Annotated in this window: 36 protein-coding genes and 1 tRNA gene; 12 read left to right on the top strand and 25 right to left on the bottom strand. The window is 67.3% G+C overall.

Features of this window, described 5'->3' with window-relative positions:
• From ACFXGJ_RS09495 to ACFXGJ_RS09480, 4 genes are all read right to left on the bottom strand, one after another.
• Nucleotides 1-1,061: Rv1355c family protein (locus ACFXGJ_RS09495; protein ID WP_378618109.1), on the bottom strand; the 1,061-nt coding region annotated here is incomplete at its 3' end.
• A 15-nt stretch (nt 1,062-1,076) separates the two neighbouring features.
• Nucleotides 1,077-1,826: a hypothetical protein gene (locus ACFXGJ_RS09490; protein WP_378618106.1), complete on the bottom strand. Its 750-nt coding sequence runs from the start codon at nt 1,824-1,826 to the stop codon at nt 1,077-1,079.
• Nucleotides 1,827-2,029: 203 nt separating this feature from the next.
• Nucleotides 2,030-2,452, bottom strand: coding sequence for a hypothetical protein (locus ACFXGJ_RS09485; RefSeq protein ID WP_378618103.1), 423 nt, complete (start codon nt 2,450-2,452; stop codon nt 2,030-2,032).
• Nucleotides 2,449-2,928 (bottom strand): GyrI-like domain-containing protein, encoded by a 480-nt coding sequence (locus ACFXGJ_RS09480; RefSeq protein ID WP_378618101.1) that lies wholly within the window; start codon nt 2,926-2,928, stop codon nt 2,449-2,451. Before ACFXGJ_RS09480 ends, ACFXGJ_RS09485 begins: the two co-directional genes overlap by 4 nt.
• A gap of 339 nt (nt 2,929-3,267) precedes the next feature.
• Here ACFXGJ_RS09480 and ACFXGJ_RS09475 point away from each other — a divergent pair, with 339 nt between their 5' ends.
• From ACFXGJ_RS09475 to ACFXGJ_RS09460, 4 genes are read left to right on the top strand one after another with little or no spacing between them, the layout of a single operon-like run.
• Nucleotides 3,268-4,506 (top strand): class I SAM-dependent methyltransferase, encoded by a 1,239-nt coding sequence (locus ACFXGJ_RS09475; RefSeq protein WP_378618098.1) that lies wholly within the window; start codon nt 3,268-3,270, stop codon nt 4,504-4,506.
• A gap of 28 nt (nt 4,507-4,534) precedes the next feature.
• The gene (locus ACFXGJ_RS09470; protein ID WP_378618094.1) at nt 4,535-5,329 is read left to right on the top strand and encodes a glucose-1-phosphate cytidylyltransferase; all 795 of its coding nucleotides are present in this window, start codon (nt 4,535-4,537) and stop codon (nt 5,327-5,329) included.
• Nucleotides 5,326-5,976 (top strand): PIG-L deacetylase family protein, encoded by a 651-nt coding sequence (locus tag ACFXGJ_RS09465; protein WP_378618091.1) that lies wholly within the window; start codon nt 5,326-5,328, stop codon nt 5,974-5,976. Before ACFXGJ_RS09470 ends, ACFXGJ_RS09465 begins: the two co-directional genes overlap by 4 nt.
• A 1-nt stretch (nt 5,977) precedes the next feature.
• Nucleotides 5,978-7,018 carry an NAD-dependent epimerase/dehydratase family protein gene (locus ACFXGJ_RS09460; RefSeq protein WP_378618090.1) on the top strand — a complete coding sequence of 347 codons (1,041 nt, stop codon included), beginning with the start codon at nt 5,978-5,980 and terminating at the stop codon, nt 7,016-7,018.
• Nucleotides 7,019-7,037: 19 nt separating this feature from the next.
• Here ACFXGJ_RS09460 and ACFXGJ_RS09455 read toward each other — a convergent pair whose 3' ends face one another.
• Nucleotides 7,038-7,589: a dTDP-4-dehydrorhamnose 3,5-epimerase family protein gene (locus ACFXGJ_RS09455; protein WP_378618089.1), complete on the bottom strand. Its 552-nt coding sequence runs from the start codon at nt 7,587-7,589 to the stop codon at nt 7,038-7,040.
• 74 nt (nt 7,590-7,663) lie between these two features.
• Here ACFXGJ_RS09455 and ACFXGJ_RS09450 point away from each other — a divergent pair, with 74 nt between their 5' ends.
• Nucleotides 7,664-8,812 (top strand): methyltransferase domain-containing protein, encoded by a 1,149-nt coding sequence (locus ACFXGJ_RS09450; RefSeq protein ID WP_378618088.1) that lies wholly within the window; start codon nt 7,664-7,666, stop codon nt 8,810-8,812.
• Nucleotides 8,813-8,856: 44 nt separating this feature from the next.
• Here ACFXGJ_RS09450 and ACFXGJ_RS09445 read toward each other — a convergent pair whose 3' ends face one another.
• The 8 genes from ACFXGJ_RS09445 to ACFXGJ_RS09410 form a co-directional block, all read right to left on the bottom strand.
• Nucleotides 8,857-10,212 (bottom strand): nucleotide sugar dehydrogenase, encoded by a 1,356-nt coding sequence (locus ACFXGJ_RS09445; protein WP_378618087.1) that lies wholly within the window; start codon nt 10,210-10,212, stop codon nt 8,857-8,859.
• A 103-nt stretch (nt 10,213-10,315) separates the two neighbouring features.
• On the bottom strand, nt 10,316-11,926 hold the full coding sequence (locus ACFXGJ_RS09440) for a hypothetical protein (protein WP_378618086.1): 1,611 nt from the start codon (nt 11,924-11,926) through the stop codon (nt 10,316-10,318).
• A 381-nt stretch (nt 11,927-12,307) separates the two neighbouring features.
• Nucleotides 12,308-13,243 (bottom strand): NAD-dependent epimerase/dehydratase family protein, encoded by a 936-nt coding sequence (locus tag ACFXGJ_RS09435; RefSeq protein WP_378618137.1) that lies wholly within the window; start codon nt 13,241-13,243, stop codon nt 12,308-12,310.
• A gap of 38 nt (nt 13,244-13,281) precedes the next feature.
• Nucleotides 13,282-14,466, bottom strand: coding sequence for a glycosyltransferase family 4 protein (locus ACFXGJ_RS09430; protein ID WP_378618085.1), 1,185 nt, complete (start codon nt 14,464-14,466; stop codon nt 13,282-13,284).
• 105 nt (nt 14,467-14,571) lie between these two features.
• Complete coding sequence (locus tag ACFXGJ_RS09425) at nt 14,572-15,078, bottom strand: YdcF family protein (RefSeq protein WP_378618084.1); 507 nt, start codon at nt 15,076-15,078, stop codon at nt 14,572-14,574.
• Between the two features lie 71 nt (nt 15,079-15,149).
• Nucleotides 15,150-16,670 carry an oligosaccharide flippase family protein gene (locus tag ACFXGJ_RS09420; RefSeq protein ID WP_378618083.1) on the bottom strand — a complete coding sequence of 507 codons (1,521 nt, stop codon included), beginning with the start codon at nt 16,668-16,670 and terminating at the stop codon, nt 15,150-15,152.
• Nucleotides 16,671-16,724: 54 nt separating this feature from the next.
• The gene (locus tag ACFXGJ_RS09415) at nt 16,725-17,756 is read right to left on the bottom strand and encodes a glycosyltransferase family A protein (protein ID WP_378618082.1); all 1,032 of its coding nucleotides are present in this window, start codon (nt 17,754-17,756) and stop codon (nt 16,725-16,727) included.
• Between the two features lie 3 nt (nt 17,757-17,759).
• Entirely contained in the window at nt 17,760-19,667 is a 1,908-nt protein-coding gene (locus ACFXGJ_RS09410; protein WP_378618081.1) for an alginate lyase family protein, read from the bottom strand.
• Between the two features lie 380 nt (nt 19,668-20,047).
• Between ACFXGJ_RS09410 and ACFXGJ_RS09405 the strand changes: the two genes are divergently transcribed.
• Complete coding sequence (locus ACFXGJ_RS09405) at nt 20,048-21,424, top strand: putative glycoside hydrolase (protein WP_378618080.1); 1,377 nt, start codon at nt 20,048-20,050, stop codon at nt 21,422-21,424.
• A gap of 19 nt (nt 21,425-21,443) precedes the next feature.
• On the opposite strand, the gene ACFXGJ_RS09400 is transcribed toward ACFXGJ_RS09405, so the two are convergent.
• From ACFXGJ_RS09400 to ACFXGJ_RS09375, 6 genes are all read right to left on the bottom strand, one after another.
• A complete protein-coding gene (locus ACFXGJ_RS09400; RefSeq protein WP_378618079.1) occupies nt 21,444-23,384 on the bottom strand; it encodes a glycosyltransferase in 1,941 nt (646 codons plus the stop codon).
• A gap of 4 nt (nt 23,385-23,388) precedes the next feature.
• A complete protein-coding gene (locus ACFXGJ_RS09395; RefSeq protein ID WP_378618078.1) occupies nt 23,389-24,492 on the bottom strand; it encodes a glycosyltransferase in 1,104 nt (367 codons plus the stop codon).
• Nucleotides 24,493-24,551: 59 nt separating this feature from the next.
• A complete protein-coding gene (locus tag ACFXGJ_RS09390) occupies nt 24,552-25,622 on the bottom strand; it encodes a glycosyltransferase family 4 protein (protein WP_378618077.1) in 1,071 nt (356 codons plus the stop codon).
• A complete protein-coding gene (locus ACFXGJ_RS09385) occupies nt 25,619-27,160 on the bottom strand; it encodes an O-antigen ligase family protein (RefSeq protein ID WP_378618076.1) in 1,542 nt (513 codons plus the stop codon). Before ACFXGJ_RS09385 ends, ACFXGJ_RS09390 begins: the two co-directional genes overlap by 4 nt.
• Before the next feature lie 10 nt (nt 27,161-27,170).
• Complete coding sequence (locus ACFXGJ_RS09380; RefSeq protein WP_378618075.1) at nt 27,171-28,661, bottom strand: hypothetical protein; 1,491 nt, start codon at nt 28,659-28,661, stop codon at nt 27,171-27,173.
• A gap of 127 nt (nt 28,662-28,788) precedes the next feature.
• Entirely contained in the window at nt 28,789-30,165 is a 1,377-nt protein-coding gene (locus tag ACFXGJ_RS09375) for a polysaccharide pyruvyl transferase family protein (RefSeq protein ID WP_378618074.1), read from the bottom strand.
• Between the two features lie 244 nt (nt 30,166-30,409).
• On the opposite strand from ACFXGJ_RS09375, the gene ACFXGJ_RS09370 reads away from it, so the two are divergent.
• Nucleotides 30,410-31,750 (top strand): glutamate-1-semialdehyde 2,1-aminomutase, encoded by a 1,341-nt coding sequence (locus ACFXGJ_RS09370; RefSeq protein ID WP_378618073.1) that lies wholly within the window; start codon nt 30,410-30,412, stop codon nt 31,748-31,750.
• Nucleotides 31,751-31,756: 6 nt separating this feature from the next.
• Here the strand turns inward: ACFXGJ_RS09370 and asnB are convergent, their stop codons facing one another.
• Entirely contained in the window at nt 31,757-33,583 is a 1,827-nt protein-coding gene (gene asnB / locus ACFXGJ_RS09365) for an asparagine synthase (glutamine-hydrolyzing) (protein WP_378618134.1), read from the bottom strand.
• Between the two features lie 249 nt (nt 33,584-33,832).
• Between asnB and ACFXGJ_RS09360 the strand changes: the two genes are divergently transcribed.
• Together ACFXGJ_RS09360 and ACFXGJ_RS09355 are read left to right on the top strand one after the other, a co-directional pair.
• Entirely contained in the window at nt 33,833-35,215 is a 1,383-nt protein-coding gene (locus tag ACFXGJ_RS09360) for a GNAT family N-acetyltransferase (RefSeq protein WP_378618072.1), read from the top strand.
• Nucleotides 35,216-35,371: 156 nt separating this feature from the next.
• A complete protein-coding gene (locus ACFXGJ_RS09355) occupies nt 35,372-36,187 on the top strand; it encodes a polysaccharide lyase (RefSeq protein WP_378618071.1) in 816 nt (271 codons plus the stop codon).
• An 18-nt stretch (nt 36,188-36,205) separates the two neighbouring features.
• On the opposite strand, the gene lhgO is transcribed toward ACFXGJ_RS09355, so the two are convergent.
• From lhgO to ACFXGJ_RS09330, 5 genes are all read right to left on the bottom strand, one after another.
• The gene (lhgO, locus tag ACFXGJ_RS09350) at nt 36,206-37,396 is read right to left on the bottom strand and encodes an L-2-hydroxyglutarate oxidase (protein WP_378618070.1); all 1,191 of its coding nucleotides are present in this window, start codon (nt 37,394-37,396) and stop codon (nt 36,206-36,208) included.
• 145 nt (nt 37,397-37,541) lie between these two features.
• Nucleotides 37,542-38,216, bottom strand: coding sequence for a MazG nucleotide pyrophosphohydrolase domain-containing protein (locus ACFXGJ_RS09345; protein WP_378618069.1), 675 nt, complete (start codon nt 38,214-38,216; stop codon nt 37,542-37,544).
• Entirely contained in the window at nt 38,213-41,908 is a 3,696-nt protein-coding gene (mfd, locus tag ACFXGJ_RS09340) for a transcription-repair coupling factor (protein ID WP_378618131.1), read from the bottom strand. Before mfd ends, ACFXGJ_RS09345 begins: the two co-directional genes overlap by 4 nt.
• 184 nt (nt 41,909-42,092) lie before the next feature.
• Nucleotides 42,093-42,728, bottom strand: a complete 636-nt coding sequence (locus ACFXGJ_RS09335; protein WP_378618068.1) for a ScbR family autoregulator-binding transcription factor — start codon at nt 42,726-42,728, stop codon at nt 42,093-42,095.
• Between the two features lie 91 nt (nt 42,729-42,819).
• A complete protein-coding gene (locus ACFXGJ_RS09330; RefSeq protein ID WP_378420533.1) occupies nt 42,820-43,410 on the bottom strand; it encodes a TetR/AcrR family transcriptional regulator in 591 nt (196 codons plus the stop codon).
• 321 nt (nt 43,411-43,731) lie between these two features.
• On the opposite strand from ACFXGJ_RS09330, the gene ACFXGJ_RS09325 reads away from it, so the two are divergent.
• The 3 genes from ACFXGJ_RS09325 to ACFXGJ_RS09315 all read left to right on the top strand — a co-directional run bounded on the left by ACFXGJ_RS09325 (nt 43,732) and on the right by ACFXGJ_RS09315 (nt 46,318).
• Nucleotides 43,732-43,802 (top strand) — tRNA-Gln (locus tag ACFXGJ_RS09325).
• Nucleotides 43,803-43,865: 63 nt separating this feature from the next.
• On the top strand, nt 43,866-45,341 hold the full coding sequence (gene glmU / locus ACFXGJ_RS09320) for a bifunctional UDP-N-acetylglucosamine diphosphorylase/glucosamine-1-phosphate N-acetyltransferase GlmU (RefSeq protein ID WP_378618067.1): 1,476 nt from the start codon (nt 43,866-43,868) through the stop codon (nt 45,339-45,341).
• Entirely contained in the window at nt 45,338-46,318 is a 981-nt protein-coding gene (locus tag ACFXGJ_RS09315; RefSeq protein WP_378618066.1) for a ribose-phosphate diphosphokinase, read from the top strand. The genes glmU and ACFXGJ_RS09315 overlap by 4 nt, the downstream gene beginning before the upstream one ends.
• The last annotated feature ends 31 nt before the right edge of the window (nt 46,319-46,349 follow it).

The raw sequence follows: 46,349 nt of genomic DNA, 5'->3' as shown, positions 1-46,349 counted from the left end.
GCAGGGTGGTCGACGTCGACGGCCGGCCCGACTGCCGACGAACCCAACGCGCCGAGCCGGCCGTCGACGTCGATGCGGATGCGGCCCGACGGCAGCGGCAACCCCAGACCCAGCCGCCGCACGGCCGCGGCCACACAGCCGGCGCCGAGCAGCACGTCGCCGCCGAGCTGTGGCCAGGTCGAAAGCGTGCCACCCAGCTCGACGAGGGACGCGGCCATCCTGGACGAGACGTCCTCCGGACCGAGGATGCGCAGCGCCTGCGCCACCAGGTCGCGCTGGGACAGTCCACCGAGGGCGCCGCTGTCGACGGATCCTAGGAATCCGTGAAGCAACGGCCGGTCGGGCTCGAGATCGAAGCGCTCGACGTCGAGCAGCCCCCGGTCGCTTGTCTCCATCAGCACCGGTATCCGCCGCGCGCGTGCCTGCGCACGGATCGCCGACTTCATGTCCAGCGAGTCGCATTCGTCGACGACGAGATCCAGGCCCCGGAGGAACCCGCCCATGACGTCGGAGTCGATCCCACCCGCGTGCACGGATACCTCGAGATAGGGATCTAGTTCGGCGATCCGCCGGGCGGCGACGACCGCCTTGTTCACGCCCAGATCGAACACGGTCCCGGGCACCCGGTTCAGATTGCTCAACTCGACGTCGTCGAAATCCGCGAGCCGCAGTGCACCGCAGCTCCCCTCCAGGGTCAACGCCAACGCGATCGCGTGGCCGACGCTGAGGCCGACGATCCCGATCTCCAGCGCGCGCAACCGCTGCTGCTCGTCGCGGGTGATCTTGTTCCGGTTGCGGTCGAGACGGAGCCGGCGGAACCCGCCCGGACCCAGCAGCCGCACGACCGCGCGACGCCACGGGTAGTAGGCCCACACCGGCGCCTCGTCCGCGTAGGCCGAGTCCGATGCCGGGAGGAGTGCCCGGAGTCCGGACCGCTGCACGTCGAGTTCGTCGTGGAATGCCACGGCGGGATCCGCGCGGAGCAGTTCGAGCAGCTCCATGTCGTCGGCACGGGTGTCGTCGAGCAGTGTCGCCGAGTACTGCTGGCGGGGCACGGTCATCACACGCTCCGTACTTCATATCGAACGGCGCAGCCTGATTAATTCATAATGCTCGACCGCGGACCGTGGTGCCCGCAATCGAGCACGCCGATTCCGTCCCGGCCCGGAGACCGCCGTGCGTCCGTTCAGGGTCGTCCGGTCCCACCACATCATCCGAGTCAGGTATCGGCCGTCCGGATACGGCGTGGGGGGAATGTGGGTGGCCACGACGCCGCCCGACGACTCCCACAGCTCGAGAACGTGCTCGGCCGCGGTAGCCATCAGAAACTGGACGTCCAGTATTTCCGTGGTCCGGCAACCTATTCCGGCCAGCGATCGAGTGAGCTCACCGCGGCGTGGGACGCCGTCCGCCACCCAGGCCGCCTTCATCTCGACGACGCCGAACGGAATTCGATCCCGGATCATCGCCTGGACGGCGGCGGCGCCCGGCCGGCCGGACCATTCCACGGTCGCGTGCGCCTCGTCGGCGTTGTGGTAGGGCCCCTGCGCCCGCAACCCGCCCGCCACCGTCCCGTCCGGTGCTATGGCTACGAAGAACAAGGCTGTGGAACGGCCGTCGTACATTCGTTCGTACTCGAGGGCACTCTCGGCGCCGTACTTGCGGTAACCCGTGCGCGCTCCGTCGAGGTACGCTGACCAGAGTTCCGGTTCCGCATCCGGATGCGCGGCGATGAATCGGCACTGTGAGCGCGGATCCCACGTGCTCGCGGTCCCGAAATACTGGCGATCGTCCGAAGTTGCCGTTCGGATGGCGTGAGTTGCCATTTCTTGGTCTCCGTTCCGGAGTCGGATGCCTGGCGCGACGGACACGGGACAGCCGCTTCCGGATATTGCGCCGATGGCGCACGAAGTCCCGAATCTCTATTCCGAGTAGTAACTCTTCTCGCTCGACGACACTTTGTCACCTGCCACTCGGACGCACTGGACGATCGGCACAATGCGGCGTTCGCCGATGTCGACCGAACTCGCTATGCGAGCGAAATGAAGAGTTCGACGGCTCGATTGCGGGACCACTCGATCTCCTCCGCGAATGCGCGATCGATCCTTCCCTCTTTCATTGCCATCTCGGCTTGCATCCAAACATCCTCGATCGGATCCTTGACCGGTCCGTCAGGCGTGAAGAACGCGAAGTACCCGGCCGGGACGCGGACCGCCACGTCGCCCACCACGAGATCCGCAGGGTTGGCACACGGGTACCCGACCACCGCCGAACATCCGCCGCTCCGATTCGGGACGTACACGGTGACGATCTCCGTGATCCCGCGCGCGCGGATGCGCTCGCGGGTGAATTCCATGAGTCCACCGGACCTTTCGCCCGGCCCCGTCTCCATATTCGGCAGCACCAGCCCACCGAAGTCCTGCACTCCGCGTTTGACGATGACAAAGGTCATATCGATGTCTCCCCCGTCCGCGGCGGCACCACCGCGACGTACAGGTCAATTCGAAATGCATTCGGGTACAGCTCGAAATCACCTGTGAGGGCGCGAACTATCCGACCTGATTCCTCTGCGCGGCGCAGCTGCTCCCACAATCCGGCGACCACGTCCGGAAACTCACCCAGCGAAACGAACTTCGCATATCGGCCCGCGGGCACCCGCGCGAGCACGTGCCCACGAAGGACTTCGTCGATCGACGAGCATCGATATCCGACGACTTGGGTGTAGTACGAGTCGATTTCGCGCGCGTGGTCGATGTAGATCGAGGCCAACGGCCCAGGCAGGTCCTCCTGGAGAACGCTCGACCACGCCTCCTCGAGGTTGTGATCCCGTAGTGCCCCGAGCGGCCGCTTGGGACTGCGCACAGCAAGGCCCGCGATGAAGGTTTCCCCGAGTTCGACGAACTCGACCTCGGTGGACCGCCAGCTCATGACGTCGGAACCTCCCCTGGAAACGGGCTCGCACCGATATCACCATCGATGACCGCCCGACTCCGCCCATACAGATCAACCATAACCGCCCAGGGTGCCCACTACCCCGCCATCCGAGAGATCGAACTGGGCGCCGATGATGCCGTTCCGGCGACGCCGCCGCGGCAGCGGAACTCACCATTCAGATAAACCTACCTAGAGTCTGTTTTTCTCTTGATTGAAGACTTTTAGTGTGGTTAGTTGGAGTGAGTGAACCCGCTGGCGGCAGAATGAGCCAATTCCAGGACCTACGCCCTGCGAACCGTGGTCCGTCGGCTGGGGTGATCGGAAGGACATGATGTGCGCTGCCGACTCTGCACTTCGAACCGCCTCCTCAGCGTCCTCGATCTGGGCGCGACACCACCCTGCGAGAAGTTCCTTACGGCGGACGAACTCGACTGCCCCGAACCGACATACCCTCTGCACCTGCGACTGTGCGAGGACTGCCTGCTGCTGCAGATTCCGGCGCTGGTCACGCCCGAGGACACCTTCACCGAGTACGCCTACTTTTCCTCGTACTCGGACAGCTGGGTCGAGCATGCCCGTGCGTTCGTGCGTCACGCGGTCAACCGGCTCCGGCTGAACCACCGTTCGCTCGTTCTCGAGGTCGCGAGCAATGACGGCTACCTCCTCCAGCATGTGGTGGCCGCCGGCATTCCCTGCCTGGGAATCGAGCCGTCTGTCAACGTCGGCGCCGCCGCGCGCGCCCGCGGGGTTCCGACTGTCACCGAGTTTCTCGACGAGAAGCTCGCCGCGTCGATACGAGCCGAGCACGGCCCGGCCGACCTCGTCGTGGCCAACAACGTGTACGCACACGTCCCGAACCTGATCGGTTTCACCCAGGCCCTGCGCACCCTCATGTCGGACGACGGCTGGCTCAGCATCGAGGTCCACCACGCCCTGAATCTTGTCGCCCTAGGCCAGTTCGACACCGTCTATCACGAGCATTTCCAGTACTACACACTGCTGTCCGCAGCTCGGGCTCTGGCCACGGCGGGACTCGCCGTCGTCGATGTCGAGACGCTACCGACGCACGGCGGCTCGATTCGGATCTGGGCGCGGCCCGACTCGGCGTTCGATCTGCCCAGCCCTCGAGTGCGGGAACTACTGCGGGTCGAGGAGGAGGCGGGACTCCACCACGTGGACGGCTACCTCCACCTCGCGGGACTCGCGAGAAGTGTTCGGCACGATCTGCTTCGTTTCCTCCTCGACTGCCACGACCAGGGCAAGACCGTCGTCGGCTATGGGGCGCCCGGCAAGGGCAACACCCTGCTCAACTACTGCGGGATCCGAACCGACCTGCTCGATTACACCGTGGATCGGAACCCGTACAAACACGGACGATTCACCCCCGGAACCCGGATACCGATTCTCGAACCCGATCAGCTCGCAAAGGACCGCCCGGACGTGGTTCTCGGACTGCCGTGGAATCTCGAGCCGGAACTCACCGACCAACTCGGGTACATCGCGGACTGGGGCGGCGAACTGATGTTCCCCCTCCCCCGACTACACCACGCCGCTGACGGGCAGCGCGGTTGACCCGCGCGATCCACGAGGAGGAAACAGCATGAAGGTTGTCCTGTTCTGCGGCGGCTACGGAATGCGCATGCGCAACGACCGCAGCGACGAGATCCCCAAGCCGATGCAGATGGTCGGTCCCCGCCCGCTGCTGTGGCACATCATGCGGTACTACGCCCACTTCGGCCACACCGATTTCATCCTCTGCCTCGGCTACGGCGCCGCCAAGATCAAGGACTACTTCCTCGATTACCACGAGGAGCAGTCCAACGACTTCGTGCTCCGGAACAACCGGGTCGAGATGCTGCACACGGACATCAGCGACTGGTCGGTCACCTTCGTCGACACCGGCCTCGAATCCGCCATCGGCGAGCGACTGCGCCGCGTCCGCCGGCATCTGAACGGGGATCCGTACTTTCTCGCGAATTACGCCGACGTCCTCACCGACGCCCCGCTCGATCGCGTGATCGAGCGGTTCCACGCATCGGGTGCGGTCGCCTCCATCCTCGTCGTCCCGCCTCAATCGTCGTTCCACTGCGTCGATGTGGCGGAGAACGGCGAAATCAAGGAGATAACACCGATCAGTCGATTTCCGATCTGGGAGAACGGCGGCTACTTCGTTCTCTCCCAAGAGATCTTCGACCTGCTCCCCCCTGGCGGCGACCTCGTCGCAGACGTGTGCCAACCCCTCGCCGGCGAGGGCAGGCTCTTCGGCTACCGACACGAGGGGTTCTGGAAGCCTGCAGACACGTTCAAGGAACGCGCCGAACTCGACGACGGCTACGCACACGGCATCCACCCGTGGACCGTCTGGGAACACCCCGAACCCGTCCCGCAGCCATGATCGACCTGGGCGCGCTCGGGATCGGTGAGGTGGCCGTCCTCGGCGCGCATTGCGACGACATCGCAATCGGAGTCGGCGGCACCCTGCTCACCCTGAGGACCGCCAAGCCCGACCTTCGCGTTCGCGCCCTCGTGATGTCCGGTACCGATTCGCGCCGGGAGATCGAGGAGCGGCATGCGCTCGCCGCCCTGTGCCCCGGCGTGGATCTCGAACTCACGGTTCTCGACATCCCCGACGGCCACGCGCCGGGGTACTGGGACCCGATCAAGAACGCGTTGGAGGCGTTCGCCCGAGACACCGATCCCGACGTGGTGTTCGCACCCCAGCGCGGTGACGCCCACCAGGATCACCGACTGCTGGCCGAGCTGGTGCCGACCGTGTTCCGGGACCACCTGGTGCTGGGCTACGAGATCCTCAAGTGGGAGTCCGACACGCCCCGGCCGACCCTGTACCACCCGCTCACCCGCGAGGTCGCCGAGCAGAAGGCCCACGTGCTACTCGAGCACTACCCCTCGCAAGCCGAACACGACTGGTTCGACGAGAGCGCCTTCCTCGGCCTGTCACGGCTGCGGGGGGTGCAGTGCCACCGACCGCACGCCGAGGCGTTCGTGGTCGAGAAAGCAACCGTTCGATTCGGAGGGAAATGACATGCGGGTACTACTCACCGGACATCAGGGCTACCTCGGCACGGTCATGGCTCCGGTGTTGCGCGGCGCCGGTCACGACGTCGTCGGCCTGGACTCAGGCCTGTTCGCCGACTGCATCCTCGGCCCCGCCCCCGACGATCCGCCGGGAATCGACGTCGACCTCCGCGACGTCACGGAAGCGGACCTGGTGGGAATCGACGCGGTGGTTCACCTGGCGGCACTGTCGAACGATCCGCTGGGATCGCTTGCGCCCCAGATCACCTACGACATCAATCATCATGCGTCGCTGCGTCTGGCCCGGCTCGCGAAGGACGCAGGCGTCCGGCGTTTCCTCTACGCATCGACCTGCTCGGTGTACGGCGCCGGGGGCGCCGACCTGGTCACCGAGAACGCGCCTCTGCGCCCGCTCACGCCGTACGCGGAGAGCAAGGTCCGGGTGGAGGACGATGTCGCGGCCATCGCGGACTCCGGCTTCTCGCCGGTGTTCCTCCGCAATGCCACCGCCTTCGGCTTCTCGCCACGTCTGCGCGCGGACATCGTGGTGAACAACCTCGTCGGACTCGCACTGCTGACCGGCGAGGTGCGCGTGCTGTCCGACGGGACACCCTGGCGTCCGCTCGTCCACGCGCAGGACATCGCCGCCGCGTTCGCCCGAGCCCTCACCGCTCCGATCGAGAAGATTCATTGCGCCGCATACAACGTCGGGACCGAAACCAACAACCTGACCGTCGCCCAGATCGCCGACGCCGTCGCGGGGGCAGTGCCCGACTCCACTGTGGTGATCACCGGTGAGTCCGGGCCGGACGCCCGCTCGTACCGAGTGGACTTCTCGGCCATCCGTGACGCCTTCGACGGGTACGAGGCGCTCTGGAGCGTGCCGGACGGGGCAGTCGAGTTGTGCCGCCGCTACACCGAGTGGGGTCTGACCGATGCCGACTTCGCCACCCGGTACACCCGGCTGGCACGTCTGGAATCACTCAGAACCGCAGGACGACTCGACTCGTCCCTGCGACTTCAGCGCATACCCGCCGATCATGGGTGACGCCCGCAGGTCCGGTCGGCTACAGACGCCCCCGCAGGTCCGCCCAGCTGCCGGCCGCTGCGTCGCGCGCGCTGACACGCGTCACCGGCAACGGCCACGCGATTGCCAAGTCAGGATCGTCGTAGGCCACCGCGACGTCCTCGGAGGGGTCGTGTTCGCGGTCGATCCGGTAACAGACATCCGCCGTGGCGGTCAGCGCCTGGAATCCGTGCAGGAATCCGGGCGGCACGAACAGATGACCGAAGTCGACATCGTCGAGCCTGAACGTCTGCTGCAGCCCGAAGGTCCGCGACTCCCTCCGGATGTCCACCAGCACGTCGTGGACAGAACCGTGCGCACAACGGACCAGCTTCGCCTCACCTCGCCCCGACCTACCGTGCATGCCGCGGACCACACCGAGCGCCGACCGCGACTGCGAGTCCTGAACGAATCCCGCGGCGAGGCCCGGTCGACCGACCGCGTCGTCGAAGACCCCGGCGTCGAACGTCCGGGTGAACAGGCCTCGGTCGTCCCGGAACGGCTCGGGGAAGAACATCAAAACATCTGCCAGATCCGCGGTTTCGACGCGCATGCCGCCATTCTGCCGGATCGGGGCCGACGAAACCAGCAAGTCCGACCAACCCGACGATCGAGAAGTGTGCCGCTATGACGTGCAGAGCCTGCTCCGGTAACGAATCCGACCGCGTCCTCGACTTGGGCCGCGTCCCTGCCGCAGATTTCTTTCCGCTCGCATCGACCCCGGTGTCGCCGGAAGAATCCGTGCACCCGCTCGCCATGGATCTGTGCAGGAGCTGCGGGCTCGCGCAACTGGCGGACGACGACACGACTGCAGACGAGCCTCGCGGAGTAGAGCCGCAGGCACTGAAAGACCAAGCAGCCGAAGCAGTTCGGACGGTCGCCGAGGCCGGCGCACTGATCGGCGATACGGCGATCGAGTTCGGAAGTCCACACGGCGGCAGCTGGCTGCCCATGCTCGCGGACCGGGGATTCCGGGCACCGGACCGGGGGGCGCGCGCGTCCGTGGTTCTCGACTCCTTCGGACTGATGCACGAACCGGATCAACGTGCCGCGTTCCGTCGTCGGGCCGAGGCCACGGCCGACGACGGCATCCTGCTGATCCAGTTCCACTCACTCCGCACAATCATCGAACACGGGCAGTGGAACGCGTTGCGCCACGGGCACTTCGCGTACTACTCGTTGACCGCGCTGCGTCGGCTGCTCGCGGAGGTCGGAATGACTGTCACAGCTACGTGGGAGTTCGACCTGTACGGAGGGACCGTGCTGGTCGCGGCTCGTCACCGCCACCTGTCCGACACCTGCACCGCGGATCCAACGGACCAGAGAATCTTGGCTGCGGAGAGCCTCCTCGGGATCGACCGGCCTCACGCAGTCAGCCGACTGCAGCAGACAGCAGACCGACACGCCGACTCGTTGCGCATCCTCCTCGAATCGATGGCCGAGCTCGATCGACGCGTGTACGGCTACGGGGCGGCCTCACGCGCAGTCGCGTTGTTCAGTCGCGCCGGGATCGACCGCCGGCACCTCGCGGGTGTCGCCGACGCCTCGGCTGCGAAACAGGGCCGGCGCATGCCGGGGACCGACATTCCCATCATCTCCCCCAGCCGGTTGGTCACCGCCGACCCGGACTGGATCCTGCTCACCCTCCCGGACCTGCTCCCCGAGGTGCAGCGTCAGTTCCCCGAACTGTGCGGCAGATGGGTGGTCAACTGGGCGGGTGGCGACATGCCGAGAACTCGACATCTCCTTGCGGCGGCATGTCGGCCACGCGGTTGACGGAACTGGTCCCCGCCGCGGCGGGAGCCCAGTCGAGCCGGCTACTACCACCCCAAGCCGACGTAGCGGTCCTGCGTGCGCCGCTCCTCGGCCCCCGGGAGCCGAACCAGGTCGACGACGATGTGCCGCGTCGTCGCCCGGTCGACGGCCGCCACCACCGCGGCATCCCTTGACCCGGCGATGAGCACCTCCGCGTGTTCGAGCACTTGGTCGACGTCGTCGGTGAGTATCTCGCCGATGTGCGGGAGCAACTCGTCGATGTACGCGCGGTTTGCGCCGACGAGAACAGACAGGGCGACGTTCGCGTCGCAGATCCTCACGTCGTAGCCCTTGCCGATGAGTCGCTCGGCCAATTCGACCATGGGGCTCTCACGCAGATCGTCCGTGCCGGGCTTGAACGAGAGCCCGAAGATTCCGATCCGCCGTCGCCCGAGCGCGATGACTTGGTCGACCGCACGCCGGAGGTGTGTCTCGTTGGACACCAACACGTTTGCCAGCATCGGCACCTCGACATCGTGGATGCGGGCGGTGTGCATGAGCGCGCGGACGTCCTTGGGCAGACACGAGCCACCGAAGGCGAACCCGGGTCGTAGGTATGCGCCGCTGAGGTTCAGCTTGGTGTCGGCGAGGAAGACGTCCATGACCGCGTGCGAGTCGAGGCCGAGCGACGCACAAATGGCGCCGATCTCGTTGCCGAACCCCACCTTCAGCGCGTGGAAGCTGTTGTCGACGTACTTGACCATCTCGGCCACGGCGATCGGCACCTGGAACCGCGGTCCGGCCAGTCCGTCGTACAGGGCCATGACCGTCCCTCCACTGCGTGCGTCACTCTCGCCCACCACCGTCTTGGGCGGATCCAGGAAGTCCTTCACACTGGTGCCCTCGCGGAGGAACTCCGGATTGACGCAGACGCCGAAGTCGACTCCGACCCGCTTGCCCGATGCGGCTTCGAGCCGTGGGATGAGGACATCGGCACAGGTGCCGGGCACCATGGTGCTGCGGTACACCACGACATGAAAGCCGCTCTTGACCGCGAGCGCAGCGCCGATGTCGTCCGTCGCGCGCTCGAGGTAGTGGGTGGACAGCCCGCCGCCCGGCGCGGACGGGGTGCCGACGCACACGATCGTGACGTCGGTGTTCAGCACGGCCAGGGTCGGATCGTCGCTGACCGTCAGGCGACCCGCTTCGACCACCTCCGCGATGAGGTCGCCGATCCGCTCCTCCACGACCGGCGCCCGGCCCTCACGGAGGAACCCCGTTTTCGCCGGATTGACGTCGACCCCCACGACGGAGTGGCCACGCGAGGCCAGGCAGGCCGCTGACACACATCCCACGTAGCCGAGGCCGAAGATGCTCAGTGCCGCCTTCTGCGCGGGTGGTTGTACGTCCGTTCCGCTCACGCCCATGGCCACCGCCCACTCCCGGTTCGCGATAGAGGGTCCGTTAAATACCGATAATTCAAACTCTATCCCGGTTTTGGCCCCGAAAACTAGACGGCTCACATTATTTTGCCCGACCCAGGAGGATCCAATCCGAGGTGCGCTCCGCTTCGGTGAAATGTTGTGCAAGGTAAGGGCCGTACAGGTCGAGCATCACTTGCACGGATTCCTCACAGCACCCCTGTCCTGCCACGATGCGCGGCACCATGACCCACTGGGTGTCACCGAGGACTTGGTCCGCGCCGGGATGGGCGGATTCGTCGAAATTGAATCCCAGGTCCCACCACAAGAGTCCGCCGCGGCTCGACGGAAGCGAGAGCGCGAAGGAGAACGGATCCGTCAGTGCCATGGTGACCACCGTGTCGCCGGGGCCGACGTGCCGAACGAGCAGGGCGAACCCGTCGTTGATCATTTCGGGGACCACATGCGCGGTCCGGTAGGCGGTCGGCCACTGCGAATCTGCCGGGATCACGAAGTCGTGCAGTCGCTCGCTGTGGAACTGCTGCGTCTGCGGCGGCTCGGCAACGTACTCCCGGAGCGCCGCACTGTGCGCGATCCCCGACGCATCGTGTCCCGCGATGGGTCCGGCCGTGGCGACGAACAGCACCGCAAGGGCCGCCGACAACGCCAGCGGTATGCGGGCCGAATCGTGCGCCCGGATCCCCCCACCCGCCCACCTAGGCAAGCCGAGGGCGAGGAAGGCGACGAGCAGCATCGGCACGATCACGAGAGCCGGGAGTTCGGACCTCTCTTGCGAGTTGGTCGACGAGACCACGACGCTCGAGCACGCGACGTACACCGCGGCCACCGACACTCGCCACACCGGAGACATCGCCGAGCCGCGTCGACGAGCAACGACGAACAGTGCTGCGAGGGAGACGACGACGAGCAACGCCACCGGCAGGTTGTCCGCGACGCTCGAGGTCAGCATGTGCAGCCGATGCTGGGCGCCCTGAGCGCGCGTCGCGTCCCCGAGGTCCGCGACGTAGGCGCCGGTCCTGACATTGAACGCGAGTCGCATCGCGATCGCGATCGCAACGAAGCCGCCGGCAGCCGCGATCCAGAATCGCACCCGCCGAGAAGTCGTGGAGAGTGCGAACCCGATCACCGCAGCGCCCACTGCGGCCACGAAGAAGTTGAACTTGCAGTAGAACAGCAGCCCAAGCAGCACGCCCAGGACTGCCCCCTGCACGACCAGGCCTCGTGCGGTCGGCTGCCGCCGAGGCCTGCACAAGACGGCCAACAGCACGGTGGCGTACAGCACCCACCCGAACCGGTTGTAGAGCATCGCGTAGGCGGTGGTCGACGGCGAGTACCCCAACGGTCGCACAGACACGACGACGAGGGCGACGAATCCCGTGAAGGCCGCTGCATACATCGCGGGCACCCTGCTCCGGGCGACAAACCAGGCGAGCGGCGCGGCCAACGCGAGAAAAATCAAACTCCCGTACGTCACCGCCGCCAGCGACGGGACCCGCTGAAAGCGCATGCCGATCGCGACAAGTCCATACAGCAGAGGCCCGATCGGGTTCGAGAAGTCGGTGCTGGGCGCCTGGCCTTCGGTGATCCGATATCCGCCGTCGAGCAGGATCAGGGTGTCCCAGGGTGCGACGATCGGAGGCGGGGCCGACCACAGCGAGACTCCTGCGAGCCCTCCGACGAAAGCGAAAGTCACGAGGGGCCAAGCTAATCGGCGACCGGACTTCCATTCAGGTTCCGGTCGATGCGAGCCGAACCCGGTGTCCGGATCGACGCCTCCCTCGACAGTCAGAGGTTCCATCCCGTCTGCGCCCCTCAGTAATGGCACGTACGGCAGAGTCACCACCGCCTTAGCGGTGTCAAGGATGTCGTCCAGGTCGCTGGGTGTCGCCCCTGAACCGACCTCCCCGGGCACGCCGGGCCGCGACTACCGCCCGAAAACACCAACCTTAACAGACTGCAGACCCGATATAACAGCATTTTACGTACTTCAAGTCCATTCAACTCCGGCGGGCACACTCACCGTCGTGGGCACCTCGTGCCGGCGGCTACGCTCGGCCGGCCCGGATGCCGTACCTCATTTCCACGTCTCGCCCGTCAGCTCCCGGTACCACGCAACGACATTGGCGAGTCCCTGCGCGAACTCGACCTCCGGCCGGTACCCGATCGATTCCAGGCGGCTGATGTCGACGACCAGTTTTTCCGGATCACCCGGCCGGTTCGTTCCGCTGTAGACGAAACGCGGATTGACCTCGGTCATACCGCACAGCGCCTTCGCGAGTTCGTCAATGGTGTGTTGCTCGCCGGACCCCACGTTGTACGTTTCGCCCTCCAGCGGTCCGGCGGCCGCGACAACCATGGCCGATCGAGCGGCATCGGTGACATAGAGGAAGTCCCGCACTTGAGTACCGTCGCCGTGGATGAACAACTCCTCGCGGTCGCGACTCAACTTCGCCAGCAGATCGAATACGACCTGCTTGCGCTGCCGCGGCCCGAAGGCCGAGAAGAATCGGAGCGACGCGATGTTGAGTCCGTACAGCTGACTGAACACCGCGGCATAGCGTTCCGCCGCCAACTTCCCGACACCGTAAGGAGATATCGGCACGGTCGGATCCTCCTCGCATATCGGGATTCGTACCGCATTGCCGTACACCGCCGCGGACGACGCGAAGATCATTCGGCCGGGCCACGCCGATCCACGCAATGCCTCGAGCAGGCGGAATGTCGTCGCAAAATTCGTCTCGTAGTCGAAGGACGGCGATTCGACCGACGGCGGGACATACGCGTTGGCGGCCAGATGAAACAACACGTCACAGCGATTCCCGGCGAGGTACTTTCCCCAGTCGACATCCCGAACGTCTCGCTCTCGCAGGGAAACGCGTTCCCGGACGGCCGCGAGATTCTCACGGCTCCCCGACGTGAGGGTGTCGAACACCGTCACCTCCGCCCCCGCGGCAGCCAACAGTTCGACCAAGTGGGATCCTATGAACCCGGCACCACCGGTGACGAGCACTGGTCGCCCCTGCCAGGTGAATGATTCATCCGTTCGGGTCACGGGAAATACCTCCTGCGCCTGGCTCCGGGTGGGTTAAGCGCCAGGCGATACGCGTCGACGGTCCGACTGGCCACGGCCGCCGGCTCGAAGCGGCTGAGCGCGATGTCGTGGCCCCGTCTGCCCATCTGCAAGCACAGATCCTGATCAGCCAGGACTGTCACCATGCGCTGCGCCAACCCGGCCTCGTCACCGGATTCGACGACGAAGCCGGATTCACCGTCGCGGACCATCTCCGCCACACCGCCAACGCGTGAGGCGACGGCTGGTTTGCCCGCGGCCATCGCCTGGGCAAGTATCGTCGGTGCCGTTTCCTCGCGCGAGAACAACACCACGGCCCGTGCCTTCGCGATCTCCTCGCACAGCCGTTCGTTGTCCACGAGCCCGAGAAACTCGAGGCTGCCGGAGAGACCGAGGCGCTCGGCACGCTCGGTGATCGACCGCTGGTACTCACCGTCGGGGCACGGACCCACCATCACCAACCGGGCCGAAGGCACCTCCTCGAGCGCGATCGCAAAGGCGTTGAGCAGCCCCTCAGGATTCTTGCGCGGCGACAGCACCCCGGCGAACAACAAGCGTGGTTCGGTCGGCCCCGACGGCGCCAGCGCAAAGAACTCCCGTGCGGTCGGGTTGGGGATGCTCACACGCGTGCCGCACACCAGGCCCGTCAGTTCCCTGCGGTCGTACTCCGAAATCGAGATCACCACCTTGGCCTCCCGGAGCACCCGTTTCACCATGTCCGCAACCGGTTTGGCACGAAGCCTGTCCCGAAAGCGGGTCTGCGCCGACAGACCGATCTCCACGTGCGGCAGACCGTGGACGGTGACGACGCTGTTCGGGCTGCACCGAGCGGCGATGTCTCCGTACCAACCGATCTCCTGGCCGTGCACGATGTCGGGTTTCAGCTCGCCGATCAGCCGACGCGCTCGACGGACGTCGCGAAACGAGCGAGTAATTGTCCGAAACCGGTCCTGTCCGCGCAGGAGGTAGACCTCGACTGCTTCGCTCTCGCGGCGGTATCGTCGTGACGTTTCTCCGTGATGGAATCGAATCACGGTCACTTTGTCGATCGCGTCCTGCGCGGCCAGTGCGGGCACGAGGGTGCTCGTCACCGACTCGATGCCACCGACGATCACTCCCGGTTCGAGTGGGTAGACCCCGATCATCACGACATGGAGGCCCACGACGGCTTCCTGACTTCAGGCTCGCTACTGTTCACGGAAAACCTCTCGCCGTATCGAACGTACCCCAAGGTCCGGCCGGTCCGGGTCGTCCCCGCGACCCGTCGTTCAACACCCCCGATGCAGGAACGAGCGAACGTATCCGGCCGTCTGGTAGATGTACGCCCATGGCCAGTACGCCCGCCGCATGTCATGCGAACTGGCGACCATCGTGAGCTCGCCGCTGTAGCACTTCTCGATGACGTAGCGAGCCCGGGACACGTGCGGCTTCCAGGTGACCACGATGATGCTCGTCCAGTGCTGCGCCTCGGCGCGATCGCGGATCTCGATGGCCTCACCACGCGTATTCGAGGGGTCTGGAACGAAACAGCTGACGACGAACTCGAACTGCTGATCGCACAGGGGGTTTGGCATCTCTTCGGGGTCCCCGACCGGGTTCGAGATCACCAGTTGCGGCGCCAAGCCGCGGCGCATCAGGTCGAGCCCGACCTGATAACGCTCGCTTCCGGGGCCTCCCAACACCACGACGGCGTCGGCCGGCGTCGGGTCGTCGACCTGCGGATCGACGTAGATCGGCCAACCCGCCGCCACTGCGACCAGGACGGCGGCGACCAACGAGGCGAGGGCAGTCGTCCCCCGCCGCGCCCAGCGACTGCGCCCCTTGCCATGTCCGGTCATTCGATCGATCACCTCCCCGGCCGGATGAGCGCCGCCGCCTGTGTCACCATCCGCCGACAGGCGTTCAGGAGAGAGCCGTACATCACGGGTGACGTCAGCCTGAGTACGGCGACGAAGATCAGCAGGAATCCTGTGCAGTCCAGCGCGATGAGAGCGAGTCCGACCGGCGCCGAATACTGATCAGACTGCAGTACGAGATGTTCGAACGGCGCGATCACCGCCAGCGCGACTGCGGCTGCAATCGTCGACGGCGCCATACACGCGACGATGTCGGAGATCGAGACGTCCACCACGCGGCGAGCCAGCGCAAGACCCACAAAACCGGCGGCAAGGTAGCCGATGGAGATCGCAAGACCCACTCCAGCGAGCCCGAACCGCAGCAACACCACCAACAAGGGAAGGCCGACGACCACCCCCACCGCAGTCATCCACAACAGTCGCGACGACCTGCCGGCACCCTTCATCGCTTCTGCAGTAACGGAATTCATTGCCGCACCCAGCCCCAGACCGGGCATCGTGGCCACGGCGACCCCGGCCCCCCGCCACGGCTCGCCGAGGAGCAGGACGACGAGCGGTTCACCGACCGCCACCATCAACGCGGCGATCGGAACGGCCGCCAGCCATATCCAGCCGAGGGCACGCAAGAACGCACCTCGGAATCGGTCTCGGTCGCCGTAGATGCGAGAGAACGCCGGGAACAACACGTACGAGCAGACCTGGACGACGGCCGTGACCGGCATCATGGCAATTCGATACCCGTATCGGTAGTTGCCCAACGCCGCGGTGTCGAGAGCCCGCCCAATGAGCACCAATTCCAGGAACTCTCGCCCACGCACGACCAGACCATCTACCAACAGGGGCAGTGAGAACCCCGCCATCTCCCGCCAGATCCGGAAGGAGATGCGTCCCCGGAACGGCCGCCACCTGGCCAGCCACCAGCTCATCACCACCCAGACGACAATCGAGGCGTAGGAACCGATGACCATCGCCCACGCTCCGAAACCCTGAGCGCCGAAGGCAATCGAGACCACAGCAAACGTCACACCCACCACTGGGTCGATGACGATTCGGCGTTCGAACTTGAAGGCACGTTGCATCAGTGCATCCGGGACACTCGAACATGCGTGCAGGACAATTGTTCCCGACGACACCGCCGCGACCAGACCCACCCTCGAGTCTTCGAACATGGCGCCGATGAGCGGTGACGCTGCCAGCACCGCCAGCCCCATGACGAGCCCGGTACAGAAGGTCGCGACGAGGACCGTGTTCGCCGCGTCCTCGACGTCGTGTTCACGTTGGATGAGCGCCTGGCAGAGCGTCCCGTGCGTGAAGACCACCAAGAACCCCATCATGGCCGTGCCTGCCGCGTAGACCCCGACCTCCTCGGGTCCGAGGAGCCGACCCAGCACCAGGGTCTGCACGATGGTCACGGTCTGCACGACGACCGTGCCCGCAGCTGCCATCGCGGCACCGCGCTTGAGCACACTGCCGAACGTGCGTGCCGGAGCCTCCTCGTCGCCGGCGGTCATGTCGACGGGATCCCCCGGTGCGCTGCGCGAGGATTCATCCGGACTCACGCGGTGTCATCCGCGCAATCCTGTCGCGAGACGGTACCGGAACCGGTTCACCATCGCGGAAACGCGCTTCTTGGTCGGGTGCACTCGACGCAGCACGCCGGGAAACAACCGCAGTCCGGTCAGGACGACAGCCGCGCGAACGGTGCGCCGCTGACGAAGCGCGTCCCGGGTCGCACCGCGGGCAGTCGCGACGTCACCGAGCAGAAGGGCTACCCGGGCGCGACGAAGGGACTGCGCATACCGCAGTCGACGCAGCATCCCGTCCGGCGCGGCCGAGATGGTGCGGTTTCCCGATTCCTCCCCGACGACGAGGAAGGACCGCTGCAGGCGCTGCTCGAAGTCCTCCACGTTCCCAGGATCGTGCGACGACGAGTCGGTCCGTACGCGGCACCTCGCCAACCTGTCCGGCAGCAGTCGGACGTCGCGACCGGCGTCGACGATGCGCAGCCACAGCACGACGTCGGGCTCGACCCCGGTCAGTTCGCAGTCGTATCCGCCGAGGGCCGTCCAGACCTCGCGCCGGATCGCGCCGCTGTAGTACGGCACGCCCTCGGTCAGCAGTTCGGCCAGACTCAGCGGCCGCGTCGGGTCGGGGGGATGCCGGCGGCCGATCGAGTCGAGGTAGCCCTCCGGCCCCTGGAGGTCGTCGGGGTCTCGGAAGAGTTCGGCATCACAGCCCACCGCATCGACGTCCGCGTGGGCCTCGATGACCGAGCCCATCCTCTCGAGAAAGTCCGGGTAGACCGTGTCGTCACTGTCGAGTACACAGAAGTACCTGCCGCGGGCTGCCCCCGCTGCCGCCGAGACTCCCCCGCTGTATCCCCGGTTCGGCTGACGCAGGAGTGTGATCCGCTGGTCGTCGGTGTAGCGGTCGACGATCCCCGCGAGCTCGTCCGAATTGCCGTTGTCGACGACGATCAGTTCCCAGTCGTGGCGGGTTTGGGCGATGACCGATTCGATCGCCTCGTCGACGTACGACTCGGTTCGATACGCCGTCGTCAGGAAGCTGATCAGGGGTTCCGGCTCGACGAGAGACATTCGCTACCACCCGATCCCCGCGAGGTCGACGGCTGCCCGGCCGGTGCAGTCGACGGTGAACCCGTGGCGGCGGCCACGCTCGGACCAACTCGCCACGAGGGCCGCGCCCCGCAACTCGATTTCCTGATCCCGCACCTCGAGCCCTCCTGGTCGATCCAGCAGCCGCAGGACCGTCAGCACGGCGAGCGGAGTACCCGCATGGCAGTGCACGCCCACCAGCCAGGACGGTGTCCTGCTCTCGAGCCGATCCGACCACCACCCGAGGTTCGAATCCGAGTTCGCCCGGACTTGCTCGACGTCCAGCGGTGCAGTGGCCGCGTACGCCAGCTGCAGGACCGGAGCATCGTCCCGGCGAACGAGATGCCCGACCTTCGACGCCGTCACCTGCAGCGACGGGTGCAGCGGCCACGAGACCCGGACATCGTGCGGCGCCGAGCCGCTGACCAGGTCGACCACCACCACCGTGGCACCGCCGGGTGGCGCGATCAGCCATCGCCGGTGTGCAACGGGATCATCGAGGCGCCGATACCCGTCGTGCTCGGCGTCGACGATCCCGCGGTCGAGATCCACCGAGTGAACGTTGACCCGGGCGTGGTCCGTCCACAGGAATTGCCCGCCGATCACGGACTGGTCGGCCTCGTCGACACAGACCGTCGCGTGCGCGCGCGTGCCGCGGTGAACCGAATGCCGATCGGGGTCGCCGTAGTAGCTGCAGGTGCCGGGATCGCCGATCAACTCCCGTCCGCCCGCGGTCAGCGTCACTGCCAGCGCATCGGCATGTCCGTGGGCGGCGATTGCGAGGTAGCCGAGCGGCCCGATGTCCATCGTCAACCGACGGTTCCCCGACCGCAGCACCGCGAGCCCACCCTGCGGGGCGTAGAAGCTTGCCGGCACCGCCCGACCGCCGGCGGCGCCGGCCGCCTTCCCGATCGCGTCGCTCAGCCAGGCCGAGGAGATCGTCTCCCGCCCAACGCGTCGCGCCGCCGAGTTTCCGGTGACCGCGGCGACGACGCCGAGGTGGTCGCGCACGGTACGCAGCGGCTCCGGGCCGAGCCGGAGCGCGAAGCTCCCGTCGTCGTCACCGTACCGGGGCTGGGGGTCGTCGCCGTCGACCAGCGCGGCCAGGAAGTTCGCGCTGCGGTCGATCGCGTCCGCGATCTCGCGGGGCACCGGGTCGCCCCGCAGCGTCACCCACGCGGCGACCAGGCTCAGGGCCTCTGCGGTGAAGACGTGATACCCGATCGACTGTTCCGCTCCCATGCCATCCGGCAGGATCTGGAGCCCGGCCTCGATCGCCAGCGCGCGGATCGCGCGCTGACGCATCGCCTCCGCCGACCCCAGCTCCGGCAGCATCATCGCCACGCAGGCCAGGCCGGCCAGCTCACCGACCAGGTGGTTGTTGGCCGAGCTGAATCGAGAGCGGCCCCGCCAGCAGTACCGCGCGCTTGCACCGAGCAATCCGACCACTCGCCGAAATCGCGCGGTGGACAGCGCGGGCGAATCGCGCAGACCCTGCAGCGCGGTCGCAACGGAGATCGCACGTACGCCGGACTCGAACGCACCCCGCCATGCGATGCCGGTCCCGACCGGGTTCTGGTCGATCCAGGAGTCCAGGTGCACGAATGCGGCCTCGGCGAACCGGTCGTCATTCGTGAACAGCCAGGCCTGCGCCAACCACGGCAGATGTTGCAAACGATTCAACTCCCAGATCCACTTGGGATCGCTCGCCGCGGTGCGGTGGTCGATCCTGCGTGCGGCGATCAGCGGCCAGTGGAAATCGGCGATCGGATCGTGATTCCAGTCGACCGTCCGACCGACGTGCGCGGCCGGGTATCCGAGGTAGGTGACATCGCCGGCGAGGATCTGCCGGGCGGCTGCGACGACCGCCTGCGCAGCCGCGGGGTGATCCACGGCAATTCGTTCCGCGCGTCTCCGGTCGAGTAGCACCGGCCGGTCCTTGCCGTCACGGAACAGGCGCAGTGCCTCATCCCAGTCCGGCGACGCGGACACCGGATGCGCCCGACCGTCTCGGGATACCATTTCACGGCCGAATCTGCTCGCACGCCATGCCATTTCATGCGCCGTCATCGACCGCGCTCTGCGTACGTACCAGGCCAGCCGTGCCACCCGCGACCTCTTTCCGAACGAGCGAACAAAGGCGTCGCCCGATCAATCGCCACTGAAGACGATACCGCTCCCGGCAGGCAGGCACCTCGAGAATTTCCCACACACGACCAGGAGGTCTGTTCACGCCGGGGAGCGACCGAACCGCCTGTGGCATGCTCGAAAGGGTGCCATCGGACTCGTCCGACCCTCGTACCCGCAGGATCAGCCGCCGCGACTTCGGGCGGCTGTCGTTCGCCGCCGCGGTAGCGGTCGCGGGTGGGTGCGGTGGAACGTCGTCCCCGGAGGTCCCATCCGCCCCTCGACTGCGCGGCCCCGACTTCCCCCGGACGGCCGCATACTTCCTGGCGCAGCAGAATCTGCCCGCGCCGGCGCAGCTCGCACGCTACGACGTGGTGGTCATCGACAGCGAATGGCACGCTCGCCTCGGCGCCGGATTCTTCGACGAATTGCGCCGAGCCAGCCCGGAGATCCGACTGCTTGCCTACGTGAATGTCGTCGACTACCCGCCCAGACTGGGCGACCGCCGGAGCTGGTCCGACCGTTATGCGTTGTGGCAGTTCACGACCCAGACGGACAGCAGGTTTCCGCGTGAGTGGCTGGCCAGGACGGCCGCAGGCGAGCCGGTGAGCCAGTGGCCGGACACCGTGATGACGAACCTCACCGACGTGGCACCGCGGGTCGGCGGCCAGACGTTCGCCGAGTACGCCGCGCACTGGGTCGTGGACCAGGTGTGGAGTGCGCGCGTGTGGGACGGAGTCTTCCTGGACGCCTGGGGGGATCACGTGTGGACTGCCGATCGGGACGCATGGGACATTCGCGGGAACGGGACGGACGTCCAAGCCGAGGACATCTACGGCATCGACAATCCCTGGGAGCAGGGAATCGACAGCGCCGAGAAGATCATGCGTGCCGGGATGCCCGAGGCAATTCTGGTCGCGAACGGGAGTCGAACCCTGCGAAACCGACAACTGAACGGCCGCGCCTGGGAAGACTTCGCCGATTCGACCGCGGATCCGGAGCGTGCCGACGACTCGGTGCGGTATGTCGACGACTCGTCCGACGGTGACCACAACCCACCACCGGTGTCGATGACGATCGACACCCGAGGCGCCACGGCCGGGTCTGCGGAGGACTACCGCCGCGCGAGGTACTTCCTGACGGCCACCTTGCTGCAGGACGGCTACTGGGCTCCGGTGCTCGACTCGAGCTACACCGAGCTCGGCTACTACGACGAAATGGACGGCGGCGGGCTCGGACGCGGATATCTCGGCAAGCCACTGGCCCCGAATCCCGGAACGGTCGCGCTGGCGGCACCGTTCGACGGCCGAATCGGGTCGGTAGCCGACGGCGTCTACCGGCGTGACTTCGATCGGGGCACGGTGTTGCACAACGCCACGGACACCAGCCGCACCATCGACCTCGAACAGCCGTTCCGTCGTCTCAGGGGATCCCAGGCCCCCGAGGTGAACAACGGCGAGGTCACACGCACGGTCACCGTCGCGGCCAACGACGGCCTCGTCCTCGTCCGCACGGACGCCTGAGATCGGCGCCCGGTCGGCGCTACCGCTGCACCGCCTTCCATGCAATGGCGTACACCGAGGGTGCTGTCACCTCGCACAGCGTCCGCGACGCGACCGCCCGGAGAACGGGTTCGGGCAGTCGTCCGCCGTACTTGTAACGGAGGTAGTCACCGGTAAGGAACCGGATGTCCGTGAACTGCGCACTCAACAACGTGCGTAACTCCTTCTCGGAGAAGCCCGCGTGCACACCGAACTCGTTGTGGAATCGTCCGGCAATCCGCGCCCGGTACTCGCTCAGATTCCACCGCACCTTCTCCCTCGTCGTCGCATCGAAGGAGCCGAGGTAGCCGACCACTCGGTGCCGGTTGGGCGTCCCGATGTACATCATCCCGCCGGGCCGCAACACCCGAGCGAGTTCGCGCAGACTGACCGCAGGATCGGAAACATGCTCGATCACATGGTGGTAGAAGACGACGTCGAAGCTCTCGTCCGGAATGGGAAGATCAAGGACGTCACCGGCTCGGAGCTCGAAATCCGTTACACCCGAGCCCAGTTCGGGGTCCCATTCCTCGCCGACATCGACGCCTGTGAGCGAACCCCCGAGCTCCTTGCGAATGAACAGCGCTTCGTGGCCTTTGCCGCAGCCCGCGACGAAGATCCGTGGCTCGGTACCGATGGCACCGAGGGATCGCACAGTTCGGCAGAAGTGCTGTGCCCCAGCGTGCGTGTCGTCGCTCGACATCGTGTCGGCCATGGTCTTCCGTTCCCTCGTTCCGCACCCGCTACTGCGGGACTCGCCGAGCAGCCGTCCATAGAACTCGAGCAACGCCCGTCTGGACACCTCCCAGGAGAGCTCCCGCTCCACCCGCGCCCTCCCCACCCTGCCCATACGATGACGCCGTTCCTCGTCGTCGAGCAACTCGTCGATCGACTTGGCAAAGGCCGCCTCGTCGTTGGCGGGGACATAGGTCGCGGCGTCCCCGGCCGACACCCGCGTCTCGACGAGGTCGAAGGAAACCAACGGTCGCTCCATCGCCATGTACTCGACCACCTTGTTCATTGTCGAGACGTCGTTGAGGGGGTTGAGTGGATCTGGCGACAAGCACAGGTCGGCGGTCGACAAGCACCGCTGGACGAATTCGTCCGGCACCCTGCCGGGAAACTCCACCATGTCGGAGATCCCGAGTTGCTCGCTCAACGCAACCATGTCGTCGAAAGCGTCACCAGAACCCATGAAGATCGCGTGCACATCGTCCCGCCCGAGGTCGGTACGCAATCGCTCCAAGGATCGCAGCGCGTAGTCGATGCCGTCCTGCGGACCCATCACCCCCAGGTACGCGACCAGGTAGCGCTTGCCCCGACGAAGACCCGGGTCCGGCGACTGTCGAACGAACCGGCTCAGGTCCGGCGCGCTGCGCACCACCGCAACCTTGTCCGGCGCCATCCTCCCGCGCTCGATCGCGACCCGCCGATAGCTCTCGTTGGTCGAGATCACCGCGTCGGCCGCCGCAAACGTGAGCCGCTCGACAAGCTTGGTCAGGCGCTGCAACGTCGTACCGCCGTCGGGGAAGCGGGACACGAACAGTTCGGGCACCAGGTCGTGGTGGTCGAATACGAAACGAGTCCCCCACGGGCGCAGTACGAGAGCGACCAGGAAGAGCAAGTCGGGCGGGTTGCACGCGTGCACGACGTCGATGCGCCCCTCTCGGCGTACCTTCAGCGCCAAACGCAGTGTGTGCCACAAGGCGAGCCCGTACTCGCGCAGGTAGCCGAGCGGTCCCCCGGTCGAGGCGCACAGGTGGTATCGAAGGATGCGGACACCGTCGATCACCGCTTCCATCTCCCGGTCCTGCCCGGTCCCGGTCGGACTGATCACTGTGACCCGGTAGCCGGCATCGACCAGCGCGCGGCTCTCCTGCCACACCCGGCGGTCGAAGGGCACCGAGAGGTTCTCCACGAGAATGAGAACGTGGTGGCGCATCCCGTCACCCCACACTCAGCCCGGCGACGAGTTCCTCGATCGCGCGCTCGGCCTCCGCGACACTGCGGTCCAGGCTGAACTCCGATTCGACTCGCTCGCGGCCGGCTCGCCCCATGCGCCGCGCCGAGACCGGGTCGGACAGCACAGCAGACAGCCGCTCCGCCAGGAGATGCGGATCCTGCGCCGGCACAAGGTAACCGGTGCGGCCGTCCTCGAGCATCTCGGAGACTCCGCCGACAGCGGTACACACCGCAGGCCGAGCGCACGCCATCGCCTCGAGCAGGGCCATGGGAAAGCACTCGACAGTGGACGAGCTGAGGACGAACACGTCGATCGCGCACAGCAGCCTGGACACGTCCTCGCGCACGCCGGCAAAGCACACGTTCGCCGCGACCCCGAGCGCGGTGGACAACCGCTCGAGCTCCGGCCGGGTCGGACCGTCGCCGATGATCAGGAACTTCGCGTTGGGAATCTCGTCGATCACCTGACGTGCAGACCGCAGCAACGTCGCGTGATCCTTCTCGAGACGCAACGCCGCGAGGATCGCGGCAACCGGATCACCAACGCCGAACCCGAATTCGGACAGTACGGACCGGTCGGTTGCCGTGGTGAACTTCGCGGGATCCACGCCGTTGTGGATCACCCGAACCTTCTCCGCGGGGTAGCCCAGATCGTCGATCAGGTAGGGCAACTGCGCGTTTGCAACCCCGAAATACGCGCCGGTCCATCGTGTGAGCACGCGATCGGTGAGGATACGAACGCGTCCGCGCGGGGCGGTGTCACCGGCGTTGTGCACCCACATGATCGTGTGTCGAACACCGGCGATCCTCGCCGCGAGTCGGCCGAGGGTCTCGGCGCTGTACCCCCGGACGACGACGACATCTGTTCGTGCCCGGCGCATCTCCCGGACGAGAATCCAGAGCGCCCGTACGGCCTGCCGCTTGGTGCAGTGCAACGCCTTTGCGTCGACTCCCGCCTCGGTCAGCGTCGGGAACAACGCACCCTCGTCTCCGATACAGATTGTCGAGGGCTCGAACCGAGTCGGGTCCATCCGTGGCAGCAGTGTCGCCACGTGGCGCTCGGCGCCGCCGACACGAAGATCGGGCACGACGAACAACACTCGCAAGGGGCCTTGGCGCACACGGGAACGGGGACGCGTGCGGCCGCTCATCGAAGTACCTCACGGTACAGCGCGTCGATTCGACGCGACACGACATCGACGTCGAAGCGCTCGTGGAATCGCTCGAAGGCCGCAGCACCGAGCCGAGCTCGGGTCTCGTCGTCGTGGACGACCAGGCGCAACGCCGCGGAGATCGCGGCCACGTCGTCGGCCGACGTCACGACCCCACAGCCGCCGTCGATCATCTCCGGAATTCCGCCCGCGTCGCTGGCCACCACGCACAAACCGCGGGCCATCGCTTCGAGCACTGCCATCGGCTGTCCCTCGTTGCGCGACGGTAGCGCCAGCACGTGCGCACAGTCCAGGAGTGCCGCCACCTCTGTCGACGACAGCCATTCCCGGACCGCGACGGAATCGGATATCCGAAGCTCCGCGACGCGGCGACGGGCCCGTTCGACCTCGCCGTCACCGGCTATCGTCAACCGACACTCACGGTCGGAGTCGGAATGCTCGAGCATGTCCGCCCACGCGTCGAGCAGCCGGAACGTTCCCTTGCGGTCACCGATACGGCCGAGAAACACCACGTGCACAGGCCCGCCGGGCACCGGCTGCACTATCCGATCTGCCGACTGAATTGCATTGGGAATCACGCTGATCCGAGCATGAGGTGCGATCGATTGCAGTCGCCGAGACCAGTCGTCACCGAGCGCCACCACCGCGCCCGCATGGTCGAGTGTTCCGCGAATCACCCATTGCACCGCGCGGGGCGAATCGTCGTAGAAGAGTTGGAAGTCGGATCCGTGGATGTGCAGGACCACGGGGACCCGTGCAACCCAGCTGAGCCAGAGCAAGATTGCCTTGCGCGCGAAGCTTGCGCCCGCGCTGGAGTGCAGGTGGACGACGTCGGGCCGGAATGTGACCAGTGCGACGACGAACTCGACCGATCCCCGCGCGAACGCCATGGCCTTGGCTGCGGGTCCGCCGTCACGATGGGTGCTGATGTGACGGATGTTCCAGTCACGCCAGAGCGGCACGCCTTGGATCGCGCGTACGTACGTCGCCACTCCCCCACGAGTCGCGGTGCTGGTGGACGCCCACAACGCGCGTTGACCGTTCACGTCTCTCCCTCGGATGACGCAGGCACGGGCCTCACCACTCCGGGGACCGTCACGTGCGCGCGCTTGTGCCGGTCGGCCCAGCCAACGGCTACTCCGACGACAAGGAAGACGACCGCGCCGGGAAAATCGAAGAACCTCAGGTCCACGGTGAATCCGGTCGTGATCAGGAGCACCAGCGCCATGATCGCCACGAGGGCGAGGCGCTTTCCACAGAGACCCTTCGCAGGCAGCGTTCGATAGGCATCGAACAGGCGATACAGAACGAGCAGCAACACCGCGATCCACAATGCGAGGCCGATCAACCCGAGCTCACCCAGGATCCCGAGTTCGTTCTGGTGCGCGACGATGCCGTAACCGCGCACCCAGGGGACCTCGGGCGCCCATTGCTGATGGTGGTAGGTGTTCACCGCCTGGAAGCGACCAATTCCCCAGCCTGCCAACGGCTTCTGGCCGAATGCCCAGAGCGCGGTCTGTGCCGCGTTGAATCGATCCTCTACCTCTTCTGCCGACCCGACTCCGCCCGCCGCCCGGTCCGTGCTCGAGAACAGCGACCAGTTGATCGTCACCATCGACAGGGCGAGGCCCGCCGACACCACGAACCCGGTCCGGAAGCCTTTGGCGAAAACGATGCCGATCACCAGGACCACCGCACCGCCGAGCCACGCGGCACGCGTGTGCGTCAGGTAGATGCCGTAGCCGCACCCCACGGCCACGATCAGCGCGATCAACCTCCGCCATCGCGGCTCACTTCGACTGCCCATCAGCAGCATTGCAACGGTGAAGCCTAGTGCGAGGACGAATCCGTTGACGACCGGCTGATTGAACACTCCGACCGCCCGATTCGGCCAATTCGGTGCTTCCACAATATATCTGGGCCACACTAGCGAGGTCGGCCCCCTGAACTGCAGCACACTGACCAGTGCCGAGTACGCACCGAACGACAGGATCGTCCAGAACAGAGCGCGCACGGCAGAACGACGCTCGAACGTGTATCGGCCGACGACGTACATCGCGAAGGGAATCAGAGTTCCCGTCAGGATGAACCGCGGCACCGAGTAGGTCGCCCCGGTCAGCGGTGCGATGGCGGGATACTCGTGCGGGGCCACCATCGAGAACAGATTCCACAGCAGGTACAGCGCCATGGCCCATTCGAGGGCGCCGATCCCCCGGAGGCGATCCGGATGCGTCTGCATCCAGATCGCGAACGAGGCAACCATGCCGGCGAATGCAACCAAGAACAGATCGACCGGGAAGATCGGCGGCAGCGCCACCCGAAGAAAGGTCGCAGCGAGCAGCAGAATGGACGCAACCACGGGGCTTCGCAGCACGGCGAGCCCGACCACCGCGCACACGGCGCCGAACGCCACGAGGTGCGCGAAGCTCCCACCGACAACCCGCGGAACGGCCATTGCGGCGACGATCGCGGCCAGCACCGCGGCGAGGGCGGTGGCGACCGGCGGCATCCGCGACTCGCGCTCGGCAGGGCCGCCCCCGCCGCTTCTCGGCGGGTCCGTCGTCGGGTACCCCGCAACCCTCATGGCCGTCCGGTCATTGCCGTGTCTCGTCGGCGGACGACTGGACCGAGTCCGCGGCCGTCCGAGATGCCACCTCCGGCTCGCCCGCTGGTGCCGCCTCGGCGGGACCCTCTGGTTCCGCGGCGCCGGAAGCCGACGGTCCTCGACCGAACCTGCCGGGCGCTTGGTCCAGCATCACCGCACCCAGCAGCAGGGCATGCGCCTTCGTCAACGTCCGTGCCGCCTCGTCGACATCGCCTGCGCGGGAGGTGCCCTTCGCGATGACGAGGATCGTGCAATCTGCGGCCGCGCAAAGCACCTGCGCCTCACTGACTTTGGAGATCGAGGGGGCCTCGATGACCACCATGTCCGCCATGGACCGCAGCGAATCGACCAAAGCGGCGATGCGGTCCGGCGTGAACAGCGTGAAGGGATCGGCGCCCAGCTCTCCGGGCGGAAGGATGCTCATGGTCGGCACGTTGCCGGCACACAGAGCACGCTGCACCGAATACTCGGGATCGTCGGCCAGCACCCCGGCCAAACCGGCACCGCGTGGCGCAGAGTCCGATTCGGGACTCGGGGTGGCTTGCACCAGAATCGTCCGATCCCCCTGGATCGCAGGTAATTCGGCCAGTGCCCGGGCGATGGTTCGTGCACCCGACACATTTCGGGTTTCGGTCACCGCAACGACGGTCGGTCGCGGCAGGTCCGCGAGTCGCGTCATGTTCGCGACTTGTCGCAGCCGGTCCTCGCGCGCCGCGTTGCGCTCGTCCGAGCCGCCACGCGGCACCTCGACCAGCGGTTCGACGTCGGTCTTCTCCCGAACGTCGTCCAGAGTCCTCAGACGCGTGGACACCGTGGCGAGCGCGAGGGCGGCGAGGGTCCCCAGTATCAGTCCGCCGACGGCCGCGAGCAGGAGGTCGAACGAGCCCTTCGGCCGAACCTCCGTGACGCCGGCCCGGAGCTGAAGGTCTTGCAGCTGGTTCGTAGAGTCGAAACGGATGGAGTCGATTCGATCCTGCAGCGCCGTGATCGACGGGTCGAGCACACCGGGGACCTGTGTGGCCCGCATGGCGTCGAGCTGTTTGGTCAGCTGCTCGAGGCTCCCCTTGGTTCCCTCCGTTCGGACCGCGTTGACGTCGTCCCGGAGTGCCTCGGCCATCAGTTCTGCTGCGGATTGGGCGGTACCACGATCGTGTGCGGTCGCTTCGACGTACAGTATCGGGCTGGCGGCGGCGGTCCGCGCCTGAAAAGTCGCCCCGGCAGGGATGTTGGGGTCGGCGGCCCGGAGGTGCTCCTGCGTGGCAGGGTCGTTGAAATAGGTGACATAGCCCTGCACCAAGACCGCATCCTGCTCGGGAGGGCGCCCCGGCGAGGACACGATCAGCGCCGCCTTCGCGACGTAGGTCGTGCTGGCGCCGTGCGACGTCGCGAAGGCTCCCACTATCGCGAACACCGTGATGGCCAGAACCACCCACCATCGCTGCCGGACTTGTTCGATCCGACGCTTCAATGTCGAGTTCACATGCCCTCCGCGATGTATGGGCGCCCATCGCGCCATGATGAATCGGCGGGTGCATCAACTATGGCACGCTTCGCTGTTCGCCCGAAAGAAAAATGCGGCGCCGGACGAGCATCTGCGGCGACCAGGGCTATGGCGTCCGGCCGCGTCCGGACTCCACGAGTCGGAAGATCCGGTCGAAGCCCGCTCTACTCGCGGCGACCTGCGCGAGCGCCTTCGCCTGGAGGGGCACCCGCAAGTCCGGCCCCTCGTCCCACAGCTCGCGCATCGTGTTCGTGAGCGTTTCCTCGAGCTGCTCCCCGTCGAGGTGAACAACCGTCAGGCCACCGCCGAACATCTCCGCCAATCCGTAAAGTTTGTCGTTGTACAGCCGGGACGCCGACAGACCCACGACCGGAATTCCCTGCGCCAGGGCAAAGACCGCGGCGTGATACGCCCCCGTTACGAGCAGCCGGCAACCCGCGATCTGCTCCGCCAGCTCGGACGCGGAGCCGAATCGCCCGATCACGGGCCTCGATCGCGCGAAGCCGTTCAGCAACGGCAGCGTCGACCTGCGATCCTCCGCTCCCTCCTCGGAGACGATCAGGGGCACCAGGCCCGCGTTCACCCGTGCCGCGAAGCTCCTGACGACCCGACCGACCGTGTCCCGAGCCGGGGCGTCGACACTCGTGTAGGCCGCGATCCGCAGGCACACCCCGATGTCGGAACCGGTCGCGTCGCGCCTCATCCGGTATCCGAACTCGACAGCATCGTCACCCGTCACCAGCACCGAGTCCGCCGCGACACCGAGACGGGCGAGCAGTTCGCCGCCGCGGCGTCCCTCCCGCAAGGCGATGAAGCCGACGCGAGGCAGCACCTCTGCGGCCCGCCGCATCAGCAGCGGGTCCTCCATCGGGCCGATGCCCTGACCGACCATCGCGGTCGGGATTCCCAGCGAGATCGCGTGCTCGAGCAGGTTCAGCGTTCGATGCGCCTGGTAGAGGTCGCCGTCGGTCATGTACCCGCCGCCCAGTGCAACGACAAGGGAAGCGCTACGGGCGGCGGCGGGAACACGGGGCAGTCCCGCCACCACGGATACCGCCGTCGAATCGCCGGCCGGGACGACTGCAGATCCGTCGCCTGCTCCGAGCCTGGCTCGTACGACTCTGCGAACCGTCCGCAGGCGGCGCCGAGGTTCTTCGGTCGCCGCCCGCCACGCCGCCACGGGCGGACCGACAACCCTGGGGCCGGCCAGCTGGGGCAACCGGTGATGCCAGCGGTCACGCGCCCAGTCTCCGCCCCGTCGATACGAGACGGGCTCGGCTCCGGGCACCAGCGCTCGCAGCAGCACGGGCTGGTACGTCAGCACGCCGACGCGCGCGTTGGGCCACCGGGCGCGCAGCCGCTCGACGGTCGTGTGCATCATCGCGAGGTCGCCCCGGTTGTTCAACCAGTACTCAGCATTCTCGACGAGAACTCTCAACTCGTCGCCAGGAACGGCGGTGGCGCCAACGTTGTTGTTCGCCAATGGGAATCCTTATCGCGAGTATCGGCGCGAGCCGAGCATCGGCCAATCCGAGGCACCCACACGGCCCTCCCCGGAGACCATGCCCGCCAGCGGTCGAAGGATCGGCGCCCAGTCGCGAATCTACCGCACCCCCTCGGTCGCAGCCAGCGTGTGCGATGTCCGCGCACCTGTGCATTCAGGCATCGCCACGTAGGCTGCAAGGCACAACGTAACCGTGTCCTCCCCGCCGATCACGGAGGCTCCCATGCCGCCCCCACCCGGCAATCCGACCTTCGCTCGCTCGAACACGCTCCAGGCCCGTCTGCACGAACTGGTCCCCGGCGGCGCACACACGTATTCCCGCGGTTCCGATCAGTACCCCGAGTCCATGGCACCGGTCCTCGTTCGCGGGCGGGGGTGCCGCGTGTGGGATGCCGATGACAACGAGTACGTCGAATTCGGCATGGGCCTGCGGTCCGTCACACTCGGCCACGGGTATCTGCCGGTCGTCGACGCGGTGTCGAAGGCGATCGTCGACGGCGTGAACTTCAGTCGACCGACCGTGCTCGAACTGCAGGCCGCCGAGGACTTTCTCGACCTCGTGCCCGGCGCCGACATGGTGAAGTTCGCCAAGAACGGCTCGGACGTCACGACGGCGGCGATCCGACTGGCGCGGGCTGCGACCGGCCGCGTCAAGATCGCGGTGTGCGACCAGCCGTTCTTCTCCGTCGACGACTGGTTCATCGGGACGACGGAGATGGACAACGGCATCCCGACGGAGACGGCGGCGAACACCGTCCGATTCCGATACAACGACCTGGAGTCGCTGTCCGCCGTCCTCGCCGCGGGGGACGTCGCCTGTGTGATCCTCGAGGCCGCGACAGCCACTGCGGAGCCCGCGGCAGGATTCCTCGAGGGTGTCCGTGCCCTGTGCGACCACCACGGCACGCTGCTGGTGTTCGACGAGATGATCACCGGATTCCGCTGGTCAGCACACGGCGCGCAGGCGGTCTACGGGGTCCGGCCGGACCTGTCCTGCTGGGGCAAGGCGATGGGCAACGGGTTTCCGATTTCCGCGCTCGCCGGAAGGCGCGCGTACATGGAGTTGGGGGGACTACGAACGGGACTGGCCCGGGTCTTCCTGCTCTCCACCACGCACGGACCGGAATGCGGCGCTCTCGCCGCGTTTCGTGCCGTGGTTCACGCCTACGCAACGGAGGAACCGATCCGTCGAATGGAGCGTGCGGGTCGCCGGCTAGCGCACGCGGTCACGGCGTCGGCTGCGGACGCAGGTGTCGGCGACTACCTGCAGGTCGTCGGCCGGCCGTCCTGCCTGGTCTTCGTCACCCGCGGACCCGACGGGAACCCGTCGCAGGCGTACCGCACCCTGTTCCTCCAGGAACTGCTCAAACGCGGCGTCCTCGGTCAGTCGTTCGTCACGTCCGCGGCGCACGCCGACACGGACATCGAACAGACGGTCGCCGCCGTGTGCGAGGCACTCCCGGTATACCGCCGCGCCCTCGAGAACGGTTCCGTGGCAGGCCTACTGGACGGGCGCCCGGTCGCGCCCGCCCTTCGACGACTTGCCGACCCGCGACGGATCTGACGACGATCACCGGCCGGCCAACTGGCGGTGCCACACTTCCAACGACAGCAGTGTCCAGATTCGTCGCTGTTCGTTGCGTGTGCCGGCGGAATGGCCGGCGAGCAACCTGTCGACGGCGGCCCGATCGAAAGTCGCGCCGACGAACGACGACGGTCCCGTCAACAGGTCGTACGCCATGTCGCGAAGCCCGCCGCGGAACCAGGAGTCCAACGGCACCGTGAAGCCGACCTTGCGACGGGTGACGACCTCGGAGGGAAGATATTGGCGGGCAACCTCTTTGACGACCCACTTGGTCGTCCCGCGGCGCACCTTCACGACGCTCGGAAGACTGAACGCCAGTTCCACCAGCCGGTGGTCCAGGAACGGCGGACGCAGTTCGAGTGATGCCGCCATGGACATGCGGTCGCCCCGCTCCAGGAGGTTGTCCGCCAGCCAGGTGTGCGCATCCGCGTACAGCATTCGGCGCAGCGCATCCCCGCGGCCGTCGGAGTACGGCGCGAGGACCGTCCGGGTGCCCGCACGACCGAGGAGGGCGTCGCGCTCTGCGGAGGTGAAGGGCGCGAACCAGCCTCGCATCCGTTCGGGGTAGCTGGGTTCCGAGATCGCGCGCAACGCGATGCCCAGCCTGTCCTTGCCTGCAGGCAAGGCACTTTCGAGCCGTCGCAGCGTGGCGCTCGGCAGCGCACCGGCCCAGCGAGTCGTCTTGGCGTACCGGCATTTCGGGTACCCGCCGAACAGCTCGTCACTGCCCTCGCCGGAGAGCACCACCTTCACCTGGTGCCGCGCCAGTTCGGCCAATCGAAACACCGCCACGTCGGCCGGTTCGGACAGTGGCGCGTCCCGGTGCCAACTCAACTTCGCCCAGTTGTGCTGGAAATCGTCCGCCGTCACCAACACCTCGTGGTGCTCGCTCCCGACGATCCGCGAGACCTTGCGTGCCCACGCGGTCTCATCCGTCCGAATGTCGCCGAACCCCGCCGAAAACGTGTGCAGACCGGCGCCGTGACGCTCCCGCGCAACCAGCGCGGAAATCAGGCTGCTGTCCACGCCGCCGGACAGGTAGGCGCCGACCGGCACGTCGGCGACGAGCGCGTCGCGCACCGACGCCTTCAGCGCTTGGTCGACGAGCCGTACCGCCTCCCGGGGGGCGACCTTCCGGACGGCGGGCGCGCTGGGCAGCTCCCAGTACGGACTGGAATGCACCGAGCCGTCGCCGCGAACCACGAGGTGGTGACCTTGCTGCACCTTCCGGATACCGCGGACAAGCGTGTACGGCGCCGGCACCGACCGGTGTGCCAGGTAGTCGTGCAGGCTCTCCTCGTCGACTTCTGGCGACCCGACAACCGGAAGCAGCGCCTTGATCTCCGACGCGAAAGCGAACACCGTCGCGTCGGCGTAGTAGTACAGGGGAAGGATCCCGAGCCGGTCGCGCAGCAGGTGCGTCTCGCCGGTCGACGAGTCGTGCAGCGCATAGGCGAACTGCCCGCGCAACCTGGCGACTCCCGCCACGCCGTACCGCTCGTACAGTGCGAGCAGAACCTCGCAGTCACCCGCCGTGTGAAAGGGATACGCCAGGTCCGCACGCAGCTGCTTGTAATTGAGTATCTCGCCGTTGAACACGACGTGTGTGCGCTCGTGCACGCCACTCATCGGCTGCGGCGAACCGGCCAGGTCGATAATCGACAGCCGGGTGTGGGCGAAGCCGATCGACCCCCCCGACCAGGTGCCGGCGTCGTCGGGACCCCTGTGACGAAGGCGCCTCGCCATATCGGCGAGCAGCGCGGAGTCCACCGGCGCGCCGTCGAACCTCCGGACTCCCGCTATTCCGCACACAACTGCCACAGCCGGATCGTGGTCGATTCGGGTCGATGCAGACCGATCGAGGGTTGCCCACCCATTGCATCAGGGTAGACCGAGGCCCGATACTTATCACTGCGTGCGGGATCCGACCCCCGATCATGGATCCCGGACCGTCCACTGTGATTTCGCAGCGAGGCCACGGCGATGACGAGTTCTCCGGATTCGGTCGATGGGGGCAATCATGCCCCGGGCGCCTCCCGGGCCGGGCAGAGGTCGAGCTGAATGTCGCCGCAATCGTCCCCCCGATCGGGCGCCCCACGAAGCTTGGCCCACGCCCGCCTCGGTCCACGGACGGTGCTCGGGCACACACTCGTTCTCCGGCATCCCGAATTCGCAGACTTCGCCGACTGGCGGAGGATCCGACTTCGTGATCGGCAGTCCATCGAGCCGTTCTGGGAGACGTCCCCGCTCGACTGGGACGAGCGCCACTCCGAGAAGCTCTGGGTACGTGAGTGTTTGGCGCGACGCGAGAGTTCGCGTGCCGGTCGCGACCTGTCGATGGCCATCGAGGTCGACGGCCGATTCGCCGGTCAGTGCAACCTGGGCTCCATCGACCCGAGGACGGGGAGCGCCGAGATGGGCATCTGGGTCGACACCGAGGTGGCTCGCCACGGCATCGGCGGACTGGCAGTGACGATGATCCTCGACTACGGATTCGACACCCTGGGGCTACGGCGAGTCACCGCCCCCATCTGCACCGAGAACGTCGCGGCCACGCGGGGCGCTCCCCTGGTCGGGTACCGGCGCGAAGCAGTGATGGCCGAGTACCTCGACGTCGGAGGCAGGCACAAGGATCACGCCCTGTGGGCCGTCACCAGGGACTGCATTCCGCCGAACGGATTCGCGACGCGTTGGATCGGACGATACGAGGACGAGCACTCGACGGGTTCGGCTCGGACCTCGTCGGGCGTACCCCAGCCGAACACCCCTCGGCACGGACTGGGGGTTCCCCGAACGGCGGGCGCGCTGCTCGCGACCGCCGGGTACTACGCGGGCAGACTGCGGCGGCCACGATCCGCCCGACCGATGCGGACACCGCCCGTGCAGCTCGAATCGCCGGCTCGGCCGGGACTCCGCGTACACACCCGCAGTCCGTCCGACAGCGCGGCGCGGCGAGAAATGCACCCCCGGGATCCCGGTGCGCTCCACCTGGACAGCGACTCCCGCCCCGCCGCGTGGGGCCGGCCGCACACTCCGGTGCATTGGCTCCGCGAATACCTTCGCGAGCACCGCGAGCCCCACACCAGGACCGCACTCGTTCTCGAGATCGAGGTCGACGACAGGTTCGCGGGTCGTTGCGGATTCTGCAGGCTGGACATGTTCGCCAGGAACGCCGAAATGTTCGTCTGGGCGGACTCAGGCCCGGGCGATCGCTACGTCGGACCTGTCACGATCGAACTCCTGCTCGATTACGCGTTCGGTCCGTTCGGATTGAATCGGGTTTCCATGGCGATCGAGCCCGACCAAGATCGCGCAGCCGACATCCTGACGCGAGTCGGAATGGTCAGGGAGGGAACGCTGCACGACTACGTCGACCCCCGCGGTCGGCTCGGTCAGTACGATCTGTGGGCTATCACGGCGAGCGTCGCCGCCACGCACCACTGAATCTGTGGGGAACTGTGCGCGCGATGCGGCGTAACGTGTGAGTGCGAGCACGACTACAGCCCACCCGATCGCCGGAGGCCGACGTTGCTTTCCACACGTGCCAACCATTCCCGCACATCCCGACGCCGCCCCGTCGTCGCGGCGTCCCTGACCGCCGTGATCGGCGTGCTGATGTCACTGTCCCCCGCGGCGGCCGCACCCCCACCCTTCCTCCCCGCGCCGCTCTTCACCGGCGACTTCGAGACCGGCAACTTCAGCCAATGGCCGATCTGCCAATCGGTCGCGATCAATGACGCCTGCAGCCTGTACGACAACTCTCACTACAGTCTTCAGGTCCAGAGCGCGGTCCGCCGACAAGGCCGCTTCGCGGCTCGGTTCGAGGTGCGAGACGGCGACGTGCCAGCGACGGTTCCCGGTGGCGAACGCGCAGAAGTGCAGGGTGGACCCGAGACCGGCGGCAGCGAGGGGGCCGACCTCTGGTACCAGTGGAGTACGCAGTTCAGCACGACATTTCCCGCCAACCACGCGAGCCAGGGGTGGGGACTGGTTTCACAGTGGCACGGCGAAGTCGACGGCCCGCCGCCGTTGGGGATGTACGTGGACGTGGGCGACGGGCAATGGGGACTTCGGGTCAACGCCCAGACTTCGCCGGGCCAGTTCATCGCGAGCTACGTCCCGTGGAGGACGGGGCTCGCCCAGGGCTCGTGGCAGGACATCAAGATCCACATCAAGTGGTCGACCGATGATCGCGTCGGATTCGTCGAGCTCTGGCACAACGGCATCCGGCAGACCTTCACGGACGCGCCCTGCGCAGGTCAAGACCGCTGCTACGTCCGCACACTGATACCCCTGGGCAGCACCACGTACTTCAAACAGGGCTACTACCGCGACCCCAACGTCACCGGCACCGGCATCCTGTACCACGACGGATTCACGGTCGCGCCGACCGAGTCCGGGCTCGGCGCGCTGTAGCCACCTCGCCGGGCAGAGTCACGGCACGGACAGCAACCGGCCGGCGATCGTGTCCGCGATCGGCAGCGCCGATGTTGCCGCCGGGGAGGGAGCGTTGAGCACGTGCACCGAGCGCGGGGTCTGCTCGATCAGGAAATCGTGCACGAGCGTTCCGTCCCGCAGCACCGCCTGGGCCCGGATCCCTGCCTCCCGCGGCAGCAGGTCTGCCAGGGTCAGGTCGGGACAGTACTTCCGGCAACGGGCCAGGTAGCCGCGCCGGAACAGCGAGTCGCGCAGCTCGCCGACCGCGGTGGACGCGTTGGCGCGGGCAACACGGTAGAAGCCGGGAAACCTCGCGTAGTCCCACACGTCGCGGCCGGCGAAACTGTATTTCCGATATCCCTCACGGGCCGTTCCGAGCACTGCATTGGGACCGAGCGTGAGCGTGCCGTCGACGGTCGGGCTCAGGTGCACTCCGAGAAAGGGCAGGTCAGGATCGGGAATCGGGTAGATCAGGTGATGCACCAGCGTCGATCGGTGGACCGGAAGCTGGTAGTACTCGCCGCGGAAAGGCACGATCCGGAAGTCGGTCCGGATCCTCGCGAGCCGGGCGATCCGATCCGCCTGCAGTCCCGCGCACACGACCAGGCGCCCGGCCGACCACGAGCCGGCCGGGCCTGCCACCGTCACGCGGTCCGCCACCTCCGTGATGCTCGCCACCTCCACCCCGAGGCGGATCTCACCACCGGCCGAGCGGACCTGATCGGCCAACACCTCGGTGACCCGGCGATAGTCGATGATTCCCGTGGTCGGTACGAACAGCGCACCGCTGCCCGTCACCGCGGGCTCCCGGCGCCGCAGCTCAGTCGCATCGAGCACCTCGACGTCGAGTCCGTTGGTCTTCGAGCGCTCGTACAACGCCTGCATTCTCGCGAGCTCGACGGCATCGGTCGCGACCAGCAGTTTGCCGCGCACGTCGAACGGGATGCCGTGCTCCGCTGCGAACACCTTGGTCAGTTCGGCTCCGCGCCGACTCAGCTCGGCCTTGAGACTGCCCGGCTGGTAGTAGATGCCCGAATGGATGACGCCACTGTTGTGGCCGGTCTGGTGGAATCCGAGTCGGTCTGCCTTCTCGAGCAGGAGCAGGCTCGACCCCGGTCGTCGCCGCAGGAGCTCGCGGGCCGTGGCGACGCCGACGATGCCCCCACCGATGACGCAGTAGTCGTACATCGACATCCTCCCGCCGCGATCGACCTACCGTGCACCCCAGTATCGCGCGGACGCGTCCGACCACCCGGCGTCCGGGCCGCAGCGAGCGCACGAATCGCGTGTCACGACCCGGCCGGAGGGTCGGCGCACCCCGGGGCGGCTGGTATCAGTCGTCGCCGAGGTACCGCAGCCACACCGACGACGTCATCGCGGTGACACCCGCGGCGCGGGCCGCGACCTCGGCGGCCCGCAACCGTGCCTCGAATCGGTCCGTCGCAGCAGCGACCTCCGCCCGTGCCGCCTCTGCGCGCGCGAGCCGCTCGGTCAGCTCCGCGGATACCGCATCCGCCGGAAGTCCCGCGTCGCGGGCCCGGGCGATCAGCTCGGCGGCACGGTCGCACGGGGGTTGACTGCGGGCCACCCGATCGGCGACCGATCGCGCGGCCCGGCCGGAATGCTCTGCGGCCTTGGCCCGCTCCCACGCACGCTCCTGCTCGGCGACGTCCACCGGGCCCGTCCACTCGTCGGCCAGGTGCGGGCTGCGGCGCGTCAGCTTGGCGACCAATGCGTCCGCCACGTCGTCGACATCGAACTCGCCTGCCGCGGAAGCGATCCGCGAGTGGAAGAGCACCTGCAGCAGCAGATCGCCGAGTTCGTCACGCAGGTGCTGCGGATCGCCGTCCGCGACGGCGTCGAGGACCTCGTAGGTCTCCTCGACCAGATAGCGCGTGAGGCTCGCGTGGGTCTGGGTGACCTCCCAGCCTCCGAAGCCCCACAGTCGGTCCATCACCTCGGCCGCCCGGAGCAGGGCCTCGCCGGGACGCGCCTCGCCGGCGCTCACCCTGCCGCACTCACTGCGGGCACCGACACGTCGACCGCACCCGCGGCCTTACCGTCCATCGCGAGCAGGAAATCGGCGATGTACTGCAACAGTTCCACGTCCCGGACCCGGTCGGCACCGACCCCACCTGACCCGGTGCGAGGCAACGGCATCTGCACCATCCCGGTGGTCGCGCGGTACTGTGCGCTCGAGTACAGGCGCTTGAGCCGCAACTGCTTGGAGTCGGGCAGCTGCATCGGGGCCACCTTGATCTGGGTGCCCGCGACCGACACCTCCTCGATCTCGTACTCGCGGCACAGCAACCGCAACTTGGCGACCGACACCAGCCTGCCGACCTCCTCGGGCAGCGGGCCGTAGCGGTCCACCAGCTCTTCGACGACGAGGGCGATCGCGGCGTCGTCGGTGGCGGCGGCGAGCTTGCGGTACGCCTCGAGGCGCAGCCGGTCGCTGGTGACGTAGTCGGGCGGGATGTGCGCGTCCACCGGAAGGTCGATCCGCACCTCCTTGGGGCCCTCGTCGGTGATGATCGGTCGACCGTCCGCGACCGCCCGGTAGGCCTCGACCGCCTCCCCGACCAGGCGCACGTACAGGTCGAAGCCGACCCCTGCCACGTGCCCGGACTGCTCTGCCCCCAGCACGTTGCCGGCGCCGCGGATCTCGAGGTCCTTCATGGCGACGGCCATGCCGGCGCCGAGGTCGGAGTTCTGCGAGATGGTCGCGAGCCGGTCGTACGCGGTCTCGGTGAGCGGCTTCTCCGGCGGGTAGAGGAAGTAGGCGTAGCCGCGTTCGCGACTGCGCCCGACCCGGCCACGCAGCTGGTGCAGCTGGGACAGCCCGAGCGAGTCGGCGCGCTCCACGATCAGGGTGTTGGCGTTCGAGATGTCCAGGCCGGTCTCGATGATGGTGGTACACACCAGCACGTCGAACTCGCGCTCCCAGAAGCCCTGCACCGTCTTCTCGAGGGTCTCCTCGTTCATCTGACCGTGCGCGACCACCACCCGCGCCTCGGGTACGAGTTCACGAAGTCGCTTGGCGGCCTTGTCGATCGAGCTGACCCTGTTGTGCACGTAGAACACCTGGCCGTCGCGCAGGAGTTCGCGGCGGATGGCCGCGGCGACCTGCTTGTCGGCGTAGGCACCGACGTAGGTGAGGATCGGGTGCCGCTCCTCGGGCGGGGTGAGGATGGTCGACATCTCGCGGATCCCGGCCATGCTCATCTCCAGGGTGCGCGGAATCGGCGTCGCGGACATGGTGAGCACGTCCACGTGGGTACGCAGCGCCTTGATGTGTTCCTTGTGCTCGACGCCGAAGCGCTGCTCCTCGTCGACGACGACCAGGCCGAGGTCCTTCCAGCGGACACCGGTCTGCAACAGGCGGTGGGTGCCGACCACGACGTCGACCTCACCGTCGGCCAGCTGCGCGATGATCTCCTTCGACTCCCCCGCGTCCGTGAACCGGGACAGCCCGCGCACCTTGACCGGGAACGACGCCATCCGCTCGGTGAAGGTCTGCAGGTGCTGTTGCGCGAGAAGGGTTGTCGGAACCAGAACGGCGACCTGCTTCCCGTCCTGCACGGCCTTGAAGGCGGCCCGCACCGCGATCTCGGTCTTGCCGTAGCCGACGTCGCCGATCACCACTCGGTCCATCGGGACCGGTTTCTCCATGTCCGCCTTGACCTCGCCGATCACGGTCAGCTGGTCCTGGGTCTCGGTGAACGCGAACGCGTCCTCCATCTCCTGCTGCCACGGGGTGTCCGGCCCGAACGCATGGCCCGGGGCGGCCTGCCGCGCGGCGTACAGCTGCACCAGTTCGCCGGCGATCTCGCGAACCGCCTTGCGCGCCTTGCGTTTCGTGTTGGTCCAGTCGGATCCACCGAGCTTGCTCAGCGCGGGCAGCTCGCCGCCGACGTAGCGGGAGAGCTGGTCGAGGGACTCCATCGGGACGAACAGCCGGTCACCGGGATGGCCGCGCTTGCTCGCCGCGTACTCGATGACCAGGTACTCCCGGCGCGCCCCGCCGATGGTCCGTTCCACCATCTCGACGAACCGGCCGATACCGTGCTGATCGTGCACGACCATGTCCCCCGCGGCCAGCGCCAGCGGGTCGACCTGGTTGCGACGCTTGGCGGGCAGGCGCTTTCCGTCCCCCGCCGCGGCCACCCGATTGCCGGTCAGGTCCGACTCGGAGATCAGCACCAGGCCGACATTTGGTCGCTCCGCGGGCTCCGCTCCTGCCCCGTCGGTGTCGTCGGCGGGGAAGACGAGACCGTCGTGCAGGCTTCCGCACAGCACCTCCACCTGGCCGCGTAGCGGCTCGGCGCCCGGCGCGAGAGCAGCGGCGGGCACCTCGGCCTCACCCAGCCGCTCGAGCACTCGGTTCGCGGTACCCGAGCCCGCGACCACCACCGCGGCCCGACCGCCGGTGCTCACGTGCGCGCGGAGCATCACGAACAGCTCGGCGAGCAGCTCGTCGGACCCGCGGACCTCTGGCGCCGGGCGCAGGTCGAGGACCAGCTCCTCCTCGCTCCCCGAGGCGAGCGGGCTGATCGTCCACCAGGGCCGGCCGCTCGACTCTGCGCTCTCGCGCACCTGGCGCAGCGAGCGGTAGGCGGAGGCCGCGAGGTCGATACCCTTGCCGCCGCCGACGCCCGAGGTGTCGAGTGCGGAGGTGTCGAGCGGCGCGGCGCCGCCGATCGAGGCCGCGGTCCACGAGGCCTCCAGGAACTCCTGCCCGGTGCGCACCAGATCCGTTGCGCGGGTGCGAATCTTCTCCGGATCACACAGCAACACGTGGGTACCCGCGGGCAGCACGTCGGTCAGCAGCACCAGCTCTCCACCCAGGAGGACCGGTAGCAGGGCCTCCATGCCCTCGACGGGGATACCCGCGGAGAGCTTGTCGAGCATCTCGACGAGCGCGGCATCGGCCTGATTGTCCTGAGCCAGCACCGCCGCGCGGTCCCGTACCCGTTCGGTGAGCAGCAGTTCCCGGCACGGCGGCGCGATCAGCGTCGTGATCTCCAGTTCCGGCAGCGACCGCTGGTCGGCCACCGAGAAGGCCCGCAGCTCGGTCACCTCGTCGCCCCAGAACTCCACGCGCACAGGGTGGTCGGCCGTCGGCGAGAACACGTCGAGGATGCCGCCGCGGACTGCGAACTCGCCACGCTTGCCGACCATGTCGACGCGGGTGTACGCCATCTCGACCAGCCGCTGGATCAGCCCGTCGAACGAGGTCTCGGTGCCCACCCGCAGTGTGACGGGCTCGATCTCCCCCAGGCCGGGCGCCATCGGCTGCACCAGCGAGCGAACGGTGGTCACGACCACCCGCAGCGGCGGACCGTAGTCGCCGTTGTCCGGGTACGCGAGCCGGCGCAGCACCTCGAGCCGCCGCCCGACCGTGTCCGCGCCGGGTGAGAGCCGCTCGTGCGGCAGCGTCTCCCAGGACGGGAACTGGGCGACCGAGTCGCCGAGGATCTCGCGCAGTTCGACGGTCAGGTCGTCGGCCTCGCGGCCGGTGGCGGTGACCAGGAGCAGCTGGACCTGTTCGGCGACGGCGCTCGCGACGAACGGGCGAGCCGGATTCGGGGCGACGATGTCGAGGCTGGCTCGCCCGAGAGCATCGCGCACCGCTCCGAAGGCCGAGTGGGCGAGCGCGACGCGGGCGACGCCGGCGAGCGGCAGCGGCTCGTTCGTCAACGGGGTCGGCGCGGGCTGGGAAGGAGTAGGCAACGTCGATGCTCCTGCGTAAACGAGCGAGTGTGTAGACGAGTCAGCCGAGTAGCCCGAGCAGGTGGCCCGAGCAGGCTCGCCGAACGGATGCAGCCGCCGCAGCGACGACCACGTCGATTCTAGGCCGGACCACCGACACGCTCCGTCTGGGTCATCGCCGCGAGCGCCGCACGGCGAACTCGCGGAAGTAGCCGATCTTCGAGGGCTCGACCAACGACGGGAGGATGTAGTACCAGACCCGCTCCATTCGCGCCGGCAGCTCGTCGAGGGCGTCGGTCGCGTAGGCCACCACGCGAGTACCGAACAGCGTCTCGAAGATGAAGGTTCCGACCGCCCGACTGTCCGGGTCCGCGGTGATGTCCCCCTCCGCGACGGCCCGTTCGGTCAGCGCCACCTGATAGCCCAGCCACGTCTCGACGACGTTGTCCCCGGTCCCCCGCTGGTCGCCGATCTCGTGGTGCAGGCGGAACATGGCCGCGACGATGGGATCGGCGGCGGCGACGTCGGTCACCAGGTACGAGAGCCCGATCATGATCTCCAACGCGGGATCCCGGAGTTCCGAGAGCGGCATGCAGGCCACGTCGAGTCGGCGGTTGCCCTCGTCGATCACGCCGCGGGCGAGGTCCTCCTTGGAGGCGAAATGGAAGTACAGCGAGCCCTTCGTCACGCCCGACTCGGCGATGATCTCGCTGAGGTTCGCCTGGGCGTACCCGTGCTGCGCGAACACCTGGGCCGCCGCGAGCAAGACCGCGTTCCGCGTGACCTCCGCGCGCTCCTGCCTCGCCATCCGACCGCCTCCCGCCGACAGCACCCCAGGCCCAGAATGCGACTAAAACATACCACCCGTCGGGTTAATGGCCGTAATCCGGACCGCGCGCCTACTCCCCGAGCTGCGGGTCCGCCTCGAGGTTTGTCAGACCGTTCCAGCACAGGTTCACCAGGTGTGCGGCGACGACCTCCTTCGACGGGGTGCGCTCGTCGAGCCACCACGTCGCGGTGGTCGCGACCATCCCGACCAGCGCCTGCGCGTACAGCGTCGCCAGTTCCGCATCGAAGCCGCGCCGGGAGAAGTCACCCGCGAGGATGTGACCGACCTGCGACACGGCCTCGTTGAGGAGGCTCGAGTAGGTGCCCTCCTTCGCCGCCATCGGAGAGTCACGGACGAGAATCTGGAAGCCCTCGGTCCGCTCCTCGACGTAGGTCAGCAGCGCGAGGGCCACCCGCTCGACCCGCACCCGGGAACGGTTCTGGGTGAGCGACGACGTGATCATCTGGAGCAGGGTGGACATCTCCCGGTCCACCACGACGGCATAGAGGCCCTCCTTACCGCCGAAGTGCTCGTAGACCACGGGCTTGGACACGTTGGCCCTGGTGGAGATCTCCTCGATGGACGCGGCCTCGTAGCCGCGCTCGGCAAAAACACTGCGCCCGATCTCGATCAACTGCTCGCGGCGCTGCGTCCCGGTCATCCGGGTCCGCTGTGACTTGATCGGCAAAGCCGACTGGGACTTGATCGGCAAAGCCGACTGGGACTTGATCGGCAAAGCCGACTGGGACTTGATCGGCGCAGCCGCCTGCGAATTCGCCGACCCGGACGGCTGCGATTTGTCGGCGGACACCTGCGGTGGTCGGGACATGGGTTCCACACTAATCTGCGGCCGGTCTCGCCACCGGCGAGGCGGTTCGCACGAAAGACCGGCGGCGTGCGAGGATCGTGGGCGCACAGCGGGGCCGGATCGGCGCTGGGACGAGCCTCAACCTGGATCGATACGAAACCGCAGGTGCGGCAATCCGCCGTAGTGTAATGGCAGCACCTCTGATTTTGGTTCAGATAGTTCAGGTTCGAGTCCTGGCGGCGGAGCGAGGCTTGCCGAGCGACCATTGCGCTCGGCAGCGTCCCAGACAGTCGATTTCGAGGAGCTTCATGCCAGTCGAGACCGCCGTGATCGTCCTCGCCGCGGGCGCGGGGACACGAATGCGGTCCAAGACCCCGAAGGTGTTGCACACACTCGCGGGGCGGACGATGCTCGCCCACTCCCTGCACGCCGCCGCGGCGCTCGACCCCACCCACCTGGTCGTCGTGATCGGTCACGAACGCGAGGCCGTCGGATCGGCCGTCGCCGAGGCCGCGGCCGAACTGGGCGTCAAGGTTGCGACCACGGTCCAGGAAGAGCAGAACGGCACCGGTCACGCGGTCGCGCACGGGCTGGCCGCGCTGCCCGACGACTTCGCGGGCACCGTGGTCGTCACCTCCGCGGACGTCCCGCTGCTGGACGGACACACCCTGCACGCCCTTCTCGACGAGCACATGGCCGAGCCCACACCCGCCGCGGTGACGGTGCTGACCTTCGTGCCCGAGGATCCCAACGGATACGGCCGCATCGTCCGCAACGATGCGGGCGAGATCGTCGAGATCGTCGAACACGTCGACGCCACCCCCGCCCAGGTCGCGATCCGCGAGGTCAATTCGGGCGTCTACGCCTTCGACGCCGTGCTGCTTCGCGACGCGCTCGGCAAGCTCGAGACCGCCAACGCGCAGGGTGAGCTCTACCTCACCGACGTGGTCAAGCTCGCGCGGCTGGCCGGCAGGCACGTGTACGCCGCCCTGCTGACGGACGCCACCAAGGTCGCGGGCGCGAACGACCGGGTGCAGCTGTCGGATCTGGCGAGGGAGATGAACCGCCGCATCCTCGAGACGCACATGCGCGCCGGCGTCACCGTCGTCGATCCGTCCAGCACGTGGATCGACGTCGACGTGACCCTCGCGCGGGACGTGACGATCAAGCCCGGTGTGCAACTGCACGGCCGAACGACCATCGGCGAGGACGCCGTCGTCGGACCCGACAGCACCCTGACCGACGTGGTCGTCGGGGCGGGGGCGTCCGTGATCCGGACCCACGCCGACCGCGCGAGCATCGGTGCCGGCGCGACCGTCGGGCCGTACACGTACCTGCGCCCCGGCACCGTGCTCGGGGACTGCGGCAAGCTCGGCGCGTTCGTCGAGGTCAAGAACTCCGACATCGGCGAGCACTCCAAGGTCCCGCACCTGACGTACGTCGGTGACGCGAGCATCGGTTGCCACAGCAACATCGGCGCATCGAGCGTGTTCGTCAACTACGACGGCGTCAACAAGAGCCGTACCGTGGTGGGGTCGCACGTGCGAACCGGGTCGGACACCATGTTCGTGGCACCGGTGCAGGTCGGCGACGGCGCGTACACCGGCGCGGGGACAGTGCTGCGGTTCGACGTCCCGCCGGGGGCGCTGGCCGTCTCCGGGGGCAAGCAGCGCAATATTGACGGCTGGGTCGAGCGCAATCGACCCGGTACCGCGGCCGCCGAGGCGGCCGCTCAGGCACAGCAGGACAACGAGAACACGAACAAGGACGGCGAAGAGCAGTGACCGCGAATTGGATCGACAACCAGAAGAACCTCATGCTCTTCTCCGGTCGCGCCCACCCCGAACTGGCCGAGCAGGTGGCCAAGGAACTCGACATCCAGGTCACCCCGCAGACGGCCACGGACTTTGCGAACGGCGAGATCTTCGTCCGGTTCGAGGAGTCGGTGCGCGGCAGTGACGCCTTCGTCCTGCAGAGCCACCCCGCGCCGCTGAACCAGTGGGTGATGGAGCAGCTCATCATGATCGACGCCCTCAAGCGTGGGTCCGCCAAGCGCATCACCGCGGTGCTGCCGTTCTACCCGTACGCCCGGCAAGACAAGAAGCACCGCGGCCGTGAGCCCATCTCGGCCCGCCTGATCGCGGACCTGCTCAAGACCGCGGGCGCCGACCGGATCATCACCGTCGACCTGCACACCGACCAGATCCAGGGCTTCTTCGACGGCCCCGTCGACCACATGCACGCGCAGGGCCAGCTCGCCGAGTACGTGCGGGAGAACTACGGCACCGACAACATCTGCGTCGTCTCCCCCGACGCCGGCCGAGTCAAGGTCGCCGAGAAGTGGGCCGACGCCCTCGACGGCGCGCCGCTGGCGTTCGTGCACAAGACCCGTGACCCGCTGGTCCCCAACCAGGTCAAGTCGAACCGGGTCGTCGGTGACGTCAGCGGCCGCACCTGCGTGCTGATCGACGACATGATCGACACCGGCGGCACGATCGCCGGCGCGGTGAAGGTGCTCAAGGACGCCGGTGCAGGTGACGTGATCATCGCCACCACGCACGGGATCTTCTCCCACCCGGCAGCCGAGAGGCTCGCGTCGTGCGGCGCCAAGGAGGTCATCGCGACCAACACGCTGCCGATCCCCGAGGAGAAGCGTTTCCCGACGCTGACCGTCCTCTCGATCGCCCCGTTGCTCGCGCGCACCATCAAGGAGGTCTTCGAGAACGGCTCGGTGACCTCACTCTTCAACGGCAGCGCCTAGACGCTCAGCGCCCGTGCGCGGTTGACGTGTC

This window comes from Rhodococcus sp. NPDC059234 (genome assembly GCF_042754225.1).
Classification (GTDB): domain Bacteria; phylum Actinomycetota; class Actinomycetes; order Mycobacteriales; family Mycobacteriaceae; genus Rhodococcus_G.
Note: the sequence above shows the minus strand (reverse complement) of the source record. Positions and strands in the feature narration are given on the sequence as shown.

What these genes read in the sequence shown, in the direction of transcription:
- ACFXGJ_RS09490 (WP_378618106.1), bottom strand. Translation starts at nt 1,826, where the DNA reads ATGGCAACTCACGCCATCCGAACGGCAACTTCGGACGATCGCCAGTAT.
- ACFXGJ_RS09485 (WP_378618103.1), bottom strand. Translation starts at nt 2,452, where the DNA reads ATGACCTTTGTCATCGTCAAACGCGGAGTGCAGGACTTCGGTGGGCTG.
- ACFXGJ_RS09480 (WP_378618101.1), bottom strand. Translation starts at nt 2,928, where the DNA reads ATGAGCTGGCGGTCCACCGAGGTCGAGTTCGTCGAACTCGGGGAAACC.
- ACFXGJ_RS09470 (WP_378618094.1), top strand. Translation starts at nt 4,535, where the DNA reads ATGAAGGTTGTCCTGTTCTGCGGCGGCTACGGAATGCGCATGCGCAAC.
- ACFXGJ_RS09465 (WP_378618091.1), top strand. Translation starts at nt 5,326, where the DNA reads ATGATCGACCTGGGCGCGCTCGGGATCGGTGAGGTGGCCGTCCTCGGC.
- ACFXGJ_RS09460 (WP_378618090.1), top strand. Translation starts at nt 5,978, where the DNA reads ATGCGGGTACTACTCACCGGACATCAGGGCTACCTCGGCACGGTCATG.
- ACFXGJ_RS09455 (WP_378618089.1), bottom strand. Translation starts at nt 7,589, where the DNA reads ATGCGCGTCGAAACCGCGGATCTGGCAGATGTTTTGATGTTCTTCCCC.
- ACFXGJ_RS09450 (WP_378618088.1), top strand. Translation starts at nt 7,664, where the DNA reads ATGACGTGCAGAGCCTGCTCCGGTAACGAATCCGACCGCGTCCTCGAC.
- ACFXGJ_RS09420 (WP_378618083.1), bottom strand. Translation starts at nt 16,670, where the DNA reads ATGACCGCCGGCGACGAGGAGGCTCCGGCACGCACGTTCGGCAGTGTG.
- ACFXGJ_RS09415 (WP_378618082.1), bottom strand. Translation starts at nt 17,756, where the DNA reads ATGTCTCTCGTCGAGCCGGAACCCCTGATCAGCTTCCTGACGACGGCG.
- ACFXGJ_RS09400 (WP_378618079.1), bottom strand. Translation starts at nt 23,384, where the DNA reads ATGCGCCACCACGTTCTCATTCTCGTGGAGAACCTCTCGGTGCCCTTC.
- ACFXGJ_RS09385 (WP_378618076.1), bottom strand. Translation starts at nt 27,160, where the DNA reads ATGAGGGTTGCGGGGTACCCGACGACGGACCCGCCGAGAAGCGGCGGG.
- ACFXGJ_RS09370 (WP_378618073.1), top strand. Translation starts at nt 30,410, where the DNA reads ATGCCGCCCCCACCCGGCAATCCGACCTTCGCTCGCTCGAACACGCTC.
- ACFXGJ_RS09360 (WP_378618072.1), top strand. Translation starts at nt 33,833, where the DNA reads ATGTCGCCGCAATCGTCCCCCCGATCGGGCGCCCCACGAAGCTTGGCC.
- lhgO (WP_378618070.1), bottom strand. Translation starts at nt 37,396, where the DNA reads ATGTACGACTACTGCGTCATCGGTGGGGGCATCGTCGGCGTCGCCACG.
- ACFXGJ_RS09335 (WP_378618068.1), bottom strand. Translation starts at nt 42,728, where the DNA reads ATGGCGAGGCAGGAGCGCGCGGAGGTCACGCGGAACGCGGTCTTGCTC.
- ACFXGJ_RS09330 (WP_378420533.1), bottom strand. Translation starts at nt 43,410, where the DNA reads ATGACCGGGACGCAGCGCCGCGAGCAGTTGATCGAGATCGGGCGCAGT.
- glmU (WP_378618067.1), top strand. Translation starts at nt 43,866, where the DNA reads ATGCCAGTCGAGACCGCCGTGATCGTCCTCGCCGCGGGCGCGGGGACA.